This window comes from Parafrankia irregularis (genome assembly GCF_001536285.1).
Taxonomy (GTDB): domain Bacteria; phylum Actinomycetota; class Actinomycetes; order Frankiales; family Frankiaceae; genus Parafrankia; species Parafrankia irregularis.
In genome coordinates, this window is record NZ_FAOZ01000009.1 from 115,344 (window position 1) to 173,014 (window position 57,671).

Consider the following 57,671-nt stretch of genomic DNA (forward strand, 5'->3'; position numbering starts at 1 on the left):
AGCCGGGACCCGAAGCGGGCCTTCTCCAGCTCCAGGTAGCGCTCGATGTTGCGCATCTCGTCGGCGAGCGTGGTGAACTCGCCGCCGCGCCGGAAGGCGTACCGGGTGAAGTCCGCGAACTCCAGCAGCAGCTCCCGGGCCCGTTCCGGGTCGGTGCGCACGAACGACGCGATCGCGGCCAGCGAGTTGTGGACGAAGTGCGGGCTGATCTGCGCCCGCAGCGCCCGCAGCTCCGCCTCGACGGCCCGCGTCCGGGACGCCTCCAGCTCCGCCAGCTCGATCTGCGCGGACACCCAGCGGGCCACCTCCACCGCCGCGCGTACCAGGCTCGCACCGACATCCGGCACGTAGGCGGCGAGGGCGCCGACGACCTGGCCCTCGCTGGTCACCGGCACGATCACCGCCGCGCGCAGCGGGCAGGCCGCGTCGTCGCAGGCGATCTCCGCCGGCCCGAGTACCAGCGTGCGACCATCGCGCAGCACCGGCTGGGCGTGCCCGCTGGCCGCCGGCGCGTGATGACCGCCGGAACCGTCCCACGCCAGCGTCGTGGCGGTGTCGACGAGGGCCACGGCATCGGTGCCGAGCAGCGTGCGCAGATGCCGGACGGAGCGGACCGCCCCGTCCCGCGTCAGTCCGGCGCGCAGGTGCGGCGCGGCCTGCGAGGCGGTGTGCAAAGTCGTGAAGGTGGCCCGGTCAGCCGGCGTCCCGAGATCCCGGCGGTGCCAACCGGCCCAGGACGGACGCCGCACCACCACATTCACCGCCCGTTGACAGGCACGCACCGGAACTGACGAGTATCCATCCCGGAGCGGCGCGGCTCATCGGGAGGCCGCGGGCACCGGTCCGTGGCTGTTGACCACGCTGACGGTGCCCCCCGCGAGCTGGTAGGACAGGCCGACCACCGCACATCGTCCCGCGGCGACCTCGGTCGCGAGCAGGACTGACCGGCCGACCAGGCCGTCCACCGTCCGCCGGATGTGCGTGTGCACGAACGAGTCGATGTCGGTGTGCCCGGCTGCCCTCGCGGACAGCACGCTTGGCATGACCCGCTCGACGAGGTCCCCGATATAGCCCGCCGGCGCGCTCCCGTCCCGATCCGCCTCGGACGCCGCGGTGACGGCGCCACACGCGTCGTGTCCGAGAACGACGACGAGGGGCGCGCCGAGCACGCTCACGCCGTACTCGATGCTGCCGAGCACCTCGGGCCCCGCAACATGCCCGGCGGTCCGGACCACGAAGAGGTCTCCCAGCCCTCGATCGAAGATGATCTCGGCTGCCAGCCGCGAATCGGAACATCCGAACAGCACGGCGAACGGCTGCTGCCTGGGCGCCACCGCCGATCGCCGGTCGGCGTCCTGGTTCGGGTGCAGCCGTTCGCCCCGCACAAAACGCGCGTTGCCTTCCTGCAGGACCGCGAGTGCCTCGGCAGGTGTGGAAACAGCAGGATCGAAATCGGACACGGACAGCAACCTACCGCTGGTCCGGAGCGCGACGGGCCTGATTGCGGCAACGACACCCGGCGTCGCGGTACTGCCTCCCTGCCCGGTCTGCCTCCTCCTGGACCGGTCCGCCTCGGCTACTCGATCTTCTCCGGTTCGGCGAGGCCCGCCAGGGCGGCGCGGTCCTCCGCCAGGGCGTAACCGGCCTTGACGGTGCTGTACGCACGAGCATCCACCCGAACGCGAGGCGGGCCCGATGACCTCGTGCCGGAGGGGCAGCGTCACGATCACCAGTAGGGTCCGTTGTGATGGACGGTTCGAGGGGGCGTGCCGTGGACGTACCGGGCGTGGATCCGCTGGACGACGACGACCCGCGAACCGTCGGCCCGTACACGGTGTTGGGCCGTCTCGGTGGTGGCGGGATGGGCACGGTGTACCTGGCGCGCCGTGACGGGCAGAGCCCGCCCGTCGCGCTGAAGGTGATCCGCGGTGACCTCGCGCGGGTGCCCGAGTTCCGCGAGAGGTTCCTGCGCGAGGCGCACGCCGCGCAGCGGGTCGCGAGGTTCTGCACCGCGGAGGTGCTCGACGTCAGCGTGGACGGCCGGCGCCCCTACCTGGTCACCGAATTCATCGACGGCCCCGACCTGTCGACCGCGGTGCGGAAGCGGGGCCCGCTGCCGATCACGGAGCTGGAACGGCTCGCGGTGGCCGTCGCCTCGGCGCTGACCGCGATCCACGCCGCCGGCGTGGTCCACCGTGACCTCAAACCGGGCAACATCATGCTGTCGTCGTCCGGGGCGCGCGTCATCGACTTCGGCATCGCCCGCGCCCTCGACGTGACGACGATGATGACCCAGGGCGGTATCGGCACACCGGCCTTCATGGCCCCCGAGCAGGCTCTCGGCCAGCCGGTGACGGCCGCGGCGGACGTCTACGCCTGGGGCGGCGTGCTCCTGTTCGCCGGTACGGGACGGCTGCCCTACGGTGAGGCACCCACGCCTGTGATCCTCTACCGCGCGGTCAACGAGGAACCGGACCTCACCGGCCTGGACGCGGGCCTGCGGCCCCTCGTCGAACGCGCCATGCGCAAGGACCCGGCCGAGCGCCCGACCGCACACGACCTCTTCCTCGAACTGGTGGGCGGCCGCCCCACCCCCGCACCTGCCCTCGGGTCGACAGCGCCTGGGCCGTCCGTCACCGGGCCGCTGGTTCCGGAGCCGGCGGTTCTCGCGGCGTTCGACGAGACGCTGCCGGTCTCGGCGCCGCCGTCGTTACCAGGGCCGCCGCCTCGCCTGGTCCATCAGGGTGACCCGCCGTTCCGGGACGGTCCGCCCCATCAGGAATCGGATGACGTCCCGGTCCCAGTCCCGGTCCGCAGCCGTCGGTCCCGTGGTCGGCTGCTCGGGGCGTTGGCCTCGGCCGCGCTCGTCCTCACGCTCGTGGTCGTGCTCGCAGTCGTCCGGATGGGCGATGACGACACGGGGGGTGCGCGGGCCGAGACCCCGGGCGGAGCCACGGCGACCTCGGCGGCCTCCTCCTCGTCCGCTCCCGAAGCCTCGTCCATGTCTGATGTCTCCTGCGCCACCGGAGCGATCGTCGCGGAGGGATCCACCGCCCAGAAGAGCGCGATGGATCAGTGGATCACGAACTACCAGAACCACTGCTCGGGCGCGACGATCACCTACCAGCCCACCGGCTCGGGCTCCGGACGCGCGCGGTTCGCCGCCGCGCAGGTCGACTTCGCGGGCTCGGACTCGATGCTCGAGGGTGACCAGAAGCGCGGGGCCGACGCACGCTGCACGGATGGCGTCGCCGCGGAGCTTCCGATGGCCGTCACGCCGATCGCGATTGTCTACAACCTGCCCGGTGTGGACGGTCTGCGGCTGTCTCCCGCCACGCTCGCCGGGATCTTCTCCGGCCAGATCCTCGTCTGGAACGCATCGGAGATCTCCGCCGACAACCCCGGTGTGAAACTGCCCAACACGGCGATACAGGGTGTTCACCGCTCGGACAGTGGCGGCGTCACCGACACCCTGACAACGTTCCTGGACGCCGCCGCCGGGGACGCCTGGACGTACGGCTCGGGCGTGGACTGGGAGGCCCCCGGCGGTGTGGGGGCGAAAGGCAGCGACGGCCTCGCGGCGACCGTCAAGGGCACACCGAACTCCGTCGGCTATCTCGACCTGCGGTCCGCGGAGAGCGCGGGTCTTCAGACCGCGAGAATCGAGAACGGCGCCGGCAAGTTCACCGACGTCTCCACTGGCGGTGTGACGGAGGGCCTCAGCTCGGCGCGGATCACCGGCACCGGTGGTGATCTCAGCTTCGTGAACGACTACTCCGCCATGACGGCGGGCGCATACGCGATCTACCTGGTGACCTACGAGATCGTCTGTACCAGGGGGCTGGAGTTCTCCCAGAGCGCGCTGGTCAGGTCCTTCCTGACCTACGTCTCCTCCGCGGCAGGTCAGGGAGCGGCCGCCGCACTCGGCTACGCGCCGCTTCCCGAGGGTCTGCGAAGCGAGGTCCAGGCCGTGATCGACGGGATCACCTGATCCGGGGCCGGTGTCAGAGCTGGCCGGCCCACAGGTCGGGGCCGAAGACCTCGTACCGGATGTTCTCGGCGGGCACGCCGCGGCGGAGCAGGCTGGCCCGGACGTCCCGCATGAACGGCAGCGGTCCGCACAGGTAGGCCCGCACGCCGTCCGGGACCGGAAGCTTGTCGGCGTCGATCAGGCCGGCCTCGACCCCGGGCCCGGGCGCCTCGTCGCGCTGCTCGTACCAGGTCAGCTCCTCGAAACGGCGCAGCTGGCGGCCCAGCATCCGCACCTCGTCGCGCACCGGGTGGGACCGCGGGGAATGGTCCGCGTGGGCGACGACGACGCGCCGGTCCGGCCGCGTACGGGTGACGTGGTCGAGCATCGCGACCATCGGAGTGATCCCGATTCCGGCACTGACCAGCAGCAGCGGGTCGAAGCTGTCGTCGAGGACGACGTCCCCGAATGGCTGGCTCACGTCCAGCACCGTGCCGACATCGACGCTGTCGTGGATGAACGAGGAGACCGCCCCGTCCGGGTTGCCGTCCGATCCACGCACCCGGCGGACGGTCAGGCGCATCCCGGCCCGTCCGGGAGCTGTGGAGATGGTGTACTGCCGGGGCTGCCGTCGTCCGTCCGGAAGGTCGACGGCGACCGACACGTACTGCCCGGCCTGCCAGGGCGGTGCCGGCTGGCCGTCCGCGGGGAGCAGCAGCAGCGAGATGACGTCGGGCGTCTCATCGGTCCGGCGGATGACCTCCCAGGGGCGCCAGATGTGCCTCGGGTCCACCCCGGCTCGCTGGTAGACACGGGCTTCCTCGGCGATGAGCTGGCAGGCGAACAGCCAGTACACCTCGTCCCACGCGGCGGCGATCTCGGGTGTGACGGCGTCGCCGAGCACGTCGCCCACGGCGGCGAGCAGGTTCCGGCCGACGATCGTGTACTGCTCGGGGAGCACCCCCAGGGAGGCGTGCTTGTGGGCGATCCGCTCGAGCACGGGCTGGAACGACGGGGCCTGCGGGTCGATGAGCTGCGTGGCGTAGGCGACCACCGAGGCCGCCAGCGCCCGCCGCTGGTCGCCGTTGGCCTGGTTGCCCTGGTTGAACAGGCGCAACAGCTCGGGGTGCGCGGTGAACAGCCGCGGGTAGAACGCCGAAGTGATCTCGACGCTGTGGGCGGCGACGACCGGGGCGGTGGCGCGCACGACAGCGGCCGATTCGATGGAGAGCACGAGTCGTCCTCCTGACCCGGTTCCGCCGGCTACGGAACCTGAGGGGGTGGATAGGTCCGGGATGGATGAGGGGAGAAGCCCGGACGGGATGGAGCCGTCTGCCCCAGGGCTGTCGAAGGCCGGCCCTGCTGACGGAGGGGGATCGAGGTGGGCGATGCACAGGTCTGGTTCGACGAACGGCACGACGCGCGGCACCAGCGGGCTGCCCAGTCGTTCGAGCAGGCCGGAGAGCAGGCCCGCGTGCACCGAGCAGATGACGTCGGGGTGGACCGCTGCCACGGCCCGGAACGGGCAGGAGTGCAGCAGCATCCGCCGGCCCACTCCCGCGGTGCCCGGGGTACCCGGGGCGTCGGCTGGTTCGACTTCGGGGTCGAAGCCGAGTTCGGCGAACACCGCGGCCGCCTGGTCGATGGCGGTCGTCTGGTCGACCAGGCGTGCCTGTTCCGCGGGGCCGGAACCCGGCCGGGCGTCCGGTCCTTCGGCGGGGGCTGGCGCGGGTTTCTCGACCTGTCGGCTGGCCCAGGCCTGTCCGGCCTGGCGCGCGATCCGGGCACGTTCGGCCGGGGTGGCGGCCAGGTTCTCCGCCAGCACGAACAGCAGCTGTTCGTGCTCGTAGCCGGCGCCGCCGTCGTCGTCGGCCGGGTCGCTGGCCGTCGCACCGGCGGCGACGGGTGAGTAGGTCACCCTCGGTCGGCCGGGGGCGGAACGGGGTTCCGGCCGTGCGCTGACCAGGCCGGCTCCGACCAGGACGTCCAGGTGGAAGCGCACGGTGGAGACGGCGAACCCGGTGGTCTCGGCGAGTTCCCGGGCGTCGAGCGGCCGGCCGGCCGCTCGCAGGGTGGCCAGCAGACCGAGCCGGCTGTCCGTGGCTAGCGCGCCGTGCCGCCGGGCCCGCCCGCCGCCCCCGGTGCCGGGCCCGGTGTCACCTGCCGGGCGGACGTGCCGCGGTTCCGGCTGCATCCGAACCTCCCGATCTCGACCTTGTAGAAGTTCGATGTCGGGAGCATAAGCACGAAGATATTCGTTTTTACTATCAGAGTCGTTTTTATGCAATCCGTCACAGCCGCTGGACACGAAGTGCTGGGAACCCTTATAGGCTGGCGCGCGTGAGTGAACGCCGGATTCCCGGCCAACCGGACCACTGAGGAGACCGCTCAACGGTGGGTTGTGGGTTCTTCCTCAGCTGGGCACGCGGTGTGCCCAGCTGAGGAGGACGAGATGCTGGTAGCGGCGGGCCGGGCAGCCGACTGGGGCCTTGCGCGCCGGGGCTCGGCAGGTCAGGCCGTGGTCGCGAGGGCCCGGTGGCCCTGCGAGGGGAGGGTCAGAACGAGGGCAGCCAGCCCGGTGAGGGTGACGATGGACGTCCGTATTCCCTAGCTGACACGCTCCGGCTCGGCGAAGGCCGCGAGGGCGGTGCGGTCCTCCGGAAGGGCGTAGCCGGCGGTGACGGTGCTGTCGACGGCGTCGTCGTAGCGCTGCTGGTAGGTGGCCCGGTCCGGGTAGAGCGCGGCCAGCCGGTCGGCGGGCAGCGGCTTCGCCGAGCCGAGCAGCAGGCAGAGCACCGACGGGTCCGGGCCCTGCGCGCCGGACAGCGACGCGACCGGGACGTCGACCGGTGGGGTGCGGATTCCGCCGAGCGCGATGCCGTCGGCGTCCCGGCGGATCTGCGGGGTCGCGCCCGGGGCGACCTCGATGAGCGGGGCGGCCTTCGGTGCCTTCCCGGTGGTGATCCACGCCGTGAGCGCCCGCAGGCCGGCCTTGGCGACGACGTGCATCGGCCCGTTGTTGATCGGCACGCCGCAGTTCATCTTGTCCGCGTTCGGCCCGAGCAGGTGCGCGTCGGCGTGCGCGGTGCCGGCGACCTCCCAGAGCCGGAACCGCTCGCTGTCAGGCTGGCGGGCCTTGTACGAGTTGAGCACGCCGAGCAGGTCGGACTCGGTCTGCGTGTTGAGGATCGGGGCGTCCAGGTCGGTGCGCAGGGCCGTCGGCGCGCCCTGCAGGGCACCCGCGAGGTCGGCCGGCTGGTCGGCGCCGACCAGCGGCAGCCCGGCGGCGCCGCGGCTGTGCACGAAGAAGCCGTCGAACTCGGCGGTGAGCGGCTGCACGCCGTTGATGTAGGTGACGAGCGCCGCCGCCGACTGCGACTCGCCCGCCGCGACGACGACCGACGGCTTCGCCCCGTCCAGCCCGGCGCCGGCGCCGACCGCGCGGGCGACCTGGGTGTAGATGTCGAACGAGAAACCGTCGCCGGGATGGGTGAGCGTCCCGTACCGGGCCGGGTCGATCGCGCGCAGGCCCCGCCCGGCGATGCCTTCGGCGCCGGGCGCGGTCACCAGTACCGGCCCGCCGAGGATGCCGATGCGCTGCGCCGAGACGCCGACCCAGACGTCACCGCGCCGGGTGATCTCCTCCTGCAGGCTGGTCCACTCCGGGTCGGCGTCGACACCACCGCTGACGTTGAGCCATTCGACGACGACGGTTCCGCTGAACCGCTCGGTCTGCGCCGGCCGGCGCACCAGCACCCGGGTGCGGTAGGGCGCCGAGCCGTCCGGGGTGAAGGTCCACCGGCCGTCGGAGCTCAGCTCCCCTTCGGAGCGGTAGGAGGTGGCGGTGCCGGCGGCGACGTACTCGTGCTGCACGTAGCCGGCGGGCTCCAGGTCCGCGGGCGTCGGCGACCCGATGAACACGCCGTTGCCGCCGGTGAGCTCGGTGGACAGGTCCGCCGCCGGCCCCTCCGCCCGTGGCGTCGTCCGCGTGACGGCGGTCGGTGCCGCCGTCGTCTCGGCGGAGTCGCTCCCGTGCCCGGACGACGTCCGTCCGGCCGAGTCGGGCCGTTCGCCGGTGATCGGGTCGGAGCAGGCCGCGAGGACCGGCAGCAGCAGCGCCGCGGCCACCAGCGCACCCGCGCGGGCCGCGCCGCTGCGGCCCGGCCGGCGTAACCCCCGGCTTCCCGGGCTGCGCGGGACCGACGAGGAACGGGCCCCCCGGCGCAAGGCGGCGGACGAGTCGGTCCGCCGGGAACGGGACTCGGTCCCGAAGCTTGTCATATCTACCTCTCCGGAAAGACTGTGCCGCCAGTCGGGCCGCATGCCCGCGCGGATCATCCGGCGGCGTCGTGACGTGCCCGTGAGCCTGCCGCCTTGCACGATGAGGATCAACTCAAGGCGGCGGCCACAGGCCACGGAAATCGGCGAGTCGACCCGGCGCATCTCCGAGCTGGTCTCCGCCGTCCGGTCCTACTCCCATCTCGACCAGGCGTCCATGCAGAACGTCGACGTCAGCCAGGGCCTGGAGAGCACCCTGGTGATGCTGCGGCACAAGATGCCGGCACGGGTGCGGGTGGAGCGGCGGTACGGGGCCGACGTCCCCACCATCGACGCCCACGCCGGCGAGCTCAACCAGGTGTGGACCAACCTCATCGACAACGCGGTCGACGCGATGAACGGCGCCGGTACGCTGCGCCTGACCACCTCGCACGATGACACCGGTGCCGGTAGTGGCGCGGTGATCGTCGAGATCGGCGACGACGGGCCCGGGATGCCGCCGGAGGTCGCCGCCCGTGCCTTCGAGGCCTTCTTCACGACCAAGGACGTCGGCAAGGGCACCGGTCTCGGCCTCGACATCGCGCGGCGTATCGTCGTCGAACGCCACTGCGGCACGATCACGATCGAGTCGAAGCCCGGCGACACCGTGATCAGGGTCCGCCTGCCCCTGCGCCAGCCCTCCGCCGGCTGAGAGCATGCTGCCGGCCGCCAGCCTTCTGCCGGTTGACAGCGGCACGCCGAGGCGACGGACCCGCCGACGGCAGCAGCCGAGAGGGGTTTCATGGCCGGCCTGGAGATCTTCACCGACGGGGCCTGCAGCGGCAACCCCGGCCCGGGCGGCTGGGGTGCCGTGCTGCGCTACGGGGCACACGAGAAGACGCTGTACGGCGGTGAGGCCGCCGACACCACGAACAACCGGATGGAGCTGCTCGCCGCCATCAGGGCGTTGGAGGCACTCACCCGCCCGTCCACGGTGCGCCTGCACACCGACAGCCAGTACCTGCGCAACGGCGTCAGCGGATGGCTGCCGCGCTGGAAACGCAACGGGTGGCTGACCGCCGACAAGAAACCGGTCAAGAACGCCGACCTCTGGCAGCAGCTGGACGTCCTGGCCGGCCGGCACACCATCGAATGGCTCTGGGTGAAAGGGCACGCTGGGCATCCCGACAACGAGCGCGCCGACCGGCTCGCGAACCGCGGGATGAAGGAGGCCCGAACGCCCACGAAGCGTTCCGGTGTTACCTCGGGCTGATCCACTCCGTCCAGATCGTGGCGGCGTGGCGGCAGTGCCGGGGCGATGAAGGGGACGGTGGGTCGGTGGCTGGGCTGGAGCAGTTGGCGGAGCGGTTCGGCGAGCAACGGCCGTACCTGCGGTCGGTCGCGTACCGCCTGCTCGGCTCGTGGGACGACGCGGACGACGCGGTGCAGGAATGCTGGGTCCGGCTGAGCCGATCCGACGTCGGCGAGGTGCTGAACCTGCGGGCCTGGCTCACCACCGTCACCAGCCGGATCTGCCTGGACATGCTGCGGGCCCGGGCAAGCCGGCAGGAGCAGTCCCTCGATGGCGATGTGCCGCTGGACGTGCACCTGCCCGATCCGGTTGTCGCCCCGGCCACGGGCGCCGACCCCGAACACGAGGCACTGCTCGCCGACGCGGTCGGGCTCGCCCTGGACGTCGTCCTCGGGACGCTCAGCCCGCCCGAGCGGATCGTCTACGTCCTGCACGACCTGTTCGCGGTCCCGATGGCCGACATCGCCGTGATCCTCGGCCGGACACCGGCGGCCACCAAACAGCTCGCGAGCCGCGCCCGCCAACGGGTCCAGGGCAACGCCCTCGGCGGCGTCCGCGCGAGGCAGCCGGCAACGGCGCCGGACCGGACCGCTGACCACGCGGTGGTCCAGGCGTTCTTCGCGGCCGCCCGCGCCGGCGACTTCGAGGGCCTGCTCGGCCTGCTGGCCCCGGAGGTCATCATGCGCGCCGACGGAGGCCCGAGCCGGCCGTCCGTCACCGCGGTGGTGCGGGGTGCCGCGGCGGTCACCCGCCGAGCGCTGATGTTCGCCCGGCCGGACGCAGCCGTCCACCCGGTGCTGGTCGACGGTGAAACGGGTGTCGTCGTGACCGTCGCCGGGACGCCCGTGTCGGTCATGGGCTTCGCCGTACGTGCCGGCACCGTCGTCGCGATCGACGTGCTGGCCGACCCAGCCCGTCTCGAGCGCCTGCGCCTACCGGACCTGCCTGTGACGTAGGCGTCTGTGCCGTGCTGTGCCGTGCTGTGCCGTGCCGTGCCGTGCTGTGCTGTGCTGTGCCGTGCCGTGCCGTGCCGGGCGGGGCGGGGCGGGGCGGTTCGGCGGAACCGCCCCGCACCGGCGACCACCACCTGATCTGGTCAGCTCCAGGAGGTGCCCGCGGGCTCCTTGATCGTGGTGTTGATCCGGTTGAAGAAGTTCGTCGTCGCGATCATCAGGATGATGGCGGCGAGCTGCTGCTCGTCGTAGTGCTTCGACGCCTCGGCCCAGATCTCGTCGGTGACCTGGCCGGGCCGGTCGCTCAGGCGGGTGACCGCCTCGGTGAGCACGAGCGCGGCCCGCTCGGCGTCGTCGAACAGCGGCGAGTCGTACCAGCCCGCCGTCGCGTGCAGCCGCTCGTCGCTCTCCCCGGCCTTGCGCGCGTTCGTCACGCCCGCGTGCACGCAGGCCCCACAGCCGTTGATCTGGCTTGCCCGCAGATGAACGAGCTCCATCGTCCTCGGGTCCACCCCGCCCGCGGCCATCGCCCTGTACAGGGCCTGTATCGCCTCCATGCCGTGCGGCAACAGCAGCGCCGGGTTCTTCATCCGTGCCTGCATCGTCATCCTCTTTCACTCCCTGCCGAGATGCTCTTTCTCGCGGCTGACAGGGAGGAGACGGACGGGATCGCACGGAGGTAACACGGCGACCGCGGGCTGGGCGGGCGCGTCGGCTGAGCGGGCGGGTCGGCCCCGGTGGCTGAGCCGGGCCCGGGGCTGCGGCGCCCGCCTCGCGTCAGGCGGCCTGGGCCTTCGTGCGGTCGCGCTCGAGGTAGAAGTTGGCGGCCTCGCGGATCTCGTCGGCGGTGGGGGAGGGCTCCCATCCCAGCTCGCGCGTGGCCTTGCTGTGATCCAGTGGAGGCATGAAGTGCATGAGCCGCACGCTCACGCTGTTCATCACGGTGTCGCGCCGCAGCACCTTCTGCCCGAAGTCGCCGAGGCGGCCGATGACCTTCATCACCGGAATCGGGATCCCGATCCGCGGCGGCTTCACCCCGCCCGTCTCGGCGGCGATCGTCACCAGTTCCTTCCAGGTCATGTAGCTCTCGCTGATGATGTACCGCTCGCCGACCCGGCCCTTCTCCGCGGCGAGCAGGAACGCGCGGGCGGCGTCCCGGATGCCGACGACCTCCATCGACGCCTTGCCGAAGTAGATCGGCATCTTGCCGCGGGCGGCGTCGGCGACCAGCTGGCCGTGCGGTGAGGCGTGGTCGGGAGCCCCGTAGGTCGTCGACACGTTCATCACGACCCCGGGCAGGTCACGCTCGCGGCAGTACCGCAGGACGAGGTCCTCGGCGTCGGCCCGGGCCTGGATGTACGGCCCGCCCAGGTGTTTCCAGGTGTTCGGGTCGTTCTCGTCGGCCGGGCGACCGTCGTCGGAGCGGCCGATCGTGCCGACGGTGCTGCAGAACACGAAACGCCGCACCTTCGCCTCGACGGCGGCGTCGAGCGCGTGCCGCAGCCCCTCGACGTTCGTCGCGAACAGCGGTGCCGGGTCACGCAGCCAGGCCCGGGCGTCGACGATGCAGTAGTAGACGGTGTCGACCCCGCGCATCGCCTCCACCAACGCGGCGTCGTCGGTCAGCTCGCCGTGGACGCGCTCGACCTGCAGGTCGTCGAAGGCCACGGTCGAGCTCGTCCTGCGGATCCAGACCCGCACGTCGTCGCCGCGCTCCGCCAGCTGCCGCGTCACATGCGAACCGAGGAAACCGCTCGCCCCCATCACCAGTTGCGTGTCGGCCACGAACCGACCTCCTTCTCACCCGATCTGCCGATCTGCCGATCTGGCGGCCTACCGACCTGCGGACACCTGCGGCGGTCTCGTCGGCGAGACCGAGAACGTCGCGTTCAAGCGCGTTCATACACGTTGTCGGGATTGTCGCGCACCTGCTCGGTGCGCTGCCCGGCTGGCGCCCGGAAGCGGGCAAGGCATCCGCACCAGGGTGACGACCCTGGCAGACGCGCCGCAGTGTCCGTCGACGGTGTCCGCGCGACGGATGCGGACACCCGCATGCGGCTCAGTTCATCGTGGAGCCGCCGTTGAGGTTGATCGTCTGGCCGGTCAGCCACGAGGTCTCCTCGGCCGCGAGGAAGACGACGGCGGCGCCGACGTCGGTGGGTGTGCCGAGGCGCCCTGTCGGGACCATGCCCGCCAGGGCCCGGGTGACATCGGGGTTCTCGGTCGAGTTGTCCATCATGCCGAGGGCCAGGGTGTTCGCGGTGATCCCCTCTTTGGCGACCTCCTGGGACAGGTGCCGGACGAAGCCCTCGATGCCACTCTTCCCCGCGCCGTACAGGGCGACGCCGATCGCCAGGCCCGTGCGCCCGGCTCCGGAGGAGATCTGGATGACGCGGCCCCAGTGTGCGCTGACCATGTTCTCGATCACCGCGTGGATGCAGTGCAGGGATCCGAAGATGTTGATGTCCACCGGGCCGCGCCACAACGCGGGATCGAGCGCGCGGAACGGCCGGGCGACCATGTCGGAATGGATTCCGGCGTTGTTGACGAGGATGTCGACCGGGTGCCCGAACGCCTCGCCCGCGGCGGCGACGCCCGCTCGCACCGCGTCGGGGTCCAGCACGTCGAAGGGGACCGCGACCGCCTTGCCGCCGGCGGCCTCGATCTCGTCTCGAACCGCTTCGGCGCGGCCGGCGACGAGATCGTTCACGGCGACCGCCGCCCCCTGCGCGGCGAGGGCCCGTGCCGCGCCCGCGCCCATGTTCTGGCCGGCTCCGGTCACGAGCGCCACGTGTCCATCGAGTTCGAACATTGCCAACTCCTCGTGTTCGGTGGTTGATGGTGCGTCGTCGGTGGCGGTCGCCAACGGTCGGATCGCGGCCAGCCGTCGGCGTCGACTCAGTCCGGCGGGTACCTCAGTCCGGCGGGTGGCTCAGCCTGGCGGATGCGGGTGGCTCAGGCCGGTGGGTGGCGCAGGCGGGCCCGGTTGAACTGGTGGGGCTGCCAGCCGTCGACCAGGGCGGAGCCGTCGAGGGTGCGCACCGGGCGGTCGAGCTCGACGAGCAGGGAGAGGCTGTAGGTGAGCCGGCCGGTGAGAGCGGGCGGTGGCGGGCAGCTGGCGAGGGCGAGGGCGGCCTCGGCCATGGTCTCGACCGGCTCGGTGACGTCGTCGGGGTACGGCCAGTCGTCGCGGACCTTCACGGCGCCGTCGGGGGAGAGCACGTTGACGGCGATGCCGTCGGCGACGGTTTCGGCGGCCAGCGCGGTGCTGAGCCGGTGCAGGGCGGCCTTGGACGAGCCGTACAGCGATCCGCGCATGTTCGGCGGGGTGTCGCGGTAGGGCGGTCCGGCGGGGTGCTCGCCGGCGAACGATCCGATGTTGATGATCCAGCCGGTGCCGCGGGCGCGCATGCCGGGCAGGGCCTGGCGGCAGAGGTCCCAGGGGGAGCGCAGGTTGACCTCGAGCGCGTGGTCGATCGCCTGGTCGGTGACGTCGAGGAAGGGTGCGAAGCCGCCCGCCCCGGCGTTGTTGACCAGGATGTCGATCGGGCCGAGAGCCTCCCGCGCCCGGCGGATCAGGCCGGCGCGTCCGCCGTCCGGGCGGGCCAGGTCCGCGGTGAGGGCGACCGCTTTCCCGCCGGCCGCCTCGATGGCGCGCAGGGTGTCGGCCAGCGAGCCGTGCCCGTCGCTGGCCTCCTCCCGGTCGGTGCGTGCGGTGATGGCGACCGCGGCGCCGGCGGCGGCTAACCGGATGGCGATGGCCGCGCCGATGCCCCGGCTGGCTCCGGTGACCAGTGCGCGGCGACCAGCGAGATCGTCCATGTGATGACTCCTTTCGACGGGTTCCGCGTCGCGGGCTCGCGTCAGGCGGCCGCCTGACGCCCACCGCCACGGTCGGGCCGAACCGCTGTGGCCGGTCCGGAGCGAGTGGCCAGCTGTGGCGGCCGTACGCGGCGGACCTCGGCGATCAGTCGCGGGTGAGGCGACCGGTCGTCCGCCTGAAGACCGCGCCGGACCGGCGGAAACTGTATGATTCATACCATGTGGAATCTGGATCAGCACCCGGGTCTGCGCTGGGTCCGGCCGTCACCCTGGGCGGAGGCAGGCCTGCTGGCGACCGGCCGCCCATGCGGCTCCGAGGAAGAACTCCGATGACGGGGCGTGACGGCACGCTGGTCCTGGTGGACCTGGCCGACGACGGAGTCGCCCGGCTGACGTTGGATGATCCAGGTCGGCGCAACGCCCTCTCTCTGGAGATGAGCACCGCGCTGGCGAGTGCCGTCACGGAGGTGCTGGCAGCGGGTGCGCGGGCGATCGTCCTCACCGCCACGCCGCCGGTGTTCTGCTCCGGCGGCTCGCTGGACGACCTGCTCAAACCCGAGGTTCCGTTGCGCGAGATGTACGAGGGCTTTCTCCGTCTCGCCGCGGCGCCGGTGCCGACGATCGCGGCCGTGTGCGGCCCCGTCGTCGGCGCGGGCCTGAATCTGCCGATGGCCTGCGATGTCGTCCTGTGTTCGCCGTCAGCGGTCTTCGACCCACGCTTTCTTGACGTGGGCATTCATCCGGGCGGAGGTCACCTGTGGCGGCTGTCGAGGCTGGTGGGTGTCCAGGGCGCCGCGGCGCTCATCCTGCTCGGCGACAGGCTGACCGGGGACGAAGCCGCCGCGCGCGGGCTCGCGTGGCGCTGCGTGCCCGACGGCGACCTGCTCGACACGGCCCAGGCGCTCGCACGGCGGGCAGCGGGGCGTGACGCCGAGCTGGTGGTGCGGACCAAGCAGTCGCTGCGGGCCAGCGTCGCGTTGAGTGATGCGACGGCGGCGATGGAGCTTGAGCTCGCCGCGCAGGAATGGGCGGTGTCCCGGCCCGGATTCACCGAGCGGGTGGCCGCGATCCGAGACCGCATCCGCCGGGGCGCCGCGAGGTAGGGCGTCCGGAGGTCAGCCGAGTCGCTGTGCGGTAGGTGAGGAGCGCGAGATGGCCGGATTCGTCACCCGCAAGCCCCCGAGCTTCAGCTCGGTCGACCAGGAACGACTGCACCGCAAGCAACGGTTGGCGGCGGCCTTCCGGGTGCTCGGCCGGTCCGGGTTCAACGAAGGCGTCGCCGGGCACGGCAGCGTCCGCGACCCGGAGCTGCCCGACCACTACTGGGTGAATGCCTACGGGCAGAGCTTCCGCCAGATCAAGGTGTCCGACCTGTGCCTGGTCGATGGCTCGGGCACGGTCGTGAGCGGCCCGAACAAGGAGCCCGGTGCCCGCAACCTGGTCGCCTTCGCCGCGCTGACCATTCACGGCGCCGTGCACGACGCCCGCCCCGACGTCGTCTCGGCCGTCCACACCCATGGCCTGTACAGCCGGACGTGGGCCGCGCTCGGCCGCCCCCTGGACCCGATCTCCCAGGACGCCTGCGCCTTCTACCAGGACCAGGGCCTTCTCGACGACTACACCGGCGTCGTGCTCGAACAGGAGGAGGGCAGGAGGCTGGCCGCGGCGCTCGGGGACCACAAGGCCGTCCTGCTGCGCAACCACGGTGTCCTGACCGTCGGCCATTCCGTGGACGAGGCGTTCTGGTGGCACCTGAGCTACGAGCGTTGCGCCCAGTCGCAGCTGATGGCGGAGGCGGCCGCCACCGTGCCACATCTCGTCCCGCCCGAGGCCGCGGCGCTCACCGCCTCCCAGGTGGGAAGCCACCGCTTCGGCTGGTTCTCCTTCCAGCCCCTCTACGACTGGATCGTCGCCGAGGAGCCCGACCTGCTGGAGTGAGCGTGCCGAATCCGGTCGGCCTGCGTCGGCCGGTCGGTGGGACGGCCGTCCCCCGCGCGGCCGTAGCCTGGCCTGCATGACATTCCCGCGCGTTTCCAGTTCTGGTGGTGAGCTTTCTGACCCGTGATCTCAGCCCTCGCGACGTACGGCGCATCCGGACCGCCGTACGACGCAACGACGGGGAGGTCGTCGCCGACCACATTCGCAACATGATCGTGTGGGGTGAGCTTCGCAGCGGTGAGCGGCTCGTGCCCGAGGAGATCGCCGAAGAGCTCGGAATCAGCCGTATCCCGGTGCGGGAGGGAATCATCGCGCTGGAACGTGAGGGGTGGGTCGCCGTCGAGCCCCGGCGTGGCTCCTTCGTCCGCGGCATCGACCGCCGCACCGCGCGTGATCACTACGTGCTCCTGGGCGCGGTCCAGGGTTTCGTCGCGGTCCGAGCGACGCAGCGTGCGCAGGACGCGGATGTCCGGATGCTCGCGGAGCACGTTCGCCTGATCGGGGATGCCGGCTGCGTTCATGACACGACCGATGTCTATGACTCCTTCACCGCCGTCCTGCGGGCGGCGGCCAGATCGGTGCGCGCCGATCGGCTGCTGCGGGTGCTGCCCGAGTACGCGTCCGCCGACACGTTCGACGACCGCGAGGAGGTGATGCGCATCCAACGCCACGGCGTCCGTGCGGTCGTCGCGGGGGTCGAGGCCCGGAACACCGCCCAGGCGGCCGCCGCGGCCCGTGAGGTCCACCGCGAGCTGGGAGCCTGCGTCGAGCGGTTCCTCACCAGCCGCGGGATCTTCGCGCGGGAACCGGGCGACACAGAGTCGCGCCCACCGGTCCGTTGGCACGGTGCGTTCGGCCGCCGTAGCAGGGCCAGCCGCCTCGCGCCGGTCGACAGCGGTGCCGAGCGTGCGGTTCACCATGTCCGTGAGCAGATCATCCGGGGGGAGCTGGCTCCGCGTCAGCGGCTCGACCGGGAGTCGATCGCCGACGCGATCGGAGTGAGCCGGACGCCGATGCGGGAGGCCGTCGTCGCGCTGGAACGCGAAGGGTGGATCACGGTCGAACCCCACCGCGGCGCCTTCGTGAACGCCTTCGACGCCGACTACGTCCGGGATCACTACGAGATCTTCGCGATCATCTTCGGTCTCGCGACGACGCTGACCTACAGGCGCGGCGGCGATCCCGCCGTCGAGCGCCTGCTGGCCTTCCAGCCGGCTCTTCGCGCGGCCTCGGATCCTGACTCCTTCGAGCGGGTGAACGCCGAGATCCTCGACCTGATCATCGAGACGGCGGACAGCCCGCCGCTGATCGGCGCGCTGCGCGCCATGCCGGAGATCGTCCCCGACTTCTTCAGGCAGGTCCCGGGCGCGATGCAGGCACAGGGGCAGGGCTTCGACGAGGTCTGTACGGCGCTGCGCGACGGCGACACGGATCAGGTCGAAACGGCGTGGTGGTCACTGATGAGCGGGGTGGCTGACCGCGTCGTCGACTTCCTCGACCGTCGGGACCAGGGGGCCGCGCGCGTCAGCGCGGCAGGATCCCGGGGTTGAGGATTCCGGCCGGGTCGAACGCTGCGCGGACACGGGCGAAGATCTCCCGTTCGGCGGCTGTGCGGGAGAGCGGCAGCCAGTCGGCCTTCAGTGCTCCGATTCCGTGCTCGGCCGAGATCGAGCCGCCGAGGGAGGCCACATAGGAGAAGACCGCGTCCTGGTGGCGGCCGTCCACCTCGGCAGCCGGGGCGATGTTGACGTGCACGTTGCCGTCGGCGACATGACCGAACGTGATGACCCGTGCGCCAGGGTCCACGGCGGTCACCACATCGCCGACGGAGGTGGCCAGTTCCACCCAGCGTCCGGCGGGAACCGAGACGTCGAGTTTCAGCGGCGGTGCCAGGAAGCCCGCCGCTTCAGGATGCCGCTCCCGGTACGCCCAGAGGCGGGCACGGTCGGCCGCACCGTGCCCGACGGCGACGGGCAGATTGCCGGCCAGTTCGGCGAGCGCCTCCAACGCCCCTGCGTCGGAGGCCTCGAGCAGGAGATAGGCCTCGGCGGGGGCGTCCAGCGGCGGTGTGAGGTCGGTGTTGCGTAGCAGGATGTCGAGCCCCGTCCGGGTGAAGAACTCCGCCGAGACCAGCCCGGGAACCTCCTGGAGGGCCCTGATCGCCAGACCGTGCAACTCCGCCAGCCCCGGCAGGCCCAGCACCGCGACGATCGGGTCGCGCAGGCGTGGCACCAGCCGCAGGCGCGCCTTCGTGACGACCGCCAGGGTGCCCTCCGAACCCGCCAGCAGGCTCGGGTAGTCGTAGCCCGTGTTGTCCTTCGTCAGCCCGGACAGGTGCGACAGGACGGTGCCGTCCGACAGGACCGCCTCGACTCCCCGGATCTGCGCCCGCATGGGCCCGTTGCGCAGGACGCGTACGCCGCCGGCGTTCGTGGCGATCGTGCCGCCCACGGTCGCGCTGTGGCGGCTGGTGATGGCCACCCCGAAATCCAGGTCGGGATGTGCGTCCGCGAGCTGCGCCAGGGTGACCCCGGCACCGGCCGTCACCTGCATCGCGGCCCGGTCGACCGGGCCGAGCGAGTCCAGGCGGCCCAGGCTCAGCACCAGCTCGCCGGCACGCGGCACCCCGCCGCCGACCAGGCCGGTGTTGCCGCCCTGTGGCACGACGGGAATTGCCGCGGCGGAGCACAGCGCCAGTACCGCGCAGACCTCGGCGGTGTCCCGTGGCCGGACGACGGCGGAGGCGAACCCGCGATATCGCCCGGTCCAGTCGACCACGTACCCGGCGGTCCGCGAGTCCGTCAGCACGTGCTCCGCACCGACGACGTCGACCAGATCCTGACGCAGACCCGCCGGGAGGCTTGGGCGGGAAAGCGATTCCTCGGCGGACGGCAGAACCATCGACCTGCTCCTTTGGCTGACTGTGCTGAATGTTGCGTGGTTGGCCTTCGCCTGCGGTGCCGGTGGCCGCCGACACCGAGGTCGCGGTAATGCACGTCCACCGACCGGCCGGCGACAGTTGGCCACGCACCACCGTTCAAGACGCTGCTGTCCCAGCGACCAATCTCCGACACCGCCCCGGGAATCCAAGGTCGCGCGGCGATACCGGATCAAAGCCGCCGCGGCAGCAGATCGCAAGATCCCGGTCGTCGGCCGGTCGGTGGGTCAGCTGCGCCCGCGACCCGCCGAGCGCCGCCTCCACCCCGGGGAGGTCGATCAGCATTTCAGTGATTACGTTGAGGTAATGTGCGTTATCCGTGGCCGCCACAGTGGATACACGACCATTCCGAAACAGGACAATATCGACTAGCCGTGCGGAACCGCTACCAGGTGCTGACCTCTCGTTCGTAGACCGGACCCCTCGGCCGGGGGACGGTGCTTCATCTTGGCCGGCTGTTTTCATCCGACATACCATGGTCGATGGTGGTGTACTCCCCATCGAGATACGAATGCGGACGGACCTCGTAACAGCGGCCGGTCGGACTCGTCCACCGGAACACCCCCGGCCGGGGCTGGACCACCCGCCACCGGCCGTGATGACGCACCCGATGATGCCGCCGGCACAACGGCCCGAGATTCTCCACCAGCGTCTTTCCGCCCGAGGCATAGGGCCGGGTGTGGTCCAGATCGCAACGCCACGCCCGGCGGGTACACCGCGGGAACGTGCAGCACGGGTTCCGGGCCCGCACATGCCGCTTCTGCCCCGGGCTCGGATACCGCCGTTCTCCCAGCTCCACGAGATGACCCGCCGGGTCGGTGAGCATCCGCCGCCACGTCGAGGTCGGCCGCATCGCGATCTCCCGCGCGACAGCAGCGGGGAGCGGCCCGTATCCGGTCAGCTCGCCAGGCTCGGTGTCCATGCCGAGCAGGGTTCCGATCGGGATGACGACCTGCACTTCCGCGCCGGTCGGACCCGCCGGGCCGGGCTGCCCGTACCGGCCCAGGATAAGATCCATCAGGGTGTCGGCACGGACCTCATCCGGACTCCGGCTGTCCGTCTCACTCCGGTCGGCGATAGTGGCGTCGGCGATCCGTTCGATGCGCCCCAGACAGGCCAGTGCCGCGTCCGCGGGCAGCACCGCTCCCAGGACGGCCGTCCCGTCCTCCTCGGGGTCCACCCACACCCGCCGTTCCCGGCGCCGTTCCTCCGTGCGTTTCGCCGCACCATCTGGATCGATGGTGATCACCCCACGGCGGCACGCCGCCGTGAAACCAGCCCGATGCGCCCGCGGCCCCTTCCCCAACACGTGGTCAGCCACCCGGCCGGCGAGTTCGTCGTCCAACGGGGCGGTCGCATGCTCCAACGACCGCAGCCGCGGCAGATCCAACACCCCCTCGGTCAACGCCTGCAACCCCGCCGGCAGACGACGGACCACCTGGTCGGCGAAGTGCAGATGCCATTCGGCGGACCCGGTCGAGATCCGCATCACCCCCGCCACGTCCCCCGCGACCATCGAATCGAACAGATCCAGCTCGTCATAGCCCTCCGGCGGCCGGGCCGCGGCAAGCTCCGCCTGTATCCGGATCGCTTCCGCCTGCGCGGCGGCGATCCGCGCGCTCGCGGCCCCCAACCTTTCCAGGCGGTCGTTCAGCCATCCCTCGAACACCCGATGCGCGACTGGTATCTCCCCCTCCTCCTCCGAACCGAGCGTGCAGGGCGGGCCGGTCGGGTCGGTGAGGGTGGAGCAGGTGCTGGGAGTCATGGCACTGTCCTCCGGTCCGGAAACACACACCATTAGATCGAACGAGCGTTCGATTGCAAGGGTGATGCTAAGCCGGGAAGCGACTGGCAGGGTCGGGCTGGAGAGCGGAGGACACAAGGAGTTCACCCGCCACCCAGAACGTCTTGACAACCCGGCTTCCGGGTTGCAGCCTGAATCCGACATGCCATGCGGGGGCAAAAGACCCAGGATTCCTGGGTGGTTTGCACAGTGCATGGTCTCCATATATGGGAATCGGCAATCGATTAAATGGTGCACCTAGTGACGGTGGAGATGTTGAGCCAGGCTGCCAGTGACGTCTCCCGGGAATCCGAGAAGTCACGATCAACGCAGAAGAATAAAGCGGGAAACTCCGCGGACAGTCGCATCGAGATCACGCCCCGACAAGGCGGGTACTGAACCTGGGCGGGCGCCTCTCACTCACCAACGCCAGCCGAGTCGGAAGACCCATCCGATCAGCGGGTAGCCTACGAACCGGCCTCGGTGCTGAGCACACCGCGTCGGGCCAGTTCCGCGACGACACGCTGGCCGGCTTCGCGGAAGTCGTCGAGGCGGTGGCGGGCGGCCTTCTCACCGTCGCCGGCGGCGATGGCGCGTACGACGCGGGCATGTGCCTCGACCGTGTCGACCTGGCTGCGGTTGGTGCTGATCCGGAACACCAGCGGCAGGTACCCGCTGAAGGCGCGCAGCTCGGCGCGCAGGCGGCGGGAGCCACCGGCGCGGTGCTCGGTGGTGAGGATCAGACGGACGAGCTCGACCACGCGCTCCCGGTCGCCCTGCGGCACGGCCCGCAGCTCGTCGACCAGGCCTTCGAGCGCCGCGATCACCTCTGCGTCCCGCTCCTCGGCAAGGTGCCGGACGGCGACGCCGCTGAGCAGCCCGATGATCTCGAAATCGTCGTTGATCGACCTGGTGTCGAAGGGCTCGACGAAGACCCCCCGGTGGTACGCCGAGGAGACGATGCCATCGCGCTCCAGCATCACGATGGCCTCGCGGACGGGCAGCCGGCTCACGTCGAGCTCCCGGCACACCTGCTCCAGATCGATCCGGTCGCCCGACCGCAGGTGCCCTTCGAAGATCTGCTCCAGGATGTAGTCCACGACCGCGGTGCTCGTCTTGCTGCGAGGGACGGGGCGGCGCGCCACAGCGGATGATCCTTACAGGGGGAGATCCTTGTCGGAAACAGTGGACGCTACCACGGATCCTGGCCTGGCCGTGGCCGGCCCGGCCACGGCCGTCGTCGTACCCCCTGCCATCTGGGCGATGTGGGCCGGTTCCCGTCAGATCGGCGCGAAGAAGTGGGTGCCGTCGCGTTCCAGCTGGGCGATCAGCCCGAACTCCCAGTCGAGGTAGGCCTGCATGGCCTCGCGGGCGTTGTCGGTGCCCTCGTACGGCCGGCGGTACCGGTCGGTCGCCGGGGTGAGGAATCGCTGGCCGCCGGCCTCCAGCGTGGCTCCCGACGCCTGCCAGGCCCGTGTGCCGCCCGCCAGCGCGTACACCCGCCCGCTGCCCCCGCGACCGCCGCCGGGTCCACCGGCCGCGCTGTGTCCGTCGGCGAGGTCGGCGACCGCCCACCGGGCGAGCTCCCCGGTGGGAGAGGTGATGACCAGGCGTGCATGCGGCGGGAGGGCCTGCCCGGCGGGCCCCAGCTGCGCGCGGATCGCGAACCAGGCCCCCGGCACATGCCCGCGGACGTACTCGCGACTCGGCCCGATGTCCACGACGACGGTCGCGGTGGCCGCCGACGGGGTCGGACCCGCCAGCCAGGTCGCCAGCTCCGCCGGTTCGACCTCGTCGACGGCCGGCGCCGCGGGCCGCAGTGCGGCCGTCTGCCCCACCTCCGTGAGCGAAGGACCGGGCACCGTGAGGACGTAGGTCTCCCAGCCCATCTGCGCCAGCCACGACGCCGTCATGGTGGCGCGGACGCCGTCGTCGTCGGCGAGCACCAGGCGGGCGCCGCGCACGGGAGCGAAATGGTCGGTCTCCTGCACGAGCTGCCCGCCGGGCGCATGACGGAACCCGGGCAGGTGCCCCGCGGCGTACTCGCCCTCGTCGCGGACGTCGAACCGATAGGTGGTGCGCGCCGGGTCGTCGAGGCCCGCCAGCTCGCCGAGCGTCAGCGGACGTACCCCCACCCGCCGGGCGATCTCCCGCGCGCCGGCCCGGGCGGCCGCGTGGTGCTCCGCTGTCACCTCGGCCGGTGCGCGCCGGGTGGATCCATGGTCGAGCGCGAGGCCGGCCAGCTCCCAGCCGATCGTCCCGTTCCGCAGCGCCACCACCGGGTTGGGAACGCCCGCGTTGATGATCGACTGCGTGCCGATGATGCTCCGGGTTCGGCCGGCGCAGTTCACGACGATCGGCGTGCGGGGATCGGGCGCCAGCTCCCGGATGCGCAGCACGAGCTCACCGCCCGGCACACTCACCGAGGACGGAATGTTCATCGTGTGGTACTCGTCGTAGCGGCGTACGTCGACGACGATCGGCGGCGACTCCCGCAGCAGGCGTCGGACGTCCTGCGCCGACGACGAAGGCGTGTGCCTGACCGCCTCGACCAGTTCGCCGAACGCCTTGCTGGGCACGTTGACGTCCCGGAAGAGCTCGCCGCCGGCCGATCGCCAGCCGGCGAGCCCACCGGCGAGCGCCCCGGCCTGCGAATAGCCGAGCGTTCTCAGCCGGGCAAGGGCCCGCGGTGCCAGGTCGATCCCGTCGTGTTCCCCGTAGACGACGACCGGCACCGCCAGCCTTGGCACCCGCTCCAGGATCTCCGCCTCCAGCCGGGAGAGCGGCAGGTTCGCCGCCCACAGCGGGTGCTCCTGCGCGAAGGCGTCCTCCTCCCGCAGGTCGAGCAGCGCGATCTCCTCCCGCGCCAGCAGCAGGCGCCGCACCTGCTCGGCGTCGAACACCAGGGTCACGGCTGGCCGGGCCGCGACGAGCCACGGAAGATCGAGGGGGACGAGCCACGGAAGATCGAGGGGACGGGGCGTGACGGCCGCACGCCGTCGCGCAGGGCCGCCTGGGCGGCGCGGCGGTCCTCGCCGGTGAGCCGGTCGATGTACAGCCTGCCGTGCAGGTGGTCGGTCTCGTGCTGGAGGCACCGGGCGAGATACCCGCTGGCCTGGTAGGTGACCGCGGCGCCGGTCGCGTCGACCCCGCGCACGGTCGCGGTGGCGGCCCGGGTTGTCGGGTAGGCATGGCCGGGCACGGAAAGGCAGCCCTCCTCGTCGTGCTGCTCGCCCGAGCCGGTCTCCAGGACCGGGTTCACGACGACCAGCGGCCGGCGGGGGACGGCGACGTCCCGGGGGTCGTACTCGGTGTCGAAGACGAACACCTGCAGGCTGACGCCTACCTGGGGCGCGGCCAGACCGACCCCGGGCGCGGCGTACATCGTCTCGATCATGTTGTCGACCAGGCGCCGCAGAGCTGCGTCGAAGACGGTGACCGGCTCGGCCGGCGTGCGCAGGACCGGGTCGCCGAGGGTGCGGATGGGCAACAGTGCCATACCTCAACTGTTACACCTGCCGCAGCCCAGGGCCGGCGGACGGTCTCCGCCCTCTGCTTCCGGCATGCGGGCTGCGGGCGGGCGGGTGATAGTGGATGGAAGGCCCGCCCCAGCCGGACCGCGACGAACCAGTGCGGGTCCCGGAAGGAACCCGTGCGCGTGGTGCCTGTCGACATCCCGGGAGTCAGCCTGGGGACGGAACTGGGCCTGGGAGTCTCCGCCGTGGTTTACCGAGCCGAGCGGCAGGGCCGGTGCTACGCCGTGAAGGTGTCCCGGGGTGTCCCGCCGCCCGAGGTGATTCGTTCTTTTCAGCGGGAGGCGACCGTTCTGGCGTGCCTGCGGCATCCCAACATCGCCCGGGTGTTCGCCGCCGGGGAGGCTGACGGACGGCCGTACCTGGTGCTGGAGCTGGTCGAGGGTCAGTCGTTGGCCGACCGGCTCGCCGCCGGCCCAGCCGGCCCCGGCCCCAGCCCGGGCCGTGGGCTGGCCGGCTCCGGCCTCAGCCCGCTCACGGTGCCCGCCATCCTGCGCATCGGCCAGGACGTCGCGGGCGCTCTCGCGGCCGCCCACCGGCTCGGCCTGGTGCACCAGGACGTCAAACCGGCCAACATCATGATCGGGTCGGGTGGCCGGGTGATCCTGGTGGACTTCGGGCTGTTGGGCCGTACCGGCGGCGTCGTGCGCGATGAGGCGGTAGGCACCGTCCTCTACAGCGCACCCGAGCAGCTCGGCATGCTGAACCGTCCGGTGGACGCACGTTCGGATCTTTACTCCCTCGGCGTCGTGCTCCACACGTGTCTCACCGGGCGGCCGCCGTTCGAGGCGGACGACGTCGCCGAGCTGATGCGGCTGCACGCGGTCGCGCCGCCCCCGGATCCGAGCCGGGTCCGCGACGACATCCCGCCAGCTCTCGCGGAGGCTGTCGCCACCCTCCTCGCGAAGGATCCGGACGACCGCTTCCAGTCCGCGGACGACCTGGCCGCGGCACTGGCCGCGGTGGCCGGGCCGCGTGCGCCGGCGGTCGCCGCTCGGGCCGGTCCCTGGCGGCCGTCCGATCAGCCGGTGGGACGAGAGGCGCCGCTGGCGCGGCTGCGGGAGGCCTGGGACCTCACCCGCCGCGGGGCTGGCGAGCGGACGGTCGTGGGCATCGCCGGCGACATGGGCGTGGGCAAGACCCATCTGGTGCGGACGTTCGTCCGCCAGGCACGCTCGGTGGCGGGCGCGGTCCTGATGGAGGCGAAATGCGCCGAACGGGTCGACGCACCCTTCGTCACCTTCCACGCCCTGGTGGAGAGCTGGCTGCACGCCCCGGCCGCCGCGCCCGCCGCGCCCGCCGCGGGCGAGACCCCGTCCGCGGCCGCCGGCGCCGGCCGGCGCTCCCAGCTGCGGGCCGCCGCTGGTGCTGACGCTCCCGTCCTCGCCGGCCTGCATCCGGCGCTGGGCGCTCCCGGGCCTCCCCGGGAGAATCAGCCCGGCCCGGCGACCGGTCTCCATCAGTCGGCGTCGGTCACGGCGGGGGACCTGGGCGTCCAGCTGCGGCTGGCCGTCGTGCGGTTCGTCCGGGAGCTGGCCCGGCGCAGCGGCGGCCTGCTGCTGTGGGTGGACGACACCCAGTGGCTCGGGGCCGCGGACCGCCAGCTGCTGGAGGAGGTCGCGAACGACCCGGAGCCGGCGCCGCTGCTCGTCATCGCGACGTCCCGCCGCGCCGACCGGCTGCTGCCGGCGGGCAGATCACGACGGGTTGATCTCCGGCTGGGGCCGCTGGGCGCGCCCGAGGTCGCCGAACTGATCCGCGGCTGTCTCGGCGATGTCGCCGACGAGCGCTTCGTCCGGGATGTGGCGATCCGTTCGGGCGGCTGCCCGCTGGCCGTCTTCGAGCTGGTCCGGGCCGTGATCGACGCCGGTCTGATCCGGCCGTCCTGGGACGGTTTCGACGTCGATCGGGACGGGCTCGACTCGCTTGCCCTGCCTGACGAGGTGCTGGGCCTGATCCGGCGCCGGGTCGGTGCGCTGGACCGCTCGTCGCTGCCGGTGCTGTGCACCGCGGCCGCGATCGGTCACCAGTTCGACCGTGCGCTGCTCGCCGTGGCGGCCGGTGTGACGCCGGAACACGCGCGGCTGGCACTCGCCGAGGCGGAGTTCCACCAGCTCGTCACGCCGGTGTCGGACGGCTGCGCGCCCGATCGCTGGTCGTTCGTGCACGACTGTGTGCGCGAGGCGCTGCTGTCGACCATCAGCGCCGACGGCCTCCGCGCGCGGCACGCGGCGATCGCGGACGCGATGGAGGCGTCCGGCGCCGTGCACGGCCCTGACCTGTTCGCCCTCGCCCGGCACGCGGTCAGCGGCGGACTGCCCGCGCCCCGGCTGTACCGCCTCACCCGGGCGGCGGCCGAGGCCGCGGTCGCCGGGCGCGCACCGGTCGAGGCGGAGCGCCTGTTCCGTGCGGCCGCCCAGGCCGCCGCGCGGGCCGATATCGGCCTGGACGCGGCTTTCGAGACGGGCTTCGGCCTGGCCTGTTCCCGCATCGTCCAGCCGCACCGGGCCCGCGCCCATTTCGCCCGAGCCCTGGAGCTGGAGAACGATCCGCTGGCCCGGGCCGCACTGCGCGCGGAGGCGGCCGGCATCGAGCACGGGATGCGCAACTACAGCGCCGCCGCCAATCATGTCCGCCGCGGACTCGCCGAGGCCGGCCGGCCCATCCCCGGCCCCGTCCTGGTCGGTCCGGTCGCATTCGGCCGGATGCTGTGCGCGCTGGCGATGCGCTGGCCGGCGACGGGTTTCGGGACGGCCACCGGAGCGGCCCGGCGGCGCTACGAGACCGAGCTGCGCCTGCACGAGATCGGCGGGGTGAACGCGCTGTTCCTGTTCGACATCCCGACCTTCCTGTGGCACGTGGGTGGGCTCTATGTGATGAAGCGGGTCGGGTTCGGCGAGCTGTTCATCCGAGGCAACATCATCATCAACTGCGCGGCGGCGGAGCTGGGCTGCGGGCGGACGACGCGCCGCGCGATCAGGACGTTCCGGGCGCTGGCCGAGCAGACCGGCAACCCGGCCCTGGTCGCCGAGGCCGATCTCTACTCGTGCTTCGCGCTCCAGTTCCTCGGCGAGACCACCACCGTCAGCGACCAGCTCGAGGCGACGCTGCGCCGGGCGGCCCGCTGGGTCGACGCCTCCCTGTACGACGACGCGGTGACGGCGCTGGCGATGAACTACTCCTACCGGGGCCTGTGGCGCGAAGGCCTCGCCTGCCTGCAGCCGAACGCCTACGGCATCGACTACGTGTTCAACGACATCCGGATCATGCGATCCCGGATGGCGCGCTCGCTCGGCGGTGCCGGCGAGAACCTCGAACCGGTGCTCGCCGCCGTGCCACCCGCACAGGAGGAGGCGGTGCGCGCCTTCATCGTCGACCACAACCTGATCGAGACCGACCTTGAGGAGGCCGGCCTGGACTCGCGCGCCGTCGGCGAGACCTTCGACCGGCTGGTCGCCTCCGCCCAGGCCAAGGGCCGCTCGCCGTGGCGCAGCGTCAAGTTCCACCGGCACTACTGGCTGGTCAGGGCGCGGGGCCGCCTCGAGCAGGCCCGGGCCGCCACGGGCAGCGAACGGGCCGACCGGGCGCGCGTCGCCCGCCGCTGCCTGCGGGAGGCGTTGCCGGCGGCGGCGCTGCCCCTGTTCCGCGCCGACCTGCTCGTCCTCAAGGCCATCGCGGAGCAGGTCGCGGGCCGGCCCCGCCGCGCCCTGCGCTGGCTCGCCGCGGCCCAGCACCTCTCGACCCGGCTGGACGCCCCCCGCATCACCTTCGACGTGTACGTGGAACGGGCCCGCTGCCTGCGTTCCCTGGGCCGGGAGGGCCAGGCCCGTGAGGAGGCGGAGCTGGCGCTCACCCTGGCCCGCGGCCGTGGCTGGATCGCCCGCGGACGGGACGTCCGCCGCGAGTTCGGTCTCACCGAAAAGGTGACCAGCCTGGCCAGGGGGCAGGGGACGGTCGGCCTGACCCGGGACCGCCGCCGCCTCGACGCACTGCTGCGGGTAAGCGCCGCCACGACCGGTGCCCTCGACCCCGACGCGGTCGCCGACATCGTCCTCACCGAGATCATCGACATCCTCGGTGCCGACCGGGCCCTGCTCCTGTTCCCCGAGAACACGATGTCCAACGGTCCCGGGAGTGTCACCGGCCCCAGGAGTGTGACCGGCCCTGGGGCCGGTGACGGCCCGCTCGTCCTGCACGCCGGCCGCACCGCCAGGGACGCCGCGGCGACGGAGCCGCCATCCACGGGCGACTCATCCACGGCCGACTCATCCACGGCCGAGTCGTCAACGGACCTTTCGTCCTATGCCCGCAGCATCGTCGCCAGGGTTCACACGGAAGGACGTCCCCTGGTCGTCACCGGCACCGCGCAGGGCGCGGCACTGGGCTCCGAAAGCGCCGTCCAGCATGGGCTGCGCAGCATCCTGGCCGCACCGGTCCCGATCGAGGGCGGCGCCCCGGGCGTGATCTACGTGGACAGCCAGGTCGCCAAGGGCCTGTTCACCGAGGACGACGTCGACGTCCTCGTCACGCTCGCCAAGCAGGTCGGGGTCGCGCTGCGGACCGCGGAGGCCGCGCGCCTGCAGACCCGGCTCGCCACCGAGCGCCGCCAGCGCGAGCTCGCCGAGGTGCTGCGGGACGTCGCCGAGCAGGCCGGGTCCACCCTGCGCTCAAGCGACGTCCTGCGCAGGGTGCTGGCCGCGGCGCGACCGGTGCTGCCATACGACGACGTGTGGGTCCTCGACCAGAGCGCCGGGTCGGCGATCCGGGTCACCGAGGTCCATGGGGACGTCGACCCGCGCGCCGTCGGGTCGAGCGTCGAGCACGCGGGTGACGTGCTCGGCCCTGCCTTCGCCGGCGCCGCGGTCGGGGGAAGCCCGGCCGCGCGGCCCATCCGCCTTCCGGGGGTGCCGGAGCCTCTGCGGAACTGGCTGGCGCTGCCGGCCACCGCGCTGCGCCCCGTGCCGGCTGTCGTCGTGCTCGCCACCCACCACGGCGTGACCGGTGGGGTGGACGGGTCGGGCGGCCTGGGAGGCGCGGGCCCCGCGGGCGGCCCGGGCAGCGAGGGCGGGGCGGGCCCGCAGGCGGAGGTGGCGCGGATGGTCCTGAACACCGCGGCGACCGCCTACGACAACGCGCGCCTGTACGAGGAGGCCCGGCACTCGGCCGCGACCGACCCCCTCACCGGCCTGCCCAACCGGCGCCACTTCGTCGAACAGGCGACCGTCGAAGCGGACGCACGGCTGCCCGCCGACCGGCCGACCTCCGCCGCCATGATCGACGTCGATCGCTTCAAGCAGGTCAACGACCTGCACGGGCACGCGGTCGGGGACGAGGTGCTCGTCGAGATCGCCCGCCGGATCGAGCGGTGCCTGCGCCGGGGGGACCTCGCCGGGCGGCTCGGCGGGGAGGAGTTCGCCGTCCTCGTCACCGGTGGCCCCGATGTGGCACACGCCCTGGGGGAGCGCGTCCGCCTCGCCGTCTGTGACCGGCCCGTGCAGACATCCGCCGGCCCGCTGCACGTCACGGTCAGCGTGGGCACCGCGACTGTCGACCCGGACGAGCCCGCGCTGGCCGCGGTGCTCGCGCACGCCGACCAGTCGCTGTACGCCGCCAAGAGCGCCGGCCGCAACCGCACGGTCACCGCGCGCTCCTGATCCGTGGTGAAGTGGCAGGGAGCTGCCACGTCAGGTCGATCGACTCGTCCGGACCCAGCGCCTGCCAGACTGCCCGGAGAACGTTCAGCCGTGCGGCGGCCCGCGCTGGCAGGTCCGCCGGGAAGGGCGGGACGTCCGTGCGGTAGATCTGCCAGGCCGAGGCGATGTCGGCCGCGCTCGGCGGGGCACCTCGCTCGACCGCGTCGTGCACCGCACCGGCGACGATCTCCGCGAGCCGGATCTCACGCTGGTTGGCCCGCATCAGCTCGCGGGAACGCTGGCGGCTGTCGTGGCGGAGCCGGCCGTCTACCACGGTCATGCTGGCGAACATCGCGCCGGCCGCGATGCTGCCCCAGACACCCCGGTTCAGCCTGAACTCGTGCTCGGCCACGAAATGTGCCAGGTCGTGGGGCACGCTGAAGGTCCGGTCGTAGGAGCGCATCCGCAGCGACACCCCATCCGAGCGTTCGATGGTGGTGACCGACCCGCCGTCGCCACCCTTCGGGCCGTCAAGCCGGCAGAAGCTCACGCGCATCGTGTCAGCCTGAAGCCCTGCCGGCGGGCTGGCGAACCGTTTTCCTGTGGGCGTCGCCGTGGCGCTGGGCCGGACGAGCCGGTCAGGTTGTTACCCGCGCCCGGGTGACCGCGATCCTCAGCTCCTGCCTGGCGCGGCGGCAGCTCGAAACAGCGGATCGAGCAGTTGAGGATCATGGTCTTGCCGGCGTGCGTCGCGGAAGCCCGAGCCGCCGCCTTCCGTTGCCTCCGCTGCCGTTGTCGCCAAGCAAGGAGTGAGGATTTTGGCTGCTACGGCAACCGAAATCCTCCTTCCTTGCTGATTGCCAAGCTCCCGTATGTGCCTATTGGGAGGAATTGTGCGGATCGTGCGATCGTACACCGGCAGGTATGGTCCTCTTCGCATCTCTTCGAAGGTGCCGGGTGAAGCCTGGTGTTTCGGTCTTCCATGCCGGGAGTGCCAGGATCCCGATGTGACAGTGGCATGGATGCCGGACGACGCCGCGAGCACCTTCGATGCCCGGAAGGTGTTCGACCAGGACTACCTCTATTTCTACGCCCCGCGGCTTACGGACGGTCGCAGCGAGGCGGAGGCACAGCTGATCTGGAAACTGCTCGAACTTGAGCCCGGGATGGAAACACTCGATCTCGCCTGTGGCCAGGGGTGGATCGCCAATCGGCTGGCGGCTCGCGGGTGCAGGGTCACCGGCCTGGACACTGTGCCGCTGCGACGGGCTCCGTCCGTGGGCGGGTGATGTCGATCTTCTCGGTGGCGGAATGTCAGGCGTGGGACCAGAGGTTGTCCCGGGTATGACGACCCTCGGACTGATCGGTAGTGGAAACATCGGTGGAACGTTGGCGAGACTTGCCGTCTCGGCCGGGTATGACGTCGTTCTGAGCAATTCACGCGGCCCGGAGACCCTGGCCGACCTGGTGGCCGAGCTCGGGCCGCGGGCCCGGGCGGCGACGTCCGCCGAGGCCGGCGCCGCCGGCGACCTGGTGGTGGTGACGGTGCCGCTGCGGGCCTACCTGGACGTCCCGGTCGAGCCGCTCGCCGGCAAGGTGGTCATCGACACGAACAACTACTATCCGGAGCGCGACGGCGTCATCCCCGTTCTTGAGGACGAGTCGACCACGACCAGCGAGCTGCTTCAGGACCACCTGCCCACCTCGAAGGTGGTCAAGGCGTTCAACAACATCTACTTCAAGCACCTGCTGGAGCTCGCCCGGCCCACCGGCGCTCCGGACCGCGCGGCGCTGGCGATCGTCGGCGACGACCCGGCGGCGAAGGCGACGGTCACCGCGTTCCTCGACGCGATCGGCTACGACACGGTGGACGCGGGCCCTCTCGCCGAAGGCTGGCGTTACCAGCGGGACACCGCGGCCTACGGCCCTCTGTACGCCCCCAACGGTTTCGAGGCGAAGCCCGTGCCGGCCGACACCGCCACCGTACGGGCCGCGCTCGCCGCCGCCCGCCGGTACGCGGACCTCGCTGCCGGGTGAGCTCACCAGCAGGTGAGACGGCTGGTGGGCGCGTTGACCTCGGCGCGGCCATGCGGGCGTCGTAGGCCGGGTGCCCGGCGCCGGGAAGCGCCGTGGCGCACCCTGAGGTGAACGTCTGGGGCTCGACAGGCCACCATGGCGGCATGCGAGTCATGGCGTTGCCCCGGCACCCCGGTTTCGGGAGCGTGTGATGTCGTCCGGGTTCCCGTCAGCGGGGCTGCCACCGATCGCTCGTGCCATCGGGCGGGAGGTGACCGCGGCCTGCGCGGCCGTCGTCGCGCAGGACCCGGACACGCTGCACGCGGTCTGCGGCCGGCTGCGGGCACTCGACGAGCCGCAGGTCCGGGACGTCCTGCACGGGCTGACACTGGGGCTGATCGAGCAGGCGTTCCCCGACGGCCTCGACGCGGCCGACCTGCGCGCGCTGCTGGGCGATGTCCTGCGCCCAGCAGCGGCGTGGTTGCCGGGCCTGGAGGTCTACCCGGTCGCCGTCGTCGTCACCGGCGTGCTTTCGGTGCACGAGTCGGGCGCTCCACCCATCGACGCCGAGGTGCTCCTCACCGCCTGCGCGGTGGTGGTCAGCCACCTGCTCGAACGGCTCGGCGCCCCACTCGACGCCGAGCTGGCCCGCGTCTTCGACGAGCTTCGCCAGGCGCAGACGATGGAGATGCCATGACCCGGAGCTGGTGAACGCCCGGGCCGGCTGGTGTCCGGACCGGTCGGCGCACGGCCGATCAGGTGGTCGCCGGGCCGCGGCTCGGTTCATGCCGGGGCGGTCGCACCGGGTCGTCCTGGGCCGCCAGCTCGTCCTGCAGGACGTCGCCGAGGGAACGCAGCAGCTCGAGGGTGCGATGGGCCTCGGCCTCGTCGACCAGGCTGATGGCGAAGCCGACGTGCACGATGACGTACGCGCCGATCGCCGCGTCGTCGGCGACGTAGGCCAGGCAGACCTCGCGGGTGATCCCGCCGAAGTCGACGGTGCCCATGAGAAGGCCGGCGACGTCGGTCGTCGCGACAATACGGCCAGGTATCCCGAGGCACACGGCGCCGTGGTCCCCTTCCGGTGCTAGGCCGGATGCCGGTATCAGGCCGGGATTCCGGGTGAGGGGTTCGGCGGTTTTCCGGGCGGCGGCGCTGGTCCGCCGTCCCGTAGTGCATTTTCCGGACCGCTGGCGGCGGCGGCAAGGGACGTCTGGCCCGCCCATTCGGCTCTGATGGACTCCCGCGCCCACCCGCTTCGGTTCCTGCGCTGTCGCGCGGCCGGTCACTAACGTCCACTCGACACGTTTGTGGACGTACCCGGGGCGGGAGGCACCCGAATTGACGAGCGAATCCGGCCGGCCGTTGTCCGCGCGGCTCGCGGGCGCTGGGGTCGACCGACGGTCGTTCCTGAAGTTCTGCGCCGGTATCACCGCGACGCTCGCGTTGCCGGCCCAGCTGGCTCCCCGGGTCGCCTACGCGTTGGACCAGGCCGACCCGATCTCGGTGATCTGGCTGGAGTTCCAGGACTGCGCCGGTGACACCGAGGCTTTCCTGCGCTCGCGTAACCCGACGGTGGCCGATCTCATTCTCGGGATGATCTCGCTGGACTACCACGAAACGGTGATGTCCGCCGCCGGTGAGGCCGCGGAGAAGGCCCGCGACGACGCGGTGGCCCGCGGCGGGCACCTGGTCGTCGTCGAGGGATCCATCCCGCTGGGAATTCCCGGCTCGTGCACCGTGGGTGGCCAGTCGGCGGAGAACATCCTGCGCGACGCGGTACGCGGCGCGGCCGGCATCATCAACGTCGGTACCTGCGCGGCCTTCGGCGGGATCCCGGCGGCCGGGCCCAACCCGACCGGTGCGGTGCGGGTCGAGGACGTCGTGGGCGGCGTGCCGGTGGTGAACCTCACCGGCTGCCCCGTCAACGCGGACAACCTGACCGCCACCATCGTGCATTACCTGACCTTCGGCGAGTTCCCCGAGCTCGATGGTTTCAGCCGGCCCCGGTTCGCCTACGGGGAGCGTATCCACGACACCTGCCAGCGGCGCGGCCATTTCGATGCCGGCCAGTTCGCCGAGAAGTGGGGCGACGAGGGCCACCGTAACGGCTGGTGCCTGTACCGGCTGGGCTGTAAGGGCCCGAGTACCTTCCACAACTGCCCGAGTGTCCGGTTCAATGGCGGGACGTCCTGGCCGGTAGCGGCCGGGCACGGGTGCGTGGGGTGTTCGGAGCCGGGTTTCTGGGACACCATGTCCCCGTTCTACGACCGGCTGCCGCATGTGGCGACGTCCGGTTTCGACCTCACCGCCGACCAGATCGGTATCGGTGTGCTGGCGGCGACGGCGACGGGCTTCGCCTCGCACGGCGTCGGAAAGGTAGTCCAGCACAAGGTGGCCGCGCGGCGGGAGAAACGGGCCGCGGCGGAGCTCGCCGAAAGGGCTGAAAGCGAAAACGCGGACGGCGGCGCAGGTGAGAGTGAAAGCGAAGCCGCGAGCAAAAGCAGCAGTGAAAGCAGCAGTGAAAGCAGCAGTGGACGCAGTAGTGGAAGCAGTAGTGGAAGCAGCAGTGGAAGCGCAGGCGCAGGTGCCGGTGGCGAGGAGACGGGCGAAACGAGATGAGTCGGCTTGTCATCGACCCGGTGACCCGGGTGGAGGGCCACCTGCGGGTCGAGGTTCAGGTGGACGGAGGCCAGGTCACCGAGGCGTACGCGTCCTCGACGATGTGGCGGGGGATCGAGACGATCCTGACCGGGCGCGACCCGCGCGACGCCTGGCTGTTCGCGCAGCGGATCTGCGGGGTGTGCACCACGGTGCACGCGCTGGCGTCGGTGCGGGCGGTGGAGGACGCCGTCGGCGCTGTTCCGCCGCGCAACGCCCGGCTGCTGCGGGACATCATCGCCGCGTCACTGTCCGTCCATGACCATGTGGTGCACTTCTACCACCTGCAGGCGCTGGACTGGGTCGACCCGACCTCGGCGCTGAAGGCCGACCCGGCGGCCGCCGCGGCGCTCGCGCAGTCGATCTCCGACTACCCGCGCTCGACCGCGGGCCTGTTCGCCGCCGTCCAGACCCGGCTCAAGGTGTTCCTGGAGAGCGGGAAGATCGGCCCGTTCACCAACGGCTACTGGGGGCACCCGGCCTACCGGCTCAGCCCCGAACTGAACCTGATCGCGTTCAGCCACTACCTCGACGCGCTCGACTTCCAGCGCGACTACGTCCGGGTGCACGCCCTGCTCGGCGGGAAGAACCCGCACCCGCAGACCTACGTGGTCGGCGGCATGGCGTCCCCCATCGACCTGAACAGCCAGGACGCGATCAACGACAACACGCTGCAGGAGATCACCCAGATCCTGCAGCGCGGCGTTGACTTCGTCGAGCAGGTCTTCCTGCCCGACCTGGAGGCGATCGCCGCCGCATACCCCGAGTGGACGACCTACGGCCGGGGGCTGGGCTCCTACATGGTGTTCGGCGACTACTCGCCGTCCCCGCCGCGCATCGCCCGGCCGCCCCGCGACGGGCTGTTCCCCGGCGGGGTCATCCGCAACGGGAACCTCGCCGCGGTGGAGCCGTTCGACCCCTCCGGCATCGCCGAGTCGGTCGCCCACTCGTGGTTCCGCTACGAGAAGTCCGACGCCGCCGGGCTGCCACCGTGGCTGGGGGAGACCGAGCCGCACTACACCGGCCCGGAGCCGCCGTTCGAGGAACTGGACGTCGCCGGGAAGTACACCTGGCTGAAGGCGCCCCGCTACCAGGGCATCGCCGTCGAGGTCGGCCCGCTGGCCCGGCTGCTCGTCGGCTACGGCACCGGGGACGCCCGGCTGCGCCCGATCGTCCAGGGGGCGCTGGACCGGCTGCACCTGCCGCCGGAGGCGCTGATGTCGACCCTCGGCCGGGTGCTGGCCCGCGGCCTGGAGACCCAGCTGATGGCACGGCACGCCCTGGATCTCGTCGCCGAGCTGCGGGACAACGTCGCCGGCGGCGACCTGACGATCGCCGACACCGGCCGGTGGCGCCCGACGTCCTGGCCGGACGGCACCCTGCGCGGCGTCGGCTTCCACGAGGCTCCCCGCGGCGCGCTGTCGCACTGGGTCGTCATCGAGAACGACCGCATCCGCAACTACCAGGCGGTGGTGCCGACCACCTGGAACGCCAGCCCCCGCGACGCCGCCGGCAACCCCGGCGCGTATGAGGCCGCGCTGGTCGGCACCCCCGTCGCCGACCCGCACCGGCCGCTGGAGGTGCTGCGGACCCTGCACTCGTTCGACCCGTGCATGGCCTGCGCCGCGCATCTCTACGACATCGACGGCCGCGACATCATCGAGGTGCGGGTCCAGTGACGGCCCCCGCCCCCAGCAGCGCCGGGGCCAAGAAGGACGCCGGGAGCACGAGGGCCGTCGAGAACGGCAAGGACGGCCACGGCCACGGCCACGGCGACGGCGACGGCGACGTCGCAGGCCCGGGCAGGGGCGAGGCGCCGGAGTTCGTCCGGGTGCGGGTCTGGGACCTGCCCGTCCGGCTGATCCACTGGCTGCTCGTGCTGGACCTCGTCGTCCTGTCCGCCACCGGTTTCCTCATCGGGACCCCGGCCATCGACCCGGGCGGCCACACCTACTGGATGTCGTGGACGAGGAACATCCACAAGGTCACCGCGTATCTCTTCATCGCGCTGATCCTGGGCCGCGTCATCTGGCACCTGCGCTCGCCGAACCCCTGGTCGCGCTGGACGGAGTGGATACCCGCCAGCCGGGAACGGATCGGCCAGATCGTGCCGTCGGTGCGGTTCTACACGTTCCTCACCCGCGAGGCGCCTCCGGTCGTCGGCCACAACCCGCTCGCCGGCCTCACGTACTGCGTGCTCTACACGATGTTCGGGGTCGAGATCGTCACCGGCCTGGTGCTGTGGGGCATCGAGGGTAACGGCTGGGCCTCCTGGCTCACCGGCTGGCTGCTCCATGTGGTTCCGCTGCCGACGATCCGGCTCGTCCACCATCTGATCATGTGGCTCACCTGGGGCTTCATGATCCACCACCTGTACAGCGCGATCCTCGTCGACCGGGTGGAGGGCACCGGGGTGCTCAGCTCGATCTTCTCCGGCAACAAGTTCCTGCCGAAGGAGCACGCGAAGGACCACGCAAAGAGTGATGCAAAGGACCACGGGTGACGGCGTCGGCCGCTCCCCGTGAGCCCACCTCCGTGGACGTCCTGCGTCAGCCGCCGCCCGACGGCGAGCTGGAGGCGCCCGTCCTGGTGCTGGGCATCGGCAACGAGTTGCTCGGCGACGACGGCGTCGGCGTCGTCGCCGCCCGCCAGCTGCAGCAGCCGGCGATCCCCGGCGTCGACGTCCTCGACGGCGGGACCCTCGGCCTGATGCTCATGCCCTACCTGGCCGGCCGGCACGCGGTGCTCATCATCGACGCCGTGTCCACCGAGCACGGCCGGCCCGGCGACGTCGTCGTCCTCGCCGACGGGGACGTCCGCCGCGGCCACGGTGTGCGCGCCACCGCCCACGACATCGGCCTCGTCGACGCGCTGGCCGCCACCGAGCTCGCCGGCTGCGCGCCGCGGCACGTCGCGCTCGTGGGCATCGTGCCCGAGTCCATCACCGACCGCTGGGGCCTCAGCGCCCTGATCGACTCGCGACTGGACGTCCTGGTCGCGGTCGCCCGTTCCGTTCTGACCACGTGGAAGGTGAAGGTTCCCGGACATGCATGAGGCAGGACTGGCCCGCGCCGCCGTCAACGCCATCATCGAGGCGAGCGAAGGGGCTCCGGTACGCACCGTGGTTCTCGCCGCAGCCACCGGGGTCGACATCGCCTCGGCCACCGCCGCCTGGCAGGCCGCCGCGGCCGGCACCAGCCTGGAGACCACCGACCTGTGCTGGCAGCGTGCCACCGACCGGCTGCGCTGCTTCGCCTGCGGGCACGAGTACGATGGCGCCCGGCTCGATCCCTGCACCGCCTGCGGCGGCAACGGCCTCGTCGTCGCCCCGGCCGACGAACTGGCCGTGATCAGCTGGACGCACTGAGTCCGCCAGCTCAGCGGTGGAGCAGCTCGGACGCGCTGCCCACCTGCTGGGCCCCGATTCCGAGTAGCAGCGCGTTGGCCGGCTTGTTGTAGTCGTCGACCTCGGCGGTCACCGAATCGACGCCGGCGCGGTGCAGCGAGCCCAGCAGCTCGGCCAGCATCGCCCGGGCAATGCCGTGGCGGCGCCGCGCCGTCCGGACGGCGACAAGCCCCAGGCGGGACCGGCGGGGCACCCGGGCGACCCGGGCGAGCCCGAGATATTCCCCGTCCTGCGCCGCGACGACATAGGCCGCGGGGTCAATGACGCCAACCGTTCCGTCCGGCCGGCTGCGTAGTTCCACGGGCATGGACTGCCACCCGGCGGCAGCACCCACTTCGGCGCGTACCACCCGATCGAGCTCGGACAGCGGCGCCTCCGCGGCCTGCCCCAAGGGCAGGATTTCGATCCCGGATGGCGCCCGAATCTGGTCCAGCCCGGTGATCTGCGGGTCGGTGGCGACCGTGTACACGCGTTCCTGGCGGTAGGTCACGAAGCCCGCGTCGCGCCAGCGGGCGCGCGCCTCCACGTCCTCGTCGTCCACCAGCGTGTAGACGATCTCCGGCAACTCGGCGAGCATCGTGGCCACCAGCGGCTGGAAGACCCTGTCCTGCCAGGCGTCGACGCCCAGGAACAGTCGGCCATCCGGTCGGCGCAGGGCTTCGCCCCGGCCCACGACGAGGTCGTTCTCCAACGCATGCCAGTGACGGTCCTCGACGACTCGGCTGATCACGACGGCGTCGTTGTTCACCCCGGAGATGTTAGACCGACCCGATCGGTGAACCGTCCCGCGCAGTACCACCAACCGCATCGATCAGCTCGAAAGTCACGATCAGATCCACGGGCAGCCTCGGGACGTACTTCGGAAACGGGCCCTGGCTAGCCCTGACGCAGGGTGTGCAGGGCGGGCGCGAGATGGGCGATCTCCGTCGCGTACTCCAGCCGCTCCGCCCAGCGTGGCGGCACAGCGCCGACACCGTCGCGCGCACCCAGCAGACCGCCGGCTATGGCGCCGGTGGTGTCGGAGTCGTCGCCGCGGTTGACCACGTCGACGAGCAGCTCCTCCAGCGGCGCGGGCTGCTGGATCGCCCAGACGGCCACGGCGAGCGAATGCACGACGTACCCGGTGGTCGGCAGCTCGGTGAGCCCGATGGTGGCCGGGGTGGCGAGGGCCGCGACGACCTCGGCGGCGCCGCCGACGTCCGATCCTGCTCGCGCTCCCGCGCCCGCCGCCTGGTCGGCGCCCAGGGCCGCGACCGCGTCGCCGCCGGACCGCAGGGCCGCGCCCACCGGCGCACCGTCGACCAGCGCCGAGACGATCGCGGTGTAGGCGACGCACGCCTGCACACAGCGCGGATCGGCGTGGGTGACCGCGCTGATCTCGGCCGCCTCTCGCGAGCACAGCTCGGGTTCGACGCGGGCGAGACCGGTCGCCAGCGCCCGCATGAGGCTGCCGTTGCCCGCGCCACCGCCCCCGGCCGCGGCGGTAGCGGCGGCGCCGGCCGTCAACGGGTCCTCGCCGGCGGCGATGCGCCGCAGGGACGCGGCTGTCATACCGCCGATGTCGCGGGGCCGGCCGTCGTACCAGCGCATGATGTGCTCGATGACGGCACCGAGCTGATAGCCGCCGGAGCCGGCGTAGGCCCGCGCCACCGCGATCGTCAGGTCGGTGTCGTCGGTGCCCTGACCGGGCCGCCAGCCGAATGGGCCGCCCCCGGTGATCTCGGTGTGCACCCCGTGCCGGCGGCGGATCTCGCCCGGGCTCATGAACTCCAGTGTGGCGCCGAGCGCGTCACCGGCGGCCAGCCCGAGCAGCGCACCGTGCACGCGCTCCAGCGCGGTGATGGTCATCGTCGGGACGCTACTCCGGCCCGGGACCCTGACGGGACGACGATGAGGGAACGGGCTCCGCGGGGGTGCCTCAGGTCTGGTCGGGGAGCGGTTCAGGACGTCCCGGTACGCGCGGTGCGGCCAGCCGGCCGAAGTGCACGTCGACGGCGGCGAGCCAGGCCAGTGGCCGGCTGGCGTGCGGGCTGTGGTCGGCGTCGGCGATCACGGCGAGGTGCGCGGCCGGGATGCCCTGAGCCAGGGCCGCCGCCGACGCGCGCAGCGTGGTGTCGTGCTCGCCGACGACGACCGTCGCCGGGCACGCGATCTCGCCGAGCCGGTCGACCATCGACGGGTACGCGCCGAGCTCGCGGCCGAGCGCGACCAGCGCCTCCGGATCCAGCTGGTCGAACCCGGCGAGCGCGCGGTCGGCGGCACTGCCGCCGGCGTGGACCGACCGGACCGGCTCATCGACGATCGCCGGCGCGCCCTGTCCGCCCACGGCGCGCCTGCCCTCGCCCGTCGTCGCCTCGGCTGCCGATGTCTCCGTCGTTGCCTCGGTCGTCGGTGCCGGGTCGCGTGCGGCGTGAACGGCGCTCGACACAGCCGCCGCACCTTCCAGCAGCGCCGACACGACTCGCCGGGCGACGCCGCCGGTCGCGGCGGCGGGTGCGGCGGCCGTGTCGACGAGCACCAGCGAGCGCACCCGGCCGGGATGCTCCAGGGCGCACCGCAGCGCGACGACCCCGCCCATCGAGTGGCCGATGAGATCGACGGCGGTCAGGCCGAGCGTGTCCAGCAGCGCGAGGAGGTCGGTGAGCAGCAGGTCGAACGTGTAGGACGAACGCCCGTCGGCCCGGTCGCTGGCGCCGTGGCCGCGCTGGTCGTAGGCGATCACCCGGCGGGTGGCGGCGAGGTCCGGCGCGACCCGCGCCCAGTCGGCGGTCGTCCCCGCGATGCCGTGCACGAGCACGACCGGTGGGCCGTCCGGGTGGACCGTGGCTGGGCGCAGGTCCTCGACGTGCAACTCGACCCCGGCCGCCACCTCGACGCGCCGCGCCGCCACCTCGACGCGCCGTGCCGCCGATTCGATCGCCGGCTCGACCATCCGGGCACCTCCCGACCGTTCCCGCCGCCCGTTGCCGCGGACGCGGTGGGCCGCTCGCGGCCGCCGGCGGTGATCCTGACCGTCCCATGATGGCAGGTGAAGGGGCGCGGGTGGCTCAGCCGGCGGGCTGGCCTCGCCACTGCGCGGCGAGCAGCTCGTAGGACCGCCGCCGGTCCGCCTCGTCGAAGGTCGTGGTCATCCATTAAAACCATCGTCATGGTAGGGAAACGCGGAGGTCCACCGAGTCGGTGGCGCCGTCGTGGGATCGTTCGCCGGGCTCATCCGGGTAAGGTGGCCGGGTGGGCAGGGCGAAGGTCGCGGACGCGGCTGGAGATGCCAGCTTCCGGGGGAGGATCGACAAGCGTCAGGCGATCCTCGACGCAGCCTTCGTCGTCTTCGCACGTGAGGGCTACGCCCAGGCCAGCATCGATCTGATCGCCGCCGAGGCGGGCGTGGCCAAGCCGACGATCTACAACCATCTGGCGGGCAAGGAGAACCTCTTCCGGCACGCGATGGCGGCGGCGGCGGACAGGACGACCGCCAGGACCCTCGCTGCCGTCAGCCGGCTCACCGCCGACGTCCCCGACCTGCATCTGGCCTTCGTCGAGGTCGGCCGCGCGCTGCTGGACTGCTACTGCTCGGCGGACTCCTGGGCACTGCGCCGCCTGTTGCACGCCGAGATCGTCCGTTTCCCGGACCTGTTCGACCTGGTCGGTGCGAGCGGGCCGGGGCAGGTGGCCCAGGCTGTGGCGGATCGGCTGGCTCGGCTCGCGCTCGCCGGCCGGCTGCGGCTCACGGACCCGGTCGAGGCGGGTGAACAGTTCGTCGCGCTGCTCACCGGCCCCGTCGCCGGTCGCAGCGCGCTGGGCACCCTGCCGTTCGACGACGTCCAGCGGCAGGCCGCGGCCCACAGTGCGACCGTCACGTTCCTGCGGGCTTTCGGCGCGGAGCCGACCGAGTCGACGGGTGCCGCGTAGAGCTGCTCGCACGCGATCCGCCGCCGCGTTCAGGTCGTGGGGGACACCGGCTCGGGGTCGGTGGGGGTCGCGGTCGTGTCCGCGGCTACGGCGGTGGCCGCGGCGGTCCCCGCAGTCGCGGGGCGGCCGGGCAGCAGGAAGCCGGCGGCGAACACGACGAGACCGGCGGCGACGGGCCACCAGAACGCGTTGCCGAAGGAGCCGACCGTCGGCGTGGCGTGCGCTCCTCCGCCCTGCAGGATCAGCGCGACCACCGCCACCCCCAGGGAGGCACCGATCTGGTTGAGGATGAACACCGCGCCGGTCGCGCCGGCGACCGCGTCCACCGGGACGGTGCGGTACACCGAGCCCATGGTGGGCGCGCCGACCAGTCCGAGGCCGAGGCCGACGGCGAACTGCGCCGGTGTCAGCAGCGCCTGCGAAGTGCCCGCGTCGGAGCGGGTGAACGCCAACGCGCCCAGGGCCACCAGCAGCGCGCCGGTGGGAACGAGCAGCCGGGCCCCGATGCGGTCGGCGAGGCTGCCGGCGAGCGGCATCCCGATCATGGCGCCGACACCGAGCGGGGCGACCAGCAGGCCGGAGGCCAGCACCGTGTGCCCATGCACCTGCTGGTAGTACAGCGGGAGCAGGAACAGCAGCGCGAACAGGCCGCCGCCGACGAGAAGCATGATGGTGACGCTGGCGGTGAAGCCCCTGCTCACGAACAGCCGCAGGTCGAGCAGCGGAGTGGCGGCCGTGCCCAGGGCGTGGGCGACGTAGCCGGCGAACAGCGTGGCACCGAGCAGCAGGCCGACCAGCACGGGGGCGCCGCGAAAACCGTCGCTGCCCGCGCGGGACAGCGCGAACACGATCGCGGCGAAACCGGGGCACAGCAGGAGCACCCCGAGCGTGTCGAGGGGCGCGGCCGCGTCACCGCGCGGCGGATCGGCGGGCAGCACCAGGACGGCGAGCACGATCGCGGCCACCGCGAACGGGACGTTCAGCAGGAACATCCACTGCCAGGACAGGTTCTCCAGCAGCAGGCCGCCGACGATCGGCCCCAGCACCGGCCCGAGCGTGATCGGGATGGAGATCAGGCCCATCACCCGCCCGATGCGGGCCGGGCCGGCCGCGCCGGCCACCACCGTCATCATGACCGGGTCGATGGTTCCGCCGCCGAGGCCCTGCAGGATGCGGAACGCGATCAGGCTCGGTGCGTTCCAGGCGACCGCGCACAGCAGGGAGCCGGCGAGGAACAGCGACAGGCCGAGCAGCCACAGGCGCCGGGCGCCGAACCGCGCCATCGCCCAGCCGGTGAGCGGGATGGCGAGCGCCACCGCGAGCAGATAGCCGGTGGTGACCCATTCGATCGTGCCCAGCGAGGCGTCGAACTCCCCGGCCAGGGTGCTGATCCCGACGTTGACGATCGTCGCGTCGAGGTAGGACATCATCCCACCGAGCACCATCACCCCGACCAGGATCAGCAGGCCGGAGTCCAGCCGCGGCGGCCCGCCTTCCGCCGGGTTCGGCCCCACCGTCGAAGCTCCCGTCATCGAGTCCTCCGATGAAATCGCTCTCGCTCTAAAGTGAACCGAGCGGTTCAAAATGATGGGTTGGACGGTAACACGCGGACATGGTGGCAGGACGGTCGGCTCGGCATCGGCTCGGCGTCGGCGCGGTACGCCGAGTCGGTACTGAGCCGATGCGCGGTGCCGGCCGCCTACGTGGGGTGTCGCCGCGTCAGGTACTGCTCGGATCCGATGGGCGCGGGCTCGCGAAGATCGAGGTGATCCAGACCTGGCAGGCCTCGCGGGCCTGGCTCGTGTCGATCAGGTCCGCGTCGACGAGGAGGCTGGCCGCGAGGCCGCGCACCAGGCCCTGCAGCAGGATCGCTCCGGTGGCCGGGTCGAGGTCCGCCCGGACCGAGCCGTCGCGCTGGCCCTGCTCGATCAGCATGGCCCAGCCGTCGCGGCTGCGCCGGTCGGCGTCGGTCATGCCCCGCACCGAGGCCTCGGTCGGGAAGGTCGCCCCCCACATGACGATCAGGGCGCGGTCGGCGCTGGTGGGGTTCTCGAACCGCTCGACGTACGTGTCGACCGTCGTGCGCAGCAGGTCGATGCCGGGAGTGTCGGCGACCCGGCGCCCGTCCCGGGTCGCCGCGGCCACCATCGCGTCGTCGATGTGGTTCTGGGCCCGCTGCGCGAGCCGGGCGACCAGTTCGTCCTTCGAGCCGAAGTAGTGGTTCGGTAGGCCCCGGCTGGTACCGGCGCGGCTGCCGATCCGGGCCAGCGACGCGCCTTCCACGCCGCGCTCGGCGACGAGGTCCGCGGCCGCGTCGAGCAGGGCCTCCTCGGACTCGTTGCGCCGTTCGACCTGCGTCCGACGTGGCTCGACCTGGCTCCGACGCGATTGGACCTGCGTCCGACGTCCAGGGGTGGCCGAATTCATGAACGGCAGCGTACTTGTCCGTTGTCTGAACGTCGCCGTTCCACGCGACACTTGTTGAACGCTCAGCAAGGATGTTAGTTTGCCTGGACCTGGCGGGCGGTTCCCGGGGAGATCCCGGGGCGGTTGGTGGAGGCGTGAAGATGGCCTTATACGACATCGTGATCAAAGGCGGCACCGTCATCGACGGGCTGCGCACGCCTCGCTACCGGGCCGACGTCGCGATCAAGGATGGCCGGATCGCCCAGATCGGGGTCATCAGCGCCACCGACGGAGCCGAGGTCGTCGACGCCACCGGCAGGATCGTCGCCCCGGGCATCGTCGACATCCACACCCACTACGACAGCCAGCTGTTCTGGGACCCGTGGGCGACGATGTCGGGCTGGCACGGCGTCACCACCGTGCTGATCGGCAACTGCGGCTTCGGTTTCGCGCCCTGCCGGCCCGAGGACCAGGACCGCACCATGCTCAGCCTCTCCCGCAACGAGGCGGTGCCGGTCAGGACCATGCGCGCCGGGATGCCGTGGGACTGGGTCACCTACCCCGAGTTCCTCGACAGCATCGACCGGACGCCCAAGGGCGTGAACGTGATGTCGCTGGTGCCCCTGGCGCCGCTTTACACATACGTCGTCGGTGTCGACAAGGCCAAGGAGCTGCGGGCGTCCGACGACGAGCTGGACCGGATGTGCCAGCTCCTGCTCGAGGGGATGGAGGCCGGCGGCTGCGGCTGGAGCTCGCAGATCGCCGGTGACCTGTTCAACGTCCAGCTCGACTACGACGGCACGCCCATGGTCACCGACATGATGACCGAGCGTGAGGTCGTCGCCTTCTCCCGGGCGCTGCGCCGGATCGGCCGGGGCACCACCCAGATCACCGGCCAGCTGGAGACCGCGGCGCTCATCGCCCGCGAGAGCGGCCGCCCGATCATCTGGAACGCGCTGGCGCCCACCGGCTCGGTGAACCAGCACGGCGAGTCGCAGTTCCCCCACCTGGCCACCATCGCCCGGCTCAACGAGCTGAACGAGTCCGAAGGCCTGCGGGTCTTCGCCTCGGCGCAGATCGTGCGCTTCCAGTCCGAGATCGTCCTGGAGAACTACAACCTCATGGACATCTTCCCGGCCTGGAAGGAGGCCGGGCTCGGCACCCTCGAAGAGAAGATCGCCAAGTTCGCCGACCCGGGGCGGCGGCCGGCACTGCGCGCGGCGGTCGACGAGCTGGGCGGTGGCTTCGGGGCCGCCGGCTACCCGCTGGCGGAGATCACGGTGAACTGGATCACCAGCGACGCCCGGGACGCGCTGGCGCTCAAGGAGCGCTACGAGGGCTTCACCATCGGCGAGATCGCGGCCCGGGAGGGCAAGCACCTGGCCGACGCCATGCTCGACATCGCCGTCGCCGGTGACCTCAACGTGGGCTTCGGCACGACCATGATCGACATGGACACCCAGGCCGTCCGCGAGGTGGCGTCCTGCGCGGTGGCACTGCCCGGCATCAGCGACGGCGGCGCGCACACCAAGTTCGTCACCACCGCCCGGTTCGGTACCGAGCTGCTCGGCCACTGGGTCCGCGAGCACGAGATCATGTCGCTGGAGGAGGCGCACTGGCGGCTGTCCGCCTACCCCGCGATGGCCGTCGGGCTGCGTGACCGCGGGTCGATCGCCGAGGGCCGCCCGGCCGACATCATCGTCTACGACCCCGACACCGTCGACGCGCTGCCGCAGGAGCGGCTGTTCGACTACCCGGCCGGCGAATGGCGGCTGGTGCAGAAGGCCGTCGGCTACGACCGGATCATCGTGAACGGCCGGACGACCTTCGTCGACGGAGTGTGCACCGACGACACGCCCGGCCGCCTGCTGCGGCACGGCACCGCCTGACGACGGAACAGACCAGAGCGCACGAAGGGCGACAGGATGAACGAGTTAGGCGCGCGAACTCCGCGGCTGTTCGATGCGGACAACCACTACTGGGAGACGTCCGACGCGTTCACGCGCCACCGTGACCCACGGTTCGCCGATCGCGGGGTCCAGGTCAAGGAAGTCGACGGAGCGCTGCGCTACCTGGTCGACGGGGTGCGGACCGAATGGCTGCCCGGCCCGGCCGACGTGCACCCGCGGCCGCTGCCCGGGGCGTTCCTGGAGTATTTCCAGGGTGGCACCAGCCGGGACGTCTTCCTGGCCGGTTTCACCGAGAGCGCCGCGGACCATCCGGACTGGTTCGAACGCGATGCCAGGCTGGCCGTGATGGATACCCAGGGTGTCGATTCCACCTGGATGTTCCCATCGCAGGGGGTGGTGATCGAGCCGCTGTTGCACACCGACCCGGAGGCGGCGATCGAGTGCTACCGCGCCTTCAACCGGTGGGTCGAGGAACAGTGGGGATTCGCCTACCGAGATCGTATCTTCGGCGTTCCGTACATCACCATGTGCGACCCCGACGAGACGGTGCGGGAGCTGCGGTGGTGCCTTGACCACGGCGCCCGGGTGGTGAACATCCGCCACGGCGCCGCCGTCACCCGCGACGGCAACCGGTCACCAGCAGACCCGATGTTCGACCGGTTCTGGCATCTCGCCGCGGAGGCCGGCATCGTCGTCGCCACGCACGACGGCTCGGACGAGACCTACAACCGGGTCAACGAGCTGATGGGCGAGGCATGGGGTGAGGCGCACATGGCCGGCATCGCGCCCGGTGACACGCAGCGCCTCGGCCAGTCGTCGACCTTCTCCGGGCTCACCAAGCACCGGACGGTCCACGACTTCGCCTACGTCCTGGTGGCGCATCGGCTTTTCGAACGATTCCCGAAGCTGAAGGTCGCGTTCATCGAGAACGGCTGCGCCTGGGTGCCGTCACTGCTGCTCGCGCTCGACTACCTGGCGCACGGCGGCGGATTCGCGACCAGCCCGCGAGACCAGTTCATCGAGCACTGCTGGGTGGCGCCGTTCGTCGAGGAGGACGTCCACGACCTGGCGAAGTTCCTGCCGGTGGAGCGGATCCTGTTCGGTTCCGACTGGCCCCACGGCGAGGGTTTCCCGGCGCCGAAGGACTTCCTCGCCAACGTCGCCGGCTTCACCGCCGCCGAACAACAGCGAATCATGTACGACAACGCGCGGGAGCTCACCTTCCCAAGCTGAGCTCGCCTCCACCGAGCGCCGGTGCCCGTCCTGTCCACGGCGCGGGTTGTTCGACAGACGCACGGCCCCCGTTTTCCGATACTGAGATCATGGCGGACGACGACGCCCAGCACCGCGGCTCCGAAGGCGACGACCCGCACGGCCGGCCCGAGGTGATGATCCATCGCGCCGGGGCGGTCGGCGGTGTGTCGACTCGGGTCGGCGGGCCGTCAGGGGCACGCGTCCTGGCGGCCGACGTCTGGAAGGCCGACGGGGTGATGGCCGGTGACAACAACCTGCAACGAAACGTCACCTTCCTGCGTCTGGAGAGGCCTCGGGTCACCTGCGGGTCGGCCGTCGTCGGCCCGGAGTCGACGCGGGCGTTCCACGCGCTGACCGAGAACCCGGCCAGCGCGTTGCGGCAGATGCGGTTCGCGCGTGCGCTCACCCGCACGGTCAGGTGGACAGGCTCTGGTTCGCACCGGGCGTCCAGGCGTCTGCCGAGCTGGGGCGTTGTGCGGGCGTCGTCATCGGCCGGCACAACAGACAGGTCAACACCTCGCAGGTGCGGGTGCGCTCAGTGGACGTCGACGGTGTCGTCGCGACGCTGCGCGAGCAGGCCGTCGACGCCGCCGAGGTGCGACGCCTGGACTCCGAGTACACCCGGCTGAACGCCCTGCTCGGCGGACCGGCCGCCGGTACGCCGGCGGATCTCGCCGCTGTGGGCCTGGAGGCGGTCGCCAACCGGGAGCGGTATGTGGAGATCCAGGAGCGCAGGCTGGCGCGGCTCGACGACGACGCTGCTCTCACCCGTGGTGACAGGGCGGAGGTGTCGCGACAGCTCCACGCCGCTCGGAAGGCGGTCACGGATCTCACCGAGAGCATCGCGGTCTGGCGGGCCGAGGTGGGCGATCTCGCCTCCGTGTCCGAGCCATCGAAGGGCATCCTTCATCGCATCGCCGAGGCGCTCGGGCTCCTCCAGCCCGCTGCGCCACACGCCGGCATCGCTGATCCGCACGTTGCGATCCCCGGCCCGGCAACGCCGCCAGCGATCGACCGCACGGTGGCGGCGCTCGGGGTGGACGGCCCAGAGCTGGCGGTGCCGTGGCTGAGTACCGCCGAGCCCTCGTTCGGGCCGAGTAGGCGGTTGGCTGGGCTGAGCGACATGACGGAGCGGACGGACCAGGTGGTCGACGACATCAGATCCGTTCCGGGACGGCGGGGCATCGTGCCGCCGTCGCTGCGCGATCGGTCCCTGCGTGACGATCTCGACGGCATCGGGGGCATCGGGGGAATCGGCGGTTTCTAGGGGCCACCTTCGCCGGCTGGAGACGGAAGATCGCGCGGCGGTCGCCGCCGACGCAGATCCCGCTCGAGGTCGCGTCGCACAATCGGCGCCAGTTCGGCGCGCAGTCGGGCCTTGATGCGCTCGATCTCCTCCGCTTCGACCTCCGCTCGCAGCTCGCCGCTGATCGTCGCGCGAATCTGCTCCTTCAGCTCCTCACGGACCCGCGCTCGATCGGCGGCGGCCCGCTCGGCGTCCCGCCGCGCCCGCATCCACGGCCCCAGCTCGATGACTCTGCCCGCGCTGACGGTCGGACCGCTCGCGACCTGGCCTGATCCCGCAGCGCTGACCCACCCGCGCAGTTGGTCGGCGTCGAGCAGGTGAACGCTGGTGCCGCTCGCGTCCGTCACGCACAGCAGGGGGCCGAGCAGGAACGACGCCGAAGGCGCGGCGGCGGTGACGAGCAGGAGCCTGGCCAGGGCGTCATCGGGAGACGGGCCTTCCTCGGCGCCCAGCAGGGCGACGCGCTCCTCCACGCGCGCGGAGAGCCCGCTGATCGCCTCCCCGCGGAGCGGCATCCCGCCGCGCAGGGCGATGGTCCGCCGGGTGCTGTCGAACCGCGGCTCGGAGACGTGTACGACCTCGAGGCCAAGAGCGGCCGCAGCCTCGCGGTACAGGCCGAGGACCTCCTCACCGTCGGAGTCGGACGGCGGAACCAGGTGGCCGGGCAGCCACGGCGGCGCCGGAGGCACCCCGAAGGTCTGGGCGGCACCGATCTCCCAGGACGTCCGGTTGAGCTGGGAGATGTCCGCGGTGAGGCGAGGCAGCGCCTCGCGCTCGATCGCTGTCAGCCGGTCGGCCAGATCGCCGACTCGGCGCTGCGTGTCGCCGAGAACCTCGGACAGCCCGAGGACGCGGGTACTGGCGGTCACCTGCTGCTCGGCGAGATCCACCTGTTCGGACCGGAGCTGGTCGAACCGTGCGCCGGACGCGTCGACCCGCTTGCCGAGCTCGGTGAACCAGGCCGCGAGCCGGTCGAGACGCCCGTCGATCGTGGTCAACCGGCTCGCCGTCGCGTCCGGTTGGCCGGCCTGGCGGTCGATGGTGGCCAGCCGTGAGCGTAGGGTCGCCAGCTCGGTGTGAACCTCGGCGAGCTTGCGCTGGTCGTCCCGCAGTCGCGCGTGGAGGTCGCGGACGACCTGCAGTGCCCAGCCGGCGCCGAGGATGATCGCGATCAGAACGAGCAGGTAGACGACGAACAGCGCGGTGTTCACGGCGGAGGATCACTCCTGACGCAGACGGGCCGGTTCGGTCTGACATCTCAGCGGCCGGGGGCGGCGGGCCCGAGGAGCGGTGGGCTGCCAGGTCTGGCGTGCTGAAGCGGAGGAGCCGGCCAGTACGACGGCGCGTCCTCCAACTCGGGCAGCGGTCGCGCGTGCGGTGCCTCGGTGCCCGGCCCGCGCGGAATCCTCGCGGTTCGCGATCTCGGCCCGATCCGGCCGCCCACCTTCGTGGGCCTGCGGTCGGCCAGCTCCGCCCGGTCCACGGCAGTGACCGCGCCACGGTGGCGCGCGTCCTGCTCCTCGGCGATCTTGGCGATTCGCCCGCGCAGTGCCTTGATCTCGGCCTTGATCGACGGAATCCGGTCAGCGTGTGGTGAGTCGGGCCGGCTGGCCCGCTCCAGCCGCCTGGTCTGCAGAGTCAGGCACTGTCGGGCCCGCTCGGCGCGGGCCGTTTCGAGATCCTCTCGACGGCGGACGGTGGTGGTTCCGGGAAGGCGGAGCGAGTCGAGCCCACGAAGCTCCCCGAGGTCGCGACGATCCTCGGAGTCGAGCTTCGCCAGGCTCGTCCTGGCTGCTGACTCCAGCGCTTCTAGCCGCACTCGGATGATCATGCCCCGGACCTCGACGTCCCGGATGCGGGTTCTGGTAGTGGTCGTCTGCCGGTTCTCCGTTCCGATCATGACGCCTCCGGTCCGCCCGAATCCGGCTGTGATCATCCGGGTCAGCTCGGGGGAGCGGGAGAGCGTGCGGCTCATCGCGTCGACGAGCCGGCGCTCCGCGGCGGAGCTTTCCGGCGTGGCGACGAAGTCGGCCAACCGGTAGGCGATGCGCGGCTCGGCCCGGAGGACGGACTCGACCGCGATCTGTGAACGGGTGAGCTGATAGCGGAGGTGAAGCGTCTGGCGATTCCCGTTGCCGATCACGACCCCGCGTGACCCTCGGACACGCACCGAGCACGCACGCACGCGCGCCCGCCCGGGAAGTCCTGCCCGGCCTTCGGCGAAGACAACGCGGTCGGGCCGGCGTGCCGGCGGTGCGGCGACCGCTCGCCGGAACTGTTCCCGACGTACCCAGCTGGTCGGCTGCCTCAGCAGGGCCTCGAACCGGCGCGTGAACTCCGCACCCCGCAGCGCCGGGTCGAAGGACAGGACCGGGCGATCGATCCGGTAGTGGAGATGGGCCTTCTGGACGTTCCGCACGCCAACCATGACGCCGTCGGCCAGCACGTTCACCGTGACGTCGACCGCGTCATGCTCCGCGATCGCACGGACGTGCAGGTCCTCGGCGGCGCCGCGGTGCGCGACCTGGATCAGCTCTTCGTCTCGGCCAGTCACCACGGTCACTCCCGTCGCCACCCTGACCTCACTATTCCAGGACAACCAGCTCCCTATCGCGGAATGGCGGTGAGAATAGGGCGGAACGCCGAGGTGCGGCGGGGAGTCAAACAACCCGGAGGTTGGCCGGATGGACGAGCACCTCACGGACGATGAGATCGAGGCACTGGCGGAGACCTTCGGTGATCCTCTTTCGGCCCGCCATGTCCTGGTCGCGGCAGGCCTGGCCGCGGCGCGTCAGCCCAGCTGGGGGAATGCGACCCCGCTGCGGTACTGGCGGGAGGTCAGTGTTCTGCTGGGCGCCGGGATCATCGCGGAAGGGCGCCATCGGGTGCTCGCCGCGGCGGCGGACGTGTTCCCCGGGAACCCGGCCTTCGCCCCGCCGGCCGCGGCCGCCCCTGCGTCCCCACGAATCTCCGCGGGGCAGGCCCGGCCTTCGCACCCGGACAGTGCGACTCGGGCCGGCTCCACCACGTACTACACGACCGTCACGGACTCGACTGTGGTCGTCGGATCCCACAACAGAGTGAGAATGAAGGTCAGGTCGGCACCGGGTGGTCCGGCACCGGGTGGTCCGGCAGATCTTGAGTCGCGGACTCGCTCGCGGTTCACGCGGGTCGCCGCGCTGCTCTGGCCGCGCCGGCCGAGGAGCGCGCAGGACACTCGGTAGCGGGCAGCCGCGGTCGGAGGTTCCGCGGGTTCGCGCCGCGGTGGCGTAGTTCACCCCTGGGGGCCGCGCAGCGACTGCCAGACCCGCTCGGGCAGGAGTTCGATGGCGGCTGCGAGGTCGCCGCCCGGGTCCGCGCCGGTCTGGGCCCCCGCGGCGAGCCAGCGGCGGGCGAGCTCGGCGGGCGGGCCGATGAGCAGCATCTCGACCAGCGGCGCCGGCAGGTCGACGATCCGCCCGGCGCTGGTGTGTGGGCCCAGCCAGGCCATCAGGCGGTCCAGTCGGACGGCCTTGGCGCGGGCGAGGGCCGCGGCCTGCTCCGGCGTCCTCGGCGCGAAGCCGGAGAGGTGGATGACCCGGGCCGCCGCCGGCTCATCGCGTACGAAACCGAGGTAGCCGACGACGGCGGCACGGATGCCGGCTGCCGCGCCATCGGCCTGCTCGACGGCGGGCACGAGGCGGTCGAGCAGCCGCATCAGGCACCGTTCGTAGAGCACGGCCGCCAGGCCGTCGAAGGTGCCGAAGTGGTGGTAGAGGCTGCCGAGGCTGACCCCGCTCGCCGCGGTGACCGCGGTGACGGTGAATCCACCCGTGCCTCGGCTCGCGAACACGTCGAGTGCCGCGGTGAGCAGGCGTTCGACGGTTTCCTCGCCGCGCGGTTGTCTGGGTGCCATGGCGGGCCCGAGGATCTCACATGGCCGCCGGGTAGGCCGACGGGTCGTCGCGGACCCCGGTCAGCTCCGCGGCCTGCACCCACAGCCTCCGGGCGAGCTCGACGTCGTCGAGCGGCGGCGCCAGCGGCGTCTCCTGGTCGATCTCGAAATAGCGCCCGGTGACGGCGCCGAGGCCCGGCCCGCCGCTGACGACGGGCGCGGCGTCAGCGCCGGCCTCCGCGTCGAGGGCCAGCCGGGTGACGGGGGGTGCCGCCTGCTCCACCGGCGTCCAGAACCGCTTGGCAGCTTTCAGGAGAAGGCCGAGCGGGCCGCGCCGGTCGCCGAGCCCGGTGCGGATGACGCCCGGGTGCACGGCGTTGATCCGGATTCCGGTGCCCGCGTTCTGCCAGCGGCGGGCGAACGGCGCGACGAGCGCCAGGTTGCAGGCCTTGGTGGTGGCATAGGTGCGGATCGGGTGGAAGTCCGCGCCCTGCGGGGTCCGGTCGAGGTCGATCCGTGCCTTGACGTAGAGACCGGCGCTGACCTGAACCACCCGCGCGCGGCTGGCGGCGAGGCGCTCCTGGAGCAGGTGGTTGAGCAGGAACGGCGCGAGATGGTTCGTGGCGAACGCCTGTTCCAGCCCGTCGGCGTTGAGGATGCGGGAGGCAGGCCAGATCCCCGCGTTGTGGATCAGGATCTCCAGGGTGGGGCAGGCGTCCAGCACGGCGGCGGCGGTGGCGCGTACGCCGGCGACGTTCGACAGATCGCCGACGACCAGGCCGACCCGGGGCAGCTCCGCGTCGCGCCCGGCAGCGGCGCCCCCAGAGCCCCCGGAGCCGCGGGCGTTCCGGGCCCGCCAGTCGGCGTCGAGCCGAGCCCGGGCCTGTTCGCCGCGCGCGGGATCGCGGGCGACGAGAACCACCCGCACGCCCGCGTGCAGGAGCTGGCTCGCCACCGCGAGGCCGATCCCGCGGTTGCCGCCGGTCACCACCGCGGTGGCCGTGAACGCCGCCGCTTCGTTGTCGCGCATGGTGGGACGCTAGCAAGATCTAGAATATTTTTCTAGAAAAAAGTTCTAATCGAAGGTCTGTGTGCAGGACGCCCCGCCACCGTCCCTGGAAGCAGGGCGATGGCGGGGCGGACGGAGGACTGGAGCTGACGCCCCGGCCTGCCTCAGGGGCTGATCAGTGGTCTGAACGCGGCCTGGACATCGCCGTCGGACGGGGTGACGAACTTCTTCGTCCCGTAGCCGTAGATGAAGTACGGGCAGCTCGATCCGCTGATCTCCACGCGGGTGTCGCTGATGAGCTGTCCGGTCCGCAGGTCGTAGACGCGCACCGGCACCGCCTCCCGGTGGAACGTCACGTTCCCGACGTTCTCATACGGGCAGGTCTGGACCGCGGCACCGTACTCGGTGTCCCCGGCGCAGATGACCCGGGTCGCGTCATTCACGTCGGTGGTCCGCCATTCCCCGGGGAGCTTGTCGATGTAGTCGGAGGCACCGAAGATCATGGCGCGGCCGGGCCCGCCGGTGCGGGCGGTCAGGTAGGGCGCCGGCGAGGAGCAGTACGCGGGCAGGCTGCCACTGCTCCGCGGGACCAGGGAGGCACGGACCTGGTCCAGATTCCGCTGCAGGTTCTCCAGCGCGATGGCCTTGTCGATCTGCGCCACCTTCTCCCGGGCCTGCCCGGCGAGTTCGTGGTTCGGGTACCGGTCGACCAGCGTCTGGTAGGCCGTTCGGGCGCCCGCCCGGTCCTGGGCCACCTCGTCGTCGCCGCATTCGAGCAGTGCCGCGGGGGCCAGCCGGCGAACGACCTCGGCCGCCCTGCCCGCCGACTGCCGGTCGGGCAGGGCGGTGGCCAGCCAGTCCAGGACGCGCACGGTGACGCAGGGGTCCCTGGTCGGCAGGCCGTCGAAGAACCGGTCCACAGCCGTCTGGACCATGCCCTGGTAGTCCGGTGACTGCGCGCGGATGCCGACCAGTTCCTCGAAGCCGGCCTCCAGCATCTCGACCGAGCTCGACCCGGGGGTGCGCCCGGTGGTGAGCTTCGCGGAGCTGAGGCGTACCGCCGCACACGCCGTGATCATGTCCTCGCCGTCGGAGCCGGGTGAGATGGCGACCATCCGGTGCGCCGGTGACACCCGGTCGACCGCGGCCTCCACCCGACCGCAGTCGCTGGCCTGACGGCCCTCGGCGACCGCGTTGTCGATCCGCTCGACGTCGAGCCGCAGGAGGACCGCCGTCAGCAGTACCGGCAGCGCGGCTCCGAGGGCGACCGACCGCAGTCGCCACGACCGGCGTGGCCGCGGCCCGCCAGGTCCGGGCTCCGGTTCGGACCCGTCGGGTCCCGCCTCGCGCCGGCGCCCACGCGGCCATCCGCCCGCCAGGTACCAGCCGTGCGCGACGAGCGCCAGCCACCAGCCGAGCAGGACGAACGCGAACCAGAGCACCTGCGCTGACGAGGCGAAGATGATGACCAGCTCGGCCGTGACCAGCGTGGTGACGACGGCGAGGTTCCGGCGGCCCAGCATCAGGTAACCACCGCCGAGCAGCGCCGCGTTGGCCAGCGCCACGGCGACCGGGTCGTGGGACCTTTCCACCGGGGCCGGCGCCGGGGCCGGCGTCGGCTTGGCCTGAGGCATGGGTGGGCGTCCTTTCTGTGTTGCTCTGCTCTTCGGTGTCTGCTGCTCTTCGGTGTCTGCTGCTGTTCGGCGTCTGTTGCTCTTCGGTGCCTCGTGGTCTCGGACGGCGGGGGCGCCGTCGGCGTCGCCGTCGCCTCAGGCGGGCGGGGTGATGCGCAGGGTCACCGTCCGGTTGCGGGGGTCGCCGGTGGTGCCGTCGGAGTACGGCGCGACGGCCGTGTCCGCCGCGGAGATCGTGAGGGCGGCGGCCGGGACGCCGGAGTCGCGCAGGGCCAGCGCGGCGGAGGTGGCGCGAGCCCGCCGCAGCGCGGCGTTGTCGGCGAACGGGCCGCCGGCGCGCACCGGCAGACCGTCGCTCTGCCCGACGATCTCGACGCCGACGCCGGGTATGGCCGCGAGCCGCGCCCCCAACCCGGTGAGTGCCGTGCGGCCCTGCGGCCCGAGGCTGTCGCCAGCGGTGAAAAGCGGGTCGTGGAAGACGACCACCACCTGGCTGCCTGCCCTGATGACGTCGGCCTCCGGGCCGGTGAGGCTCGCGGCCAGCTCTCCCGCCGGGCCCATCGGCACGGCGCCCGTCGTGGTGGTGACCGCTATGGGCACCGGGGCGGGTACGACCGCCGCCGGGGAGCCGGCGGACTCCACGGAGTCGTTCTGTTCGTCGCCGATCCACCAGCCGCCGCCGAAGGCGAGCACGACCAACAGCCCGGCGGCGACACCGCCGCGCAGCCGGTTGCCGGCGCGGCGGCCGCGCAGGCGCTCCAGCCCCGCGACCGCGCCGTCGGCCGTGCCGTCCAGGGCGAGCGCGGCCCGCCAGTGGCGCTCGGCGTCGTCGAAGCGCCCCTGCTGTGCGTGGATCCGAGCGAGCAGGTCGTGTTCCGCCGCGGTGTGGTCACGGCCGGCTGCCAGCTCCGTGAGCAGCCGTACGGCGTCGGCATACCGGCCGGATCGCGCCAGCGCGGCGGCCTGCCCCCGCATGATCTCGCCGAGGAGAACGGCCGGTTCCGCGACGGACCTGCCCCCGACGCCACCACCTGCGGCCACGGCACGGCCAGCCATGGCACGGCCGGCCACGGTGCCGGTGGCGATGGTGTCCGTGGTGACGGTGTCCGTGGTGATGGCGTCGGCGGGCAGGTCAGCGGCTCTTGTAGACATTGCTGAAGTCCTCGCTCTCGGATCCCCGGTCGGTGTCCGGAAGCAGCTCGAGAAGCTGGCGGATCACCGCCCGGAGCCGTTCGGTGTCGTTGGCGTCGACGGCGCGCTGCCCCTCGGTGATCAGGCGGTTGGCCAGTGCCTGATCGCGCAGCTCGGCGCGTCGTTCGACCAGCTGGGAGAACCTGGCCATCACCACGGCGCCCGTCTTGCGGTCGACCATGATGGCCAGGTGGGCGGTCAGCTCGTCGACGAGGATCCGAAGGTGGGCGGCGTCCCGGCCGTCCAGCGCGCGGCGCACCTCGGCGGCGATCCGCTCGTGCCGCTTGCGGTCCTTGGCGTCGCCGTACTCCTCGATCAGGCCGGGGGCGTCGGCCAGCACCCGGTTCGCCAGCTCCACCAGGGACGGCCACTCCAGCGCGTGCTCGACGTCGTCGAGCTTCGCCCGAAGATCCAGCATGCGCTTGCCGGCGGTGCTCGCCGCGTCCGTGTCGCCGTGCTCGGTGGACGCCACGTCGTTCTCGATCTGGTCGACGACCTGCTCGTCGTCCAGTGCGTCGAGGATGGCCTGTGCTGCCGGGTCGCCGGTGCGCCGGGCGCCGGAGCGCAGGTCGGCCAGTCGGCGCCGCTCGGCCTCCAGCGCGCGGCGAAGCTCGGCCGGGTCCGGGGCACGCTCGGTGGTCAGGTCGTGGACCGTCTCGAAGTCCTCCTCGAGGATCGGGACGAAGGCCCTGGTGGTCACGAGCCGGGACCCGTCGATCTCGATATCCACCTCGATCTCGCTGTTGGGCGGGATGTCCCGCGCCACCTCGGCGGCGAGGATCTCCAGGGAGCCCACCTGCCGGTTGCGGTCGGCCCGGGCGTGCTCTCCCTCCAGGATCGGGATCCGCAGCAGCCCACCCGACTGGCCGCGGACCAGCCGTACGGTGCTGCGCAGGATCTCGTGGCCGCGGGCCGGGATCCGGGTGCCCTTCTCCAGCAGCCAGGCGACCTCGTTG

Annotated in this window: 48 protein-coding genes (2 of these 48 cut by a window edge); 21 read left to right on the forward strand and 27 right to left on the reverse strand. The window is 71.9% G+C overall.

Going from position 1 to position 57,671, the window contains the following annotated elements; translation table 11 throughout:
* Positions 1–752, reverse strand: partial view of a histidine kinase gene (locus AWX74_RS16800; protein ID WP_242666274.1) — the 5' portion only. The gene continues 382 nt to the left of window position 1, outside the view; only the first 752 of its 1,134 coding nucleotides appear in the window; it begins with the start codon at positions 750–752; its stop codon lies beyond the left edge, outside the window.
* A gap of 66 nt (positions 753–818) precedes the next feature.
* A complete protein-coding gene (locus AWX74_RS16805; protein WP_091277910.1) occupies positions 819–1,460 on the reverse strand; it encodes a carbonic anhydrase in 642 nt (213 codons plus the stop codon).
* A 287-nt stretch (positions 1,461–1,747) separates the two neighbouring features.
* On the opposite strand from AWX74_RS16805, the gene pstS reads away from it, so the two are divergent.
* On the forward strand, positions 1,748–3,991 hold the full coding sequence (pstS, locus tag AWX74_RS41325) for a phosphate ABC transporter substrate-binding protein PstS (RefSeq protein WP_242666275.1): 2,244 nt from the start codon (positions 1,748–1,750) through the stop codon (positions 3,989–3,991).
* A gap of 13 nt (positions 3,992–4,004) precedes the next feature.
* Here pstS and AWX74_RS16820 read toward each other — a convergent pair whose 3' ends face one another.
* Together AWX74_RS16820 and AWX74_RS16825 are read right to left on the reverse strand one after the other, a co-directional pair.
* Positions 4,005–6,164, reverse strand: a complete 2,160-nt coding sequence (locus AWX74_RS16820) for a globin domain-containing protein (RefSeq protein WP_091277688.1) — start codon at positions 6,162–6,164, stop codon at positions 4,005–4,007.
* 413 nt (positions 6,165–6,577) lie between these two features.
* Positions 6,578–8,251 (reverse strand): alpha/beta hydrolase domain-containing protein, encoded by a 1,674-nt coding sequence (locus AWX74_RS16825; protein WP_091277691.1) that lies wholly within the window; start codon positions 8,249–8,251, stop codon positions 6,578–6,580.
* A gap of 79 nt (positions 8,252–8,330) precedes the next feature.
* Between AWX74_RS16825 and AWX74_RS16830 the strand changes: the two genes are divergently transcribed.
* The 3 genes from AWX74_RS16830 (at position 8,331) to AWX74_RS16840 (ending at position 10,495) form a co-directional block, all read left to right on the forward strand.
* Complete coding sequence (locus AWX74_RS16830; RefSeq protein ID WP_242666276.1) at positions 8,331–8,939, forward strand: sensor histidine kinase; 609 nt, start codon at positions 8,331–8,333, stop codon at positions 8,937–8,939.
* Positions 8,940–9,029: 90 nt separating this feature from the next.
* Positions 9,030–9,500 (forward strand): ribonuclease HI, encoded by a 471-nt coding sequence (gene rnhA / locus AWX74_RS16835; protein WP_091277694.1) that lies wholly within the window; start codon positions 9,030–9,032, stop codon positions 9,498–9,500.
* A gap of 65 nt (positions 9,501–9,565) precedes the next feature.
* On the forward strand, positions 9,566–10,495 hold the full coding sequence (locus AWX74_RS16840; RefSeq protein WP_091277696.1) for a sigma-70 family RNA polymerase sigma factor: 930 nt from the start codon (positions 9,566–9,568) through the stop codon (positions 10,493–10,495).
* A 140-nt stretch (positions 10,496–10,635) separates the two neighbouring features.
* On the opposite strand, the gene AWX74_RS16845 is transcribed toward AWX74_RS16840, so the two are convergent.
* The 4 genes from AWX74_RS16845 to AWX74_RS16860 form a co-directional block, all read right to left on the reverse strand.
* On the reverse strand, positions 10,636–11,094 hold the full coding sequence (locus tag AWX74_RS16845; RefSeq protein WP_091277698.1) for a carboxymuconolactone decarboxylase family protein: 459 nt from the start codon (positions 11,092–11,094) through the stop codon (positions 10,636–10,638).
* Between the two features lie 175 nt (positions 11,095–11,269).
* On the reverse strand, positions 11,270–12,277 hold the full coding sequence (locus AWX74_RS16850; RefSeq protein WP_193209654.1) for an NAD-dependent epimerase/dehydratase family protein: 1,008 nt from the start codon (positions 12,275–12,277) through the stop codon (positions 11,270–11,272).
* A 274-nt stretch (positions 12,278–12,551) separates the two neighbouring features.
* Positions 12,552–13,304, reverse strand: coding sequence for an SDR family NAD(P)-dependent oxidoreductase (locus AWX74_RS16855; RefSeq protein WP_091277700.1), 753 nt, complete (start codon positions 13,302–13,304; stop codon positions 12,552–12,554).
* A gap of 143 nt (positions 13,305–13,447) precedes the next feature.
* Positions 13,448–14,314, reverse strand: a complete 867-nt coding sequence (locus AWX74_RS16860) for an SDR family NAD(P)-dependent oxidoreductase (protein ID WP_091277702.1) — start codon at positions 14,312–14,314, stop codon at positions 13,448–13,450.
* A gap of 329 nt (positions 14,315–14,643) precedes the next feature.
* On the opposite strand from AWX74_RS16860, the gene AWX74_RS16865 reads away from it, so the two are divergent.
* The 3 genes from AWX74_RS16865 (at position 14,644) to AWX74_RS16875 (ending at position 17,802) form a co-directional block, all read left to right on the forward strand.
* Entirely contained in the window at positions 14,644–15,417 is a 774-nt protein-coding gene (locus AWX74_RS16865; protein ID WP_226930826.1) for an enoyl-CoA hydratase-related protein, read from the forward strand.
* A gap of 49 nt (positions 15,418–15,466) precedes the next feature.
* Positions 15,467–16,252 carry a class II aldolase/adducin family protein gene (locus AWX74_RS16870; RefSeq protein WP_091277705.1) on the forward strand — a complete coding sequence of 262 codons (786 nt, stop codon included), beginning with the start codon at positions 15,467–15,469 and terminating at the stop codon, positions 16,250–16,252.
* Positions 16,253–16,359: 107 nt separating this feature from the next.
* Positions 16,360–17,802 (forward strand): GntR family transcriptional regulator, encoded by a 1,443-nt coding sequence (locus AWX74_RS16875; protein WP_131799484.1) that lies wholly within the window; start codon positions 16,360–16,362, stop codon positions 17,800–17,802.
* On the opposite strand, the gene AWX74_RS16880 is transcribed toward AWX74_RS16875, so the two are convergent.
* The 5 genes from AWX74_RS16880 to def form a co-directional block, all read right to left on the reverse strand.
* Positions 17,777–19,153 carry an FAD-binding oxidoreductase gene (locus AWX74_RS16880; RefSeq protein ID WP_091277708.1) on the reverse strand — a complete coding sequence of 459 codons (1,377 nt, stop codon included), beginning with the start codon at positions 19,151–19,153 and terminating at the stop codon, positions 17,777–17,779. The two genes, AWX74_RS16875 and AWX74_RS16880, sit on opposite strands and share 26 nt — an antisense overlap.
* Before the next feature lie 479 nt (positions 19,154–19,632).
* A complete protein-coding gene (locus AWX74_RS16885; RefSeq protein ID WP_165615662.1) occupies positions 19,633–20,955 on the reverse strand; it encodes an HNH endonuclease signature motif containing protein in 1,323 nt (440 codons plus the stop codon).
* A gap of 485 nt (positions 20,956–21,440) precedes the next feature.
* On the reverse strand, positions 21,441–22,118 hold the full coding sequence (locus AWX74_RS16890) for a GntR family transcriptional regulator (RefSeq protein WP_091277711.1): 678 nt from the start codon (positions 22,116–22,118) through the stop codon (positions 21,441–21,443).
* 135 nt (positions 22,119–22,253) lie between these two features.
* Entirely contained in the window at positions 22,254–23,885 is a 1,632-nt protein-coding gene (locus AWX74_RS16895) for a rhodanese-like domain-containing protein (protein WP_091277713.1), read from the reverse strand.
* Positions 23,882–24,472, reverse strand: coding sequence for a peptide deformylase (gene def, locus AWX74_RS16900; protein ID WP_091277716.1), 591 nt, complete (start codon positions 24,470–24,472; stop codon positions 23,882–23,884). Before def ends, AWX74_RS16895 begins: the two co-directional genes overlap by 4 nt.
* 159 nt (positions 24,473–24,631) lie before the next feature.
* On the opposite strand from def, the gene AWX74_RS16905 reads away from it, so the two are divergent.
* Entirely contained in the window at positions 24,632–30,160 is a 5,529-nt protein-coding gene (locus tag AWX74_RS16905; RefSeq protein ID WP_207550345.1) for a diguanylate cyclase, read from the forward strand.
* On the opposite strand, the gene AWX74_RS16910 is transcribed toward AWX74_RS16905, so the two are convergent.
* Complete coding sequence (locus AWX74_RS16910; RefSeq protein ID WP_091277719.1) at positions 30,144–30,695, reverse strand: hypothetical protein; 552 nt, start codon at positions 30,693–30,695, stop codon at positions 30,144–30,146. The two genes, AWX74_RS16905 and AWX74_RS16910, sit on opposite strands and share 17 nt — an antisense overlap.
* Positions 30,696–31,146: 451 nt before the next feature.
* On the opposite strand from AWX74_RS16910, the gene AWX74_RS16915 reads away from it, so the two are divergent.
* The 3 genes from AWX74_RS16915 (at position 31,147) to AWX74_RS16925 (ending at position 32,852) form a co-directional block, all read left to right on the forward strand.
* Entirely contained in the window at positions 31,147–31,428 is a 282-nt protein-coding gene (locus AWX74_RS16915; protein ID WP_193209655.1) for an SAM-dependent methyltransferase, read from the forward strand.
* Positions 31,429–31,483: 55 nt separating this feature from the next.
* Positions 31,484–32,176 carry an NADPH-dependent F420 reductase gene (locus tag AWX74_RS16920; protein ID WP_091277723.1) on the forward strand — a complete coding sequence of 231 codons (693 nt, stop codon included), beginning with the start codon at positions 31,484–31,486 and terminating at the stop codon, positions 32,174–32,176.
* Positions 32,177–32,366: 190 nt separating this feature from the next.
* Complete coding sequence (locus tag AWX74_RS16925) at positions 32,367–32,852, forward strand: hypothetical protein (RefSeq protein WP_091277725.1); 486 nt, start codon at positions 32,367–32,369, stop codon at positions 32,850–32,852.
* A gap of 58 nt (positions 32,853–32,910) precedes the next feature.
* Here the strand turns inward: AWX74_RS16925 and AWX74_RS16930 are convergent, their stop codons facing one another.
* On the reverse strand, positions 32,911–33,219 hold the full coding sequence (locus AWX74_RS16930; RefSeq protein WP_091277727.1) for a HypC/HybG/HupF family hydrogenase formation chaperone: 309 nt from the start codon (positions 33,217–33,219) through the stop codon (positions 32,911–32,913).
* A gap of 277 nt (positions 33,220–33,496) precedes the next feature.
* On the opposite strand from AWX74_RS16930, the gene AWX74_RS16935 reads away from it, so the two are divergent.
* Genes AWX74_RS16935 through AWX74_RS16955 form a run of 5 tightly spaced genes read left to right on the forward strand, consistent with a single transcriptional unit; the run spans position 33,497 to position 38,183 of the window.
* Positions 33,497–34,777: a hydrogenase small subunit gene (locus AWX74_RS16935; protein WP_091277729.1), complete on the forward strand. Its 1,281-nt coding sequence runs from the start codon at positions 33,497–33,499 to the stop codon at positions 34,775–34,777.
* Entirely contained in the window at positions 34,774–36,495 is a 1,722-nt protein-coding gene (locus tag AWX74_RS16940) for a nickel-dependent hydrogenase large subunit (protein WP_091277732.1), read from the forward strand. The genes AWX74_RS16935 and AWX74_RS16940 overlap by 4 nt, the downstream gene beginning before the upstream one ends.
* On the forward strand, positions 36,492–37,319 hold the full coding sequence (locus tag AWX74_RS16945; RefSeq protein WP_165615663.1) for a cytochrome b/b6 domain-containing protein: 828 nt from the start codon (positions 36,492–36,494) through the stop codon (positions 37,317–37,319). Before AWX74_RS16940 ends, AWX74_RS16945 begins: the two co-directional genes overlap by 4 nt.
* Positions 37,316–37,870, forward strand: coding sequence for a HyaD/HybD family hydrogenase maturation endopeptidase (locus AWX74_RS16950; protein ID WP_242666277.1), 555 nt, complete (start codon positions 37,316–37,318; stop codon positions 37,868–37,870). The genes AWX74_RS16945 and AWX74_RS16950 overlap by 4 nt, the downstream gene beginning before the upstream one ends.
* Positions 37,863–38,183 carry a hydrogenase/urease maturation nickel metallochaperone HypA gene (locus AWX74_RS16955; RefSeq protein ID WP_091277734.1) on the forward strand — a complete coding sequence of 107 codons (321 nt, stop codon included), beginning with the start codon at positions 37,863–37,865 and terminating at the stop codon, positions 38,181–38,183. The genes AWX74_RS16950 and AWX74_RS16955 overlap by 8 nt, the downstream gene beginning before the upstream one ends.
* 10 nt (positions 38,184–38,193) lie before the next feature.
* Here the strand turns inward: AWX74_RS16955 and AWX74_RS16960 are convergent, their stop codons facing one another.
* The 3 genes from AWX74_RS16960 to AWX74_RS16970 all read right to left on the reverse strand — a co-directional run bounded on the left by AWX74_RS16960 (position 38,194) and on the right by AWX74_RS16970 (position 41,154).
* On the reverse strand, positions 38,194–38,970 hold the full coding sequence (locus tag AWX74_RS16960; protein ID WP_207550347.1) for a GNAT family N-acetyltransferase: 777 nt from the start codon (positions 38,968–38,970) through the stop codon (positions 38,194–38,196).
* A gap of 128 nt (positions 38,971–39,098) precedes the next feature.
* Positions 39,099–40,070, reverse strand: coding sequence for an ADP-ribosylglycohydrolase family protein (locus AWX74_RS16965; RefSeq protein ID WP_091277738.1), 972 nt, complete (start codon positions 40,068–40,070; stop codon positions 39,099–39,101).
* 70 nt (positions 40,071–40,140) lie between these two features.
* A complete protein-coding gene (locus AWX74_RS16970; protein ID WP_091277739.1) occupies positions 40,141–41,154 on the reverse strand; it encodes an alpha/beta fold hydrolase in 1,014 nt (337 codons plus the stop codon).
* A gap of 299 nt (positions 41,155–41,453) precedes the next feature.
* On the opposite strand from AWX74_RS16970, the gene AWX74_RS16975 reads away from it, so the two are divergent.
* Positions 41,454–42,131: a TetR/AcrR family transcriptional regulator gene (locus AWX74_RS16975; protein WP_091277741.1), complete on the forward strand. Its 678-nt coding sequence runs from the start codon at positions 41,454–41,456 to the stop codon at positions 42,129–42,131.
* A gap of 29 nt (positions 42,132–42,160) precedes the next feature.
* Here the strand turns inward: AWX74_RS16975 and AWX74_RS16980 are convergent, their stop codons facing one another.
* The gene (locus AWX74_RS16980; RefSeq protein WP_091277743.1) at positions 42,161–43,663 is read right to left on the reverse strand and encodes a DHA2 family efflux MFS transporter permease subunit; all 1,503 of its coding nucleotides are present in this window, start codon (positions 43,661–43,663) and stop codon (positions 42,161–42,163) included.
* 187 nt (positions 43,664–43,850) lie between these two features.
* Positions 43,851–44,558: a TetR/AcrR family transcriptional regulator gene (locus AWX74_RS16985; protein WP_091277746.1), complete on the reverse strand. Its 708-nt coding sequence runs from the start codon at positions 44,556–44,558 to the stop codon at positions 43,851–43,853.
* Between the two features lie 140 nt (positions 44,559–44,698).
* Here AWX74_RS16985 and AWX74_RS16990 point away from each other — a divergent pair, with 140 nt between their 5' ends.
* From AWX74_RS16990 to AWX74_RS17000, 3 genes are all read left to right on the forward strand, one after another.
* Positions 44,699–46,426 (forward strand): N-acyl-D-amino-acid deacylase family protein, encoded by a 1,728-nt coding sequence (locus AWX74_RS16990; protein ID WP_091277922.1) that lies wholly within the window; start codon positions 44,699–44,701, stop codon positions 46,424–46,426.
* Positions 46,427–46,462: 36 nt separating this feature from the next.
* Positions 46,463–47,680, forward strand: a complete 1,218-nt coding sequence (locus tag AWX74_RS16995; RefSeq protein WP_091277748.1) for an amidohydrolase family protein — start codon at positions 46,463–46,465, stop codon at positions 47,678–47,680.
* A gap of 439 nt (positions 47,681–48,119) precedes the next feature.
* Positions 48,120–48,968 (forward strand): hypothetical protein, encoded by an 849-nt coding sequence (locus AWX74_RS17000; RefSeq protein WP_091277750.1) that lies wholly within the window; start codon positions 48,120–48,122, stop codon positions 48,966–48,968.
* Here the strand turns inward: AWX74_RS17000 and AWX74_RS17005 are convergent.
* Positions 48,965–50,218 (reverse strand): hypothetical protein, encoded by a 1,254-nt coding sequence (locus AWX74_RS17005; RefSeq protein ID WP_091277752.1) that lies wholly within the window; start codon positions 50,216–50,218, stop codon positions 48,965–48,967. The genes AWX74_RS17000 and AWX74_RS17005 overlap by 4 nt on opposite strands.
* Positions 50,219–50,265: 47 nt before the next feature.
* The gene (locus AWX74_RS17010) at positions 50,266–51,564 is read right to left on the reverse strand and encodes a hypothetical protein (protein ID WP_131799485.1); all 1,299 of its coding nucleotides are present in this window, start codon (positions 51,562–51,564) and stop codon (positions 50,266–50,268) included.
* Positions 51,565–51,691: 127 nt separating this feature from the next.
* Here AWX74_RS17010 and AWX74_RS17015 point away from each other — a divergent pair, with 127 nt between their 5' ends.
* Complete coding sequence (locus tag AWX74_RS17015) at positions 51,692–52,231, forward strand: effector-associated domain EAD1-containing protein (RefSeq protein WP_091277755.1); 540 nt, start codon at positions 51,692–51,694, stop codon at positions 52,229–52,231.
* Between the two features lie 50 nt (positions 52,232–52,281).
* Here the strand turns inward: AWX74_RS17015 and AWX74_RS17020 are convergent, their stop codons facing one another.
* The 5 genes from AWX74_RS17020 to AWX74_RS17040 form a co-directional block, all read right to left on the reverse strand.
* Positions 52,282–52,902, reverse strand: coding sequence for a TetR/AcrR family transcriptional regulator (locus tag AWX74_RS17020; protein ID WP_091277757.1), 621 nt, complete (start codon positions 52,900–52,902; stop codon positions 52,282–52,284).
* A gap of 16 nt (positions 52,903–52,918) precedes the next feature.
* Complete coding sequence (locus AWX74_RS17025; RefSeq protein ID WP_091277759.1) at positions 52,919–53,911, reverse strand: SDR family NAD(P)-dependent oxidoreductase; 993 nt, start codon at positions 53,909–53,911, stop codon at positions 52,919–52,921.
* A gap of 143 nt (positions 53,912–54,054) precedes the next feature.
* Positions 54,055–55,524 carry a 2TM domain-containing protein gene (locus AWX74_RS17030; RefSeq protein ID WP_091277761.1) on the reverse strand — a complete coding sequence of 490 codons (1,470 nt, stop codon included), beginning with the start codon at positions 55,522–55,524 and terminating at the stop codon, positions 54,055–54,057.
* Positions 55,525–55,659: 135 nt separating this feature from the next.
* Entirely contained in the window at positions 55,660–56,676 is a 1,017-nt protein-coding gene (locus AWX74_RS17035) for a tetratricopeptide repeat protein (protein WP_091277763.1), read from the reverse strand.
* On the reverse strand, positions 56,657–57,671 hold the 3' end of the coding sequence (locus AWX74_RS17040) for an Hsp70 family protein (protein ID WP_091277765.1). Its footprint extends 1,487 nt past the window's final position; the window shows 1,015 of its 2,502 coding nt (coding positions 1,488–2,502); the start codon falls outside the window, past its right edge — the gene reads right to left on this strand; its stop codon occupies positions 56,657–56,659. The genes AWX74_RS17035 and AWX74_RS17040 overlap by 20 nt, the downstream gene beginning before the upstream one ends.

What these genes read in the sequence shown, in the direction of transcription:
- pstS (WP_242666275.1), top strand. Translation starts at nt 1,748, where the DNA reads ATGGACGGTTCGAGGGGGCGTGCCGTGGACGTACCGGGCGTGGATCCG.
- AWX74_RS16820 (WP_091277688.1), bottom strand. Translation starts at nt 6,164, where the DNA reads ATGCAGCCGGAACCGCGGCACGTCCGCCCGGCAGGTGACACCGGGCCC.
- AWX74_RS16825 (WP_091277691.1), bottom strand. Translation starts at nt 8,251, where the DNA reads ATGACAAGCTTCGGGACCGAGTCCCGTTCCCGGCGGACCGACTCGTCC.
- rnhA (WP_091277694.1), top strand. Translation starts at nt 9,030, where the DNA reads ATGGCCGGCCTGGAGATCTTCACCGACGGGGCCTGCAGCGGCAACCCC.
- AWX74_RS16845 (WP_091277698.1), bottom strand. Translation starts at nt 11,094, where the DNA reads ATGCAGGCACGGATGAAGAACCCGGCGCTGCTGTTGCCGCACGGCATG.
- AWX74_RS16855 (WP_091277700.1), bottom strand. Translation starts at nt 13,304, where the DNA reads ATGTTCGAACTCGATGGACACGTGGCGCTCGTGACCGGAGCCGGCCAG.
- AWX74_RS16860 (WP_091277702.1), bottom strand. Translation starts at nt 14,314, where the DNA reads ATGGACGATCTCGCTGGTCGCCGCGCACTGGTCACCGGAGCCAGCCGG.
- AWX74_RS16865 (WP_226930826.1), top strand. Translation starts at nt 14,644, where the DNA reads ATGACGGGGCGTGACGGCACGCTGGTCCTGGTGGACCTGGCCGACGAC.
- AWX74_RS16870 (WP_091277705.1), top strand. Translation starts at nt 15,467, where the DNA reads ATGGCCGGATTCGTCACCCGCAAGCCCCCGAGCTTCAGCTCGGTCGAC.
- AWX74_RS16880 (WP_091277708.1), bottom strand. Translation starts at nt 19,153, where the DNA reads ATGGTTCTGCCGTCCGCCGAGGAATCGCTTTCCCGCCCAAGCCTCCCG.
- AWX74_RS16885 (WP_165615662.1), bottom strand. Translation starts at nt 20,955, where the DNA reads ATGACTCCCAGCACCTGCTCCACCCTCACCGACCCGACCGGCCCGCCC.
- def (WP_091277716.1), bottom strand. Translation starts at nt 24,472, where the DNA reads ATGGCACTGTTGCCCATCCGCACCCTCGGCGACCCGGTCCTGCGCACG.
- AWX74_RS16910 (WP_091277719.1), bottom strand. Translation starts at nt 30,695, where the DNA reads ATGCGCGTGAGCTTCTGCCGGCTTGACGGCCCGAAGGGTGGCGACGGC.
- AWX74_RS16920 (WP_091277723.1), top strand. Translation starts at nt 31,484, where the DNA reads ATGACGACCCTCGGACTGATCGGTAGTGGAAACATCGGTGGAACGTTG.
- AWX74_RS16925 (WP_091277725.1), top strand. Translation starts at nt 32,367, where the DNA reads ATGTCGTCCGGGTTCCCGTCAGCGGGGCTGCCACCGATCGCTCGTGCC.
- AWX74_RS16940 (WP_091277732.1), top strand. Translation starts at nt 34,774, where the DNA reads ATGAGTCGGCTTGTCATCGACCCGGTGACCCGGGTGGAGGGCCACCTG.
- AWX74_RS16955 (WP_091277734.1), top strand. Translation starts at nt 37,863, where the DNA reads ATGCATGAGGCAGGACTGGCCCGCGCCGCCGTCAACGCCATCATCGAG.
- AWX74_RS16965 (WP_091277738.1), bottom strand. Translation starts at nt 40,070, where the DNA reads ATGACCATCACCGCGCTGGAGCGCGTGCACGGTGCGCTGCTCGGGCTG.
- AWX74_RS16970 (WP_091277739.1), bottom strand. Translation starts at nt 41,154, where the DNA reads ATGGTCGAGCCGGCGATCGAATCGGCGGCACGGCGCGTCGAGGTGGCG.
- AWX74_RS16980 (WP_091277743.1), bottom strand. Translation starts at nt 43,663, where the DNA reads ATGACGGGAGCTTCGACGGTGGGGCCGAACCCGGCGGAAGGCGGGCCG.
- AWX74_RS16985 (WP_091277746.1), bottom strand. Translation starts at nt 44,558, where the DNA reads ATGAATTCGGCCACCCCTGGACGTCGGACGCAGGTCCAATCGCGTCGG.
- AWX74_RS16990 (WP_091277922.1), top strand. Translation starts at nt 44,699, where the DNA reads ATGGCCTTATACGACATCGTGATCAAAGGCGGCACCGTCATCGACGGG.
- AWX74_RS16995 (WP_091277748.1), top strand. Translation starts at nt 46,463, where the DNA reads ATGAACGAGTTAGGCGCGCGAACTCCGCGGCTGTTCGATGCGGACAAC.
- AWX74_RS17015 (WP_091277755.1), top strand. Translation starts at nt 51,692, where the DNA reads ATGGACGAGCACCTCACGGACGATGAGATCGAGGCACTGGCGGAGACC.
- AWX74_RS17020 (WP_091277757.1), bottom strand. Translation starts at nt 52,902, where the DNA reads ATGGCACCCAGACAACCGCGCGGCGAGGAAACCGTCGAACGCCTGCTC.
- AWX74_RS17025 (WP_091277759.1), bottom strand. Translation starts at nt 53,911, where the DNA reads ATGCGCGACAACGAAGCGGCGGCGTTCACGGCCACCGCGGTGGTGACC.
- AWX74_RS17030 (WP_091277761.1), bottom strand. Translation starts at nt 55,524, where the DNA reads ATGCCTCAGGCCAAGCCGACGCCGGCCCCGGCGCCGGCCCCGGTGGAA.
- AWX74_RS17035 (WP_091277763.1), bottom strand. Translation starts at nt 56,676, where the DNA reads ATGTCTACAAGAGCCGCTGACCTGCCCGCCGACGCCATCACCACGGAC.